The sequence below is a fragment of the Paraburkholderia sp. J8-2 genome, from assembly GCF_905220195.1.
GTDB lineage: Bacteria > Pseudomonadota > Gammaproteobacteria > Burkholderiales > Burkholderiaceae > Paraburkholderia.
The window spans coordinates 1-55,998 of the sequence record NZ_CAJMZA010000039.1 but is presented as its reverse complement, the minus strand read 5'-3'; the positions used below and the strand labels follow the sequence as shown (position 1 = coordinate 55,998).

At 61.1% G+C, this 55,998-nt stretch carries 55 protein-coding genes and 2 pseudogenes (1 of these 57 only partly in view); 31 read left to right on the top strand and 26 right to left on the bottom strand.

The genetic code is table 11. The features are described from left to right. Positions 1-333: the 5' portion of a hypothetical protein gene (locus tag U5A52_RS38690; RefSeq protein ID WP_321939426.1), read on the bottom strand. Its footprint begins 6 nt before the window's first position; only the first 333 of its 339 coding nucleotides appear in the window; it begins with the start codon at positions 331-333; its stop codon lies beyond the left edge, outside the window. 91 nt (positions 334-424) lie between these two features. Here U5A52_RS38690 and U5A52_RS38685 point away from each other — a divergent pair, with 91 nt between their 5' ends. Both U5A52_RS38685 and U5A52_RS38680 read left to right on the top strand, forming a co-directional pair. Beyond that, positions 425-904, top strand: a complete 480-nt coding sequence (locus tag U5A52_RS38685) for a hypothetical protein (RefSeq protein ID WP_321939425.1) — start codon at positions 425-427, stop codon at positions 902-904. A gap of 191 nt (positions 905-1,095) precedes the next feature. Next, entirely contained in the window at positions 1,096-1,920 is an 825-nt protein-coding gene (locus U5A52_RS38680) for a hypothetical protein (protein ID WP_321939424.1), read from the top strand. A gap of 214 nt (positions 1,921-2,134) precedes the next feature. On the opposite strand, the gene U5A52_RS38675 is transcribed toward U5A52_RS38680, so the two are convergent. Both U5A52_RS38675 and U5A52_RS38670 read right to left on the bottom strand, forming a co-directional pair. Beyond that, positions 2,135-2,842 carry a pirin family protein gene (locus tag U5A52_RS38675; protein WP_321939423.1) on the bottom strand — a complete coding sequence of 236 codons (708 nt, stop codon included), beginning with the start codon at positions 2,840-2,842 and terminating at the stop codon, positions 2,135-2,137. A 60-nt stretch (positions 2,843-2,902) separates the two neighbouring features. Then, on the bottom strand, positions 2,903-3,667 hold the full coding sequence (locus U5A52_RS38670) for an SDR family NAD(P)-dependent oxidoreductase (protein ID WP_321939422.1): 765 nt from the start codon (positions 3,665-3,667) through the stop codon (positions 2,903-2,905). Positions 3,668-3,817: 150 nt separating this feature from the next. On the opposite strand from U5A52_RS38670, the gene U5A52_RS38665 reads away from it, so the two are divergent. From U5A52_RS38665 to U5A52_RS38630, 8 genes are all read left to right on the top strand, one after another. Then, positions 3,818-4,738 (top strand): LysR family transcriptional regulator, encoded by a 921-nt coding sequence (locus tag U5A52_RS38665; RefSeq protein ID WP_321939421.1) that lies wholly within the window; start codon positions 3,818-3,820, stop codon positions 4,736-4,738. 144 nt (positions 4,739-4,882) lie between these two features. After that, on the top strand, positions 4,883-5,848 hold the full coding sequence (locus U5A52_RS38660; protein ID WP_321939420.1) for an alpha/beta hydrolase: 966 nt from the start codon (positions 4,883-4,885) through the stop codon (positions 5,846-5,848). Between the two features lie 35 nt (positions 5,849-5,883). Next, positions 5,884-6,288 (top strand): nuclear transport factor 2 family protein, encoded by a 405-nt coding sequence (locus tag U5A52_RS38655; RefSeq protein WP_321939419.1) that lies wholly within the window; start codon positions 5,884-5,886, stop codon positions 6,286-6,288. A gap of 571 nt (positions 6,289-6,859) precedes the next feature. Beyond that, entirely contained in the window at positions 6,860-7,537 is a 678-nt protein-coding gene (locus U5A52_RS38650; protein ID WP_321939417.1) for an MgtC/SapB family protein, read from the top strand. Positions 7,538-7,552: 15 nt separating this feature from the next. After that, positions 7,553-7,825 (top strand): hypothetical protein, encoded by a 273-nt coding sequence (locus U5A52_RS38645; protein WP_321939415.1) that lies wholly within the window; start codon positions 7,553-7,555, stop codon positions 7,823-7,825. Between the two features lie 344 nt (positions 7,826-8,169). Next, complete coding sequence (locus U5A52_RS38640; RefSeq protein ID WP_321939412.1) at positions 8,170-8,727, top strand: phasin family protein; 558 nt, start codon at positions 8,170-8,172, stop codon at positions 8,725-8,727. 99 nt (positions 8,728-8,826) lie between these two features. Beyond that, the gene (locus tag U5A52_RS38635) at positions 8,827-9,024 is read left to right on the top strand and encodes a hypothetical protein (RefSeq protein ID WP_321939411.1); all 198 of its coding nucleotides are present in this window, start codon (positions 8,827-8,829) and stop codon (positions 9,022-9,024) included. A gap of 271 nt (positions 9,025-9,295) precedes the next feature. Then, complete coding sequence (locus U5A52_RS38630; RefSeq protein ID WP_321939410.1) at positions 9,296-9,670, top strand: hypothetical protein; 375 nt, start codon at positions 9,296-9,298, stop codon at positions 9,668-9,670. Positions 9,671-10,341: 671 nt separating this feature from the next. Here the strand turns inward: U5A52_RS38630 and U5A52_RS38625 are convergent. Beyond that, a complete protein-coding gene (locus U5A52_RS38625; protein ID WP_321939407.1) occupies positions 10,342-10,827 on the bottom strand; it encodes a hypothetical protein in 486 nt (161 codons plus the stop codon). Positions 10,828-11,019: 192 nt separating this feature from the next. Here U5A52_RS38625 and U5A52_RS38620 point away from each other — a divergent pair, with 192 nt between their 5' ends. Next, positions 11,020-11,682: a response regulator gene (locus U5A52_RS38620; RefSeq protein ID WP_321939405.1), complete on the top strand. Its 663-nt coding sequence runs from the start codon at positions 11,020-11,022 to the stop codon at positions 11,680-11,682. Positions 11,683-11,898: 216 nt separating this feature from the next. Here U5A52_RS38620 and U5A52_RS38615 read toward each other — a convergent pair whose 3' ends face one another. Continuing rightward, on the bottom strand, positions 11,899-12,108 hold the full coding sequence (locus tag U5A52_RS38615) for a hypothetical protein (protein WP_321939403.1): 210 nt from the start codon (positions 12,106-12,108) through the stop codon (positions 11,899-11,901). Between the two features lie 281 nt (positions 12,109-12,389). On the opposite strand from U5A52_RS38615, the gene phoU reads away from it, so the two are divergent. The 4 genes from phoU (at position 12,390) to U5A52_RS38595 (ending at position 16,541) form a co-directional block, all read left to right on the top strand. Further along, positions 12,390-13,097 carry a phosphate signaling complex protein PhoU gene (phoU, locus tag U5A52_RS38610; RefSeq protein WP_321939401.1) on the top strand — a complete coding sequence of 236 codons (708 nt, stop codon included), beginning with the start codon at positions 12,390-12,392 and terminating at the stop codon, positions 13,095-13,097. Positions 13,098-13,387: 290 nt separating this feature from the next. Next, positions 13,388-15,478: a Na/Pi symporter gene (locus U5A52_RS38605; protein WP_321939399.1), complete on the top strand. Its 2,091-nt coding sequence runs from the start codon at positions 13,388-13,390 to the stop codon at positions 15,476-15,478. 175 nt (positions 15,479-15,653) lie between these two features. Then, entirely contained in the window at positions 15,654-15,887 is a 234-nt protein-coding gene (locus U5A52_RS38600; protein ID WP_321939397.1) for a hypothetical protein, read from the top strand. 261 nt (positions 15,888-16,148) lie between these two features. Further along, positions 16,149-16,541 carry an NUDIX hydrolase gene (locus U5A52_RS38595; protein WP_321916591.1) on the top strand — a complete coding sequence of 131 codons (393 nt, stop codon included), beginning with the start codon at positions 16,149-16,151 and terminating at the stop codon, positions 16,539-16,541. Positions 16,542-16,742: 201 nt separating this feature from the next. Here U5A52_RS38595 and U5A52_RS38590 read toward each other — a convergent pair whose 3' ends face one another. The 3 genes and pseudogenes from U5A52_RS38590 to U5A52_RS38580 form a co-directional block, all read right to left on the bottom strand. Next, positions 16,743-18,410, bottom strand: a complete 1,668-nt coding sequence (locus U5A52_RS38590; RefSeq protein WP_321939396.1) for a Na/Pi cotransporter family protein — start codon at positions 18,408-18,410, stop codon at positions 16,743-16,745. 127 nt (positions 18,411-18,537) lie between these two features. Continuing rightward, positions 18,538-19,547: pseudogene (locus U5A52_RS38585) on the bottom strand (inorganic phosphate transporter). Between the two features lie 12 nt (positions 19,548-19,559). After that, positions 19,560-20,186 carry a DUF47 domain-containing protein gene (locus U5A52_RS38580; protein WP_321916595.1) on the bottom strand — a complete coding sequence of 209 codons (627 nt, stop codon included), beginning with the start codon at positions 20,184-20,186 and terminating at the stop codon, positions 19,560-19,562. A gap of 785 nt (positions 20,187-20,971) precedes the next feature. Here U5A52_RS38580 and U5A52_RS38575 point away from each other — a divergent pair. Beyond that, positions 20,972-22,531: an amidohydrolase family protein gene (locus tag U5A52_RS38575; protein ID WP_321939395.1), complete on the top strand. Its 1,560-nt coding sequence runs from the start codon at positions 20,972-20,974 to the stop codon at positions 22,529-22,531. A 269-nt stretch (positions 22,532-22,800) separates the two neighbouring features. Here U5A52_RS38575 and U5A52_RS38570 read toward each other — a convergent pair whose 3' ends face one another. Continuing rightward, entirely contained in the window at positions 22,801-23,415 is a 615-nt protein-coding gene (locus U5A52_RS38570; protein ID WP_321916599.1) for an HAD family phosphatase, read from the bottom strand. Between the two features lie 176 nt (positions 23,416-23,591). Here U5A52_RS38570 and U5A52_RS38565 point away from each other — a divergent pair, with 176 nt between their 5' ends. From U5A52_RS38565 to U5A52_RS38545, 5 genes are all read left to right on the top strand, one after another. Next, on the top strand, positions 23,592-23,744 hold the full coding sequence (locus tag U5A52_RS38565; protein ID WP_321939393.1) for a hypothetical protein: 153 nt from the start codon (positions 23,592-23,594) through the stop codon (positions 23,742-23,744). A 677-nt stretch (positions 23,745-24,421) separates the two neighbouring features. Further along, positions 24,422-25,540 (top strand): ABC transporter substrate-binding protein, encoded by a 1,119-nt coding sequence (locus U5A52_RS38560; protein ID WP_321939391.1) that lies wholly within the window; start codon positions 24,422-24,424, stop codon positions 25,538-25,540. A gap of 18 nt (positions 25,541-25,558) precedes the next feature. Next, positions 25,559-26,494: an ABC transporter permease subunit gene (locus U5A52_RS38555; protein WP_321939390.1), complete on the top strand. Its 936-nt coding sequence runs from the start codon at positions 25,559-25,561 to the stop codon at positions 26,492-26,494. After that, positions 26,494-27,285 carry an ABC transporter permease gene (locus U5A52_RS38550; RefSeq protein WP_321939388.1) on the top strand — a complete coding sequence of 264 codons (792 nt, stop codon included), beginning with the start codon at positions 26,494-26,496 and terminating at the stop codon, positions 27,283-27,285. Before U5A52_RS38555 ends, U5A52_RS38550 begins: the two co-directional genes overlap by 1 nt. 19 nt (positions 27,286-27,304) lie before the next feature. Beyond that, positions 27,305-28,375 (top strand): ABC transporter ATP-binding protein, encoded by a 1,071-nt coding sequence (locus tag U5A52_RS38545; protein ID WP_321939386.1) that lies wholly within the window; start codon positions 27,305-27,307, stop codon positions 28,373-28,375. A gap of 32 nt (positions 28,376-28,407) precedes the next feature. On the opposite strand, the gene U5A52_RS38540 is transcribed toward U5A52_RS38545, so the two are convergent. Continuing rightward, the gene (locus U5A52_RS38540; protein ID WP_321939384.1) at positions 28,408-28,608 is read right to left on the bottom strand and encodes a hypothetical protein; all 201 of its coding nucleotides are present in this window, start codon (positions 28,606-28,608) and stop codon (positions 28,408-28,410) included. A 168-nt stretch (positions 28,609-28,776) separates the two neighbouring features. Here U5A52_RS38540 and U5A52_RS38535 point away from each other — a divergent pair, with 168 nt between their 5' ends. After that, the gene (locus tag U5A52_RS38535) at positions 28,777-29,094 is read left to right on the top strand and encodes a hypothetical protein (protein ID WP_321939383.1); all 318 of its coding nucleotides are present in this window, start codon (positions 28,777-28,779) and stop codon (positions 29,092-29,094) included. Positions 29,095-29,471: 377 nt separating this feature from the next. On the opposite strand, the gene U5A52_RS38530 is transcribed toward U5A52_RS38535, so the two are convergent. From U5A52_RS38530 to U5A52_RS38520, 3 genes are all read right to left on the bottom strand, one after another. Beyond that, positions 29,472-30,161 (bottom strand): potassium channel family protein, encoded by a 690-nt coding sequence (locus U5A52_RS38530; RefSeq protein ID WP_321939382.1) that lies wholly within the window; start codon positions 30,159-30,161, stop codon positions 29,472-29,474. 367 nt (positions 30,162-30,528) lie between these two features. Then, positions 30,529-30,969: a potassium channel family protein gene (locus U5A52_RS38525; protein WP_321939380.1), complete on the bottom strand. Its 441-nt coding sequence runs from the start codon at positions 30,967-30,969 to the stop codon at positions 30,529-30,531. Between the two features lie 524 nt (positions 30,970-31,493). After that, positions 31,494-33,419 (bottom strand): SMP-30/gluconolaconase/LRE-like region family protein, encoded by a 1,926-nt coding sequence (locus U5A52_RS38520; RefSeq protein ID WP_321939378.1) that lies wholly within the window; start codon positions 33,417-33,419, stop codon positions 31,494-31,496. 560 nt (positions 33,420-33,979) lie between these two features. Between U5A52_RS38520 and U5A52_RS38515 the strand changes: the two are divergent. Next, positions 33,980-34,142, top strand: a pseudogene (locus U5A52_RS38515) (FmdB family zinc ribbon protein). A 403-nt stretch (positions 34,143-34,545) separates the two neighbouring features. Here the strand turns inward: U5A52_RS38515 and U5A52_RS38510 are convergent. From U5A52_RS38510 to U5A52_RS38495, 4 genes are all read right to left on the bottom strand, one after another. Continuing rightward, entirely contained in the window at positions 34,546-35,481 is a 936-nt protein-coding gene (locus U5A52_RS38510; RefSeq protein WP_321939377.1) for a VOC family protein, read from the bottom strand. 16 nt (positions 35,482-35,497) lie between these two features. Continuing rightward, positions 35,498-37,291, bottom strand: coding sequence for an FAD-dependent monooxygenase (locus U5A52_RS38505; protein ID WP_321939376.1), 1,794 nt, complete (start codon positions 37,289-37,291; stop codon positions 35,498-35,500). 31 nt (positions 37,292-37,322) lie between these two features. Beyond that, positions 37,323-38,180 carry a fumarylacetoacetate hydrolase family protein gene (locus U5A52_RS38500; protein WP_321939375.1) on the bottom strand — a complete coding sequence of 286 codons (858 nt, stop codon included), beginning with the start codon at positions 38,178-38,180 and terminating at the stop codon, positions 37,323-37,325. A gap of 175 nt (positions 38,181-38,355) precedes the next feature. Beyond that, positions 38,356-39,252: a LysR substrate-binding domain-containing protein gene (locus U5A52_RS38495; RefSeq protein ID WP_321939374.1), complete on the bottom strand. Its 897-nt coding sequence runs from the start codon at positions 39,250-39,252 to the stop codon at positions 38,356-38,358. Positions 39,253-39,462: 210 nt separating this feature from the next. Between U5A52_RS38495 and U5A52_RS38490 the strand changes: the two genes are divergently transcribed. The 4 genes from U5A52_RS38490 (at position 39,463) to U5A52_RS38475 (ending at position 43,817) form a co-directional block, all read left to right on the top strand. After that, complete coding sequence (locus U5A52_RS38490) at positions 39,463-40,101, top strand: hydrolase (RefSeq protein WP_321939373.1); 639 nt, start codon at positions 39,463-39,465, stop codon at positions 40,099-40,101. Positions 40,102-40,197: 96 nt separating this feature from the next. Beyond that, positions 40,198-41,307: a porin gene (locus U5A52_RS38485; protein WP_321939372.1), complete on the top strand. Its 1,110-nt coding sequence runs from the start codon at positions 40,198-40,200 to the stop codon at positions 41,305-41,307. Between the two features lie 153 nt (positions 41,308-41,460). Further along, entirely contained in the window at positions 41,461-42,354 is an 894-nt protein-coding gene (locus U5A52_RS38480) for a pirin family protein (RefSeq protein WP_321939436.1), read from the top strand. Between the two features lie 1,001 nt (positions 42,355-43,355). Further along, on the top strand, positions 43,356-43,817 hold the full coding sequence (locus tag U5A52_RS38475) for a hypothetical protein (protein WP_321939371.1): 462 nt from the start codon (positions 43,356-43,358) through the stop codon (positions 43,815-43,817). Positions 43,818-44,052: 235 nt separating this feature from the next. Here U5A52_RS38475 and U5A52_RS38470 read toward each other — a convergent pair whose 3' ends face one another. From U5A52_RS38470 to hyfB, 7 genes are all read right to left on the bottom strand, one after another. Further along, positions 44,053-44,520: a hypothetical protein gene (locus U5A52_RS38470; protein WP_321939369.1), complete on the bottom strand. Its 468-nt coding sequence runs from the start codon at positions 44,518-44,520 to the stop codon at positions 44,053-44,055. A gap of 80 nt (positions 44,521-44,600) precedes the next feature. Further along, the gene (locus U5A52_RS38465) at positions 44,601-45,110 is read right to left on the bottom strand and encodes a formate hydrogenlyase (RefSeq protein WP_321939368.1); all 510 of its coding nucleotides are present in this window, start codon (positions 45,108-45,110) and stop codon (positions 44,601-44,603) included. Beyond that, positions 45,110-46,672: an NADH-quinone oxidoreductase subunit C gene (locus U5A52_RS38460; RefSeq protein ID WP_321939367.1), complete on the bottom strand. Its 1,563-nt coding sequence runs from the start codon at positions 46,670-46,672 to the stop codon at positions 45,110-45,112. The genes U5A52_RS38465 and U5A52_RS38460 overlap by 1 nt, the downstream gene beginning before the upstream one ends. Positions 46,673-46,675: 3 nt before the next feature. Next, positions 46,676-48,139: a hydrogenase 4 subunit F gene (locus tag U5A52_RS38455; RefSeq protein ID WP_321939365.1), complete on the bottom strand. Its 1,464-nt coding sequence runs from the start codon at positions 48,137-48,139 to the stop codon at positions 46,676-46,678. After that, positions 48,132-48,791 carry a formate hydrogenlyase gene (locus U5A52_RS38450; protein WP_321939363.1) on the bottom strand — a complete coding sequence of 220 codons (660 nt, stop codon included), beginning with the start codon at positions 48,789-48,791 and terminating at the stop codon, positions 48,132-48,134. The genes U5A52_RS38455 and U5A52_RS38450 overlap by 8 nt, the downstream gene beginning before the upstream one ends. Continuing rightward, a complete protein-coding gene (locus U5A52_RS38445; RefSeq protein WP_321939361.1) occupies positions 48,792-49,742 on the bottom strand; it encodes a respiratory chain complex I subunit 1 family protein in 951 nt (316 codons plus the stop codon). Further along, a complete protein-coding gene (gene hyfB, locus U5A52_RS38440) occupies positions 49,736-51,742 on the bottom strand; it encodes a hydrogenase 4 subunit B (RefSeq protein ID WP_321939359.1) in 2,007 nt (668 codons plus the stop codon). The genes U5A52_RS38445 and hyfB overlap by 7 nt, the downstream gene beginning before the upstream one ends. An 812-nt stretch (positions 51,743-52,554) precedes the next feature. Between hyfB and U5A52_RS38435 the strand changes: the two genes are divergently transcribed. After that, on the top strand, positions 52,555-52,752 hold the full coding sequence (locus U5A52_RS38435; protein WP_321931696.1) for a ribbon-helix-helix protein, CopG family: 198 nt from the start codon (positions 52,555-52,557) through the stop codon (positions 52,750-52,752). A gap of 24 nt (positions 52,753-52,776) precedes the next feature. Here the strand turns inward: U5A52_RS38435 and U5A52_RS38430 are convergent, their stop codons facing one another. Together U5A52_RS38430 and U5A52_RS38425 are read right to left on the bottom strand one after the other, a co-directional pair. Further along, positions 52,777-53,613 carry a spermidine synthase gene (locus U5A52_RS38430; RefSeq protein ID WP_321939357.1) on the bottom strand — a complete coding sequence of 279 codons (837 nt, stop codon included), beginning with the start codon at positions 53,611-53,613 and terminating at the stop codon, positions 52,777-52,779. A gap of 72 nt (positions 53,614-53,685) precedes the next feature. Then, positions 53,686-54,030 carry a zinc ribbon domain-containing protein YjdM gene (locus U5A52_RS38425; RefSeq protein WP_321939356.1) on the bottom strand — a complete coding sequence of 115 codons (345 nt, stop codon included), beginning with the start codon at positions 54,028-54,030 and terminating at the stop codon, positions 53,686-53,688. A 179-nt stretch (positions 54,031-54,209) separates the two neighbouring features. On the opposite strand from U5A52_RS38425, the gene U5A52_RS38420 reads away from it, so the two are divergent. From U5A52_RS38420 to U5A52_RS38410, 3 genes are read left to right on the top strand one after another with little or no spacing between them, the layout of a single operon-like run. After that, a complete protein-coding gene (locus U5A52_RS38420; protein WP_321939355.1) occupies positions 54,210-54,656 on the top strand; it encodes a hypothetical protein in 447 nt (148 codons plus the stop codon). A 35-nt stretch (positions 54,657-54,691) separates the two neighbouring features. Further along, complete coding sequence (locus U5A52_RS38415; RefSeq protein ID WP_321939352.1) at positions 54,692-54,955, top strand: HPr family phosphocarrier protein; 264 nt, start codon at positions 54,692-54,694, stop codon at positions 54,953-54,955. Between the two features lie 5 nt (positions 54,956-54,960). Further along, on the top strand, positions 54,961-55,773 hold the full coding sequence (locus tag U5A52_RS38410) for a fused MFS/spermidine synthase (protein WP_321939351.1): 813 nt from the start codon (positions 54,961-54,963) through the stop codon (positions 55,771-55,773). The last annotated feature ends 225 nt before the right edge of the window (positions 55,774-55,998 follow it).

Here is a 55,998-nt window from a genome sequence, read left to right as displayed (position 1 = left end):
CCAATGGGGGACATATTTCATATATTTGCGGCCTGCGAGTTCGTCATAGGGCCGGATGACGCCCTGTTCAACAGCTTCCTTGATGTATCGGGAGGCCGTTGCGCTGTTTTGCGGCTCAATGCCGAACCGTTCCCGCAGCGACGTGTTCGTCATGTAGTCCCTCGAAACATACCGAAGACATGCATGCAGGTAACAGGCGTGAATCCGGTCGGCTTTGTCCATCTGCGCGAGAGGTCGATGGGCGAACAGTGAGGCACGCGTGCTGTCGAGCGTAATGGCAAACTCAGGAGCGGGCAACTGATAGAACTCCGTCTCAAAGACAACCTTGTCCACACCACTTCCCCGCTGGTAAGACAATGGATGAGGACGACTTGGGCTGCTCGCATATTGCAGCCCGAGCGCAGTGCAATTGGCGGAGAGTCAGGTGCAAAATATTATTTTCTACGTCGCAAGGAAAGAGCATCAACCAGGCGATCTACTCGGCTGTGGACACTTTGGCGCGGGATATCGCACATACCCTTATGACGTTTCGGGACCACAGGGCGCACTCAACGGTTGGAAGATCGCAAAGGAAATGATCTTCGAGAGTATCCGCGAGCAGAACCACGGATCGCCGCCGAGCCGTCTGAAATGCTCCTATGCATATGTGAAAAAATCGGACGCCCTTACCAATTTCGTTCCGGGACAGGGGCTTTTCGCGCATGAGGTCGTCATCGTCGATGAACTCGCCCCGCGCCACGTGGGCGACTTCTCATTGCTCAGCAGCACCAACGCTGTGCCAACGAATAGCCCGTTCATCCCGTGGGCTGAAGCGACCGCCCACGCGTATTGGGGCGGTCAGAACCCAAAAATTCCGGAGCTGCTGACACTCTCTCCGATCAAGGTGCTGAAGCGGATTGCGTGAAAACGGCAGTCAGTGATCTGCGGTTAATTGGCATCAGGTGGTGGCGTTACCGCATCTGGGGGAGCGGTCGTTTCGATGTCGTAGCGTGAACGATAACGAACGCCGCTTGGCTAACGATTGCACGCCCGTTTTCGGGCGTTGCGAATCAAATAGCTGGTCGTTGGATAGTAAAAGCTCACCATACTCGTCGCATGACCAAGAAACTTCCACTTGCTGACTTCCGAGCGGTTCGCAGCGTGCTTGAGCCGCACGAGTTTGCTTCTGGCGGCCAAGCCGTACCTCCGTCCGACCTGATTGACCAGGAGGTTTGGAATGGCATCATGCACCTCCCAGAAGACGTCTCGATAACAACCTCCGATCACAATGGGATCAGGCTCCGTCTGATGTATAGCTTATGGGGCGACTGGATTGAGACGATCGGTAACCCACAAGATCCCGACGAGATCTTCGAAAATTTACTCAGCGCCGGCGAGTGCTTCCAATGCTCAACCTTTAATTTCTTGCATGGTTACTACCGAGCCGCGATCGCGGAACTACGCACGGCCCTTGAGCTCGTAATGATCGGAGCGTATGGGAGCCTCTATCCGAACGACAAAGATTACGTCGCCTGGAAGGCAGGAGGCGGCGATTTGTCGTTTGGACGATGTAGGAGTCGGTTGCTTGGCAATCTCCGAAAGGAACAAGGGAAATGGATGTTCGAAAACGAAGGTGTGCTGGCCGCGACGTATCAGCAGCTTTGCAACTATTCGCACTCGCGCCCGGACGCCAGCGACGGCGCGTTGTGGAAAAGTAATGGACCGATTTACGACGGTGAAGCGGCAAGGCTAACGCTTTTCACAACGCTATCCGTGTATGCAATCTGTTACCTCTTGATTCGGCTTGCGCGAAGTGATTTTGTCTTGCCCGAAGATAGCAATATCCTTTTTGAACTCGATTGGATGCCCAATTATCAGTTGCTGAAACGAGCCTACACAGATCTATATGGAGCACCTCCGGCGCCGCCGTTGACCGACTGACGTACGTGCCGAATTAGGCTTCAGCTAACGGATCATCTCCGTTTGGCACCCAGTGACGCGTGGGCGGACGTCTTCCCTGTGCAGCAACGGACTTGTGCGGGTGCGATGGCCGCTTCCTAGTTCGTTAAGGACATTCGAGTGTCCATTTCAATGTGATGACCACCGGCAGTAGTTGACCGACGACAGTCGCACACATCGAGAAGGCTCATTTGCCTTAGCCCCAAAGCTCAACGATCACAACATCCGTATCGCCACGTGCGATCAGATCCAGCTGCGCCTCGTCCCGGATGGCTACACCGTCTCGCGGTGCGAGCCGGATAGGCCCCGCGTCGAGCTTCCCGTGATCTGCGACCAGATAGGCCGAACCCGGCTTCGGTAACACGTGGCTTATTGTCGCGCCTTCGCGCAGGGTGGCGGCACGCACGCGTGCGTCGGCATTGATGGGCAGCGCGCCTTCGCGCACATCTTGGGGATCGCCGCTCGCCAGCGTCACGAAACGGCCTTCGCGACATTCGCGCGAACAGACACGCATTGACCAGCGCGGCGTACCGCCCGGCGTCCGCGGACGCAGCCAGATCTGAAACACGCGCGTGGCGACATCTTCCTCGTTACGCTCGGTGTGATGGATCGTTGCGCCCGCACTCATCACCTGCACGGAATCGGCGACGAGCCGGGCGCGATTGCCCGCATCGTCTTCGTGCGTGATCGCGCCCGAGCGCACCCACGTGACCATCTCGACGCTGCGATGGGCATGCATCCCGAAGCCCGAACGCGGCGCAAACTCATCGTCGTTCCACACGTAGAGCGGGCCGAGCGGCGTATGTCCCGCGCGTCCGGTCTCGCCCACGCGAAAATGCAGCCGCGCGTCGAGCCAGTCGCTTTTGATTGCGCCGAGAGTAAGAAAAGGGCAATGTTCGATCATGGTGAAACTCCGTTCGGGTGCACGGATGTGAAAGTCCCCATCCGTGCACCCATGCTACGTTCAGACTTGCTGCTGGCCGCCATCGACGAACAGTTCGATGCCGTTCACGAAGCTCGCATCGTCCGAAGCGAGAAACAGCGCGGCGCTGGCGATTTCGCCGGGCTCGCCCAGACGCCCCATCGGGATCTGCGCGGCCAGGTAGTCGGCAAGACCCTGGCGCTGGGCTGCATCGTCACCGGCAAGGTCGAGCAGGCCGGGCGTGCGGGTCGCGCCCGGGCTGATCGTGTTCACGCGGATCTGGCGGTCCTTGAGGTCGAGAATCCAGTTGCGTGCGAACGAGCGCACCGCAGCCTTCGACGCCGAATACACGCTGAACGCCGCCGTGCCCGCGCTGCCCGCCGTCGAACCCGTGAGAATCACCGATGCACCCCTGGCCAGCAGTGGCAGTGCTTTTTGCACCGTGAACAGCACGCCCTTTACATTGCGGTTGAAGGTGTCGTCGAAGTGCTCTTCGGTGATGTTGCCGAACGGCAGCATCGATCCGCCGCCTGCGTTGGCGAACAGCACATCCAGACGGCCCTGTTCTTCCTTGATCTGCGCATACAGCGCGTCGAGTTCTTTCAGCTTCGTGGAATCGACGCGCACGCCGGTCGCCTGGCCGCCCGCTTCGCGGATGCTTTGCACGGCGGCATCGAGTTCGGCCTGACGGCGACCCGTGAGGTAGACGTGCGCGCCTTCGGCAGCGAAGCGCTGCGCGGTGGCAAGGCCAATGCCGCTGGTTGCGCCGGTAACGAGTGCGATCTTGTTGTCGAGTTTGCGTGCCATGGTCGTGCTCCTTTCGTTTCGTTCGGTAGAAGTGGGTGTTGGCTGGTTCGGTGTGGCGTGCTGCGATGTGAGGAGAATATCGACGGCCCGGTCTTTTCGAAATAGAATTGATTGCAATTCAACGTTGCATAAATGAAAAGATGAGGGGAAATGGCGAAGCTGCCTGATTTCGAAGGACTCGCGATGTTCGCGAAGGTCGCCGAGGAGGGATCGTTCGCGGCGGCGGCGCGCGCGATGGGCGTGTCGGTGGCGACGGTCTCGCGCGGCGTGGCCCGTCTGGAGGACCGGCTGGGCGCGCGGCTTTTCAACCGCACGTCGCGCCAGCTCTCGCTGACCGAGTTCGGTCGCACGATCTGCGAGAAGGCCGGCGAGATCTACCGGCAGGCGGAAGAGGCGGAAAGCGCGGCGCGCGAAATGTCGATGCAGCCGCGCGGGCTGGTGCGCCTGGCCGTGCCGATGTCGTTCGGGCTGCGCTGGGTCGCGCCGCTGCTGCCGGGGTTCTTCCGCGCGTATCCGGAAGTGTCGATCGACCTGCATCTGTCGGATGCGTCGGTCGATCTGGTCGCCGATGGCTTCGACGCCGCGCTGCGTATTGCCGCGTTGCCCGATTCGTCGCTGGTGGCGCGGCGGCTATGTGCGGTGACGCAATACGTGGTGGCGTCGCCGGAATATCTGGCGCGCGAAGGGCGGCCGGCCCATCCGCGCGAACTGGCGGATCGGCCGTGTCTCTCGTACGCGTATCGCGCGCGTAGCGATGTCTGGCGTTTCACCAACGACGCGGGCGAGGAGGAGCCGGTGATGCCGACCGGCCCGCTGCGCGTGACGAATTCCGATGCGCTGTTGCCCACTTTGCTGGACGGTCTGGCGATTGCCGAACTGCCCGAATTCATCGCCGGCGAATATCTGGCCGATGGCCGGCTCGAAGCGATCCTCACCGACTGGTCGCTGACGAAGGGCGGCCTTTACTTCGTCACGCCGTCGGCGCGCGCGCGGCCAGCAAAGGTGGCGGCGCTGTCCGATTACTTCGCCGGGCATCTTTCCGATCCCGCGTGGCGATGGCCCAAGCCCTGAAGCGGCGACCCATCATTGCATTTATGCAATGATGGGTTTTAAACAATTCTATTTCGCAAATATCTCCCGATCCGTATTCTCCTTTCCATCGGCTGCACGACATCACGTCGCAAGCCACTCAACCACCCGGAAAGGAGAATCACGATGAACACGCAAGTCCACCCGAACACGCCCGATACCGCAACCGTCGCCTTCCTCGACGCGCTCAACAGCGGCACGGGTCCTGCCATCGAAACGCTCACGCCCACCGAAGCGCGTGAAGTCCTCGCAGGCGCACAACGCAGCGTCGAGGTCGACGTCTCGGGCATCGACGTCACGCGCCGCACGATCGAGCAGGATGGTCTGAGCGTGCCGCTCGTCGTCGTCAAGCCGCGGGATGCGCGTGGCGTGTTGCCCGTGTTCATGTTCTTCCACGGCGGCGGCTGGATTCTCGGCGACTACCCGACGCATGAACGCCTCGTGCGTGACCTCGTGGTGCAGTCGGGCGCGGCGGCCGTGTTCGTCGAATACACGCCTTCGCCCGAAGCGCGCTATCCGGTTGCGATCAACCAGGCCTACGCCGCAACGAAGTGGGTCGCCGCGCATGGCGAGGAGATCGGCGTCGATGGCGCGCGGCTCGCGGTGGTGGGCAACAGCGTGGGCGGCAACATGGCCGCGGTCGTCAGCCAGATGGCGAAGGACCGTAATGGCCCCGCGATCCGCTTCCAGGGCCTCATGTGGCCGGTGACGGACCACGCATTCGACAACGCCTCCTACGACGCTTTCGAAAACGGTTACTTCCTGAGCCGCGACATGATGAAGTGGTTCTGGAACGCGTACACGACCGACGCAGGCGAGCGCAACCAGCGCTACGCATCGCCGCTGCGTGCCACGCTCGACGAGTTGAAGGGCTTGCCGCCCGCGCTGATCCAGACGGCGCAGTTCGACGTGTTGCGCGACGAAGGCGAAGCCTACGGACATCGGCTCGACCAGGCGGGCAACGACGTGACGACGACCCAGTACAAAGGCACGATTCACGACTTCGGTCTGCTCAACGTGCTCGCCGCCGACGCACCGACGCGCGCCGCCATGCAGCAGATGGCGACGGCATTGAAGACGCGTCTGCAATAACGCGCACCCATCAACACTGATATCGAGAGTCGATCATGAACAACGCCAGACTACTGCTTGCCGCTTACCTCGAATCGATTCGTGACCCGCGCGCGGCTGCCGCATTATTCGCCGACGATGGCGTGCTGGAACTGCCGTATCTGAAGTCGCTCGGCATCGACGGCCGTGCGCAGGGCTCCGAAGCGATTGAAGGTTTTATCGCTTCACTGCTCGCGAAAGTGCCGGATTTCGAATTTAAAAACGTGCGCTTTCTGATCGAAACGCCGGAGCAGGTCTTCGCCGAATATGAAGTTGAAGCGCTTGTGCCGTCGACGGGAAAAATCTATCGGCAGATGTACGCGGGGCGGCTCGTGGCGCGCGAGGGCAAGATCGCGCTGTTGCGGGAGGCACTGGATACGGTGGCCGCGGCAGAGGCGTTCGCGATGACGGGCGCGGTTTGATGATTTGCGTGACGGCGTGACGGCGTGACGGCGTGACGGCGTGACGGTCGTTGGGTCGAAAAGCTTCATGTAGACACAATTAATGTCGAAACGTTGACGCATTCAATACGCTTTACGCGAGACGGCCGGGCCGTTGCCGTGTGCTGGGTGTTCCAGGAGTGGGGCTGCCAGCCCGGCGCGATTGCGCGCCCGCGCGTGGTCGCCCAGTCGCCGGCGGATCCAGCAGCGTGCTGCGCGCGGAGGCGTCCGTGACGCGTAGGGGATCGAGATATCGGCAGACCGCCGCGCGCGCGCCGACGCGCTCATACCAGCTGCGCAACGCAGCGAGTTCGGTGTCGCTGGGGAAGCGGGAGGAGGGGGGGCAGGCGGGTGCGGTTGCATGGCAGCGACTCCGAGAGCCAGGGTAGTGCTTCCCAGCACTCGCCGGTCGACCGCGCCCCGGGTGCGACCGGGACACCGCGAGGCGTGCTCGGACATTGGACTGGTATCAACATTGATGTCACGAAAATGTCACAATCCAGCCCTCAACCTGCGGAACCGTTGTCTCGCAGACGTCTACCGGACCTGAAAAATGATCGGGAACTTCGAACTTCTGTCGCGCCTGCTCATGGCAGCTCTCCTCGGCAGCGTGATCGGTTTTGAGCGTGAGCGCCTGAACTGGGCGGCTGGCCTGCGCACCCACATGCTGGTCTGCGTCGGGGCCGCGCTCATGATGCTGGTTTCGGCGTTCGGATTTGCCGACGTGCTGGGCGAGAAGAACGTCGTGCTTGATCCGTCGCGGGTCGCCGCCCAGGTGGTTTCCGGTATTGGCTTTCTTGGCGCAGGGTCGATACTGCTTCGTGGCGAAGTGGTGCGCGGGCTGACGACGGCGGCGAGCCTCTGGTCGGTCGCGGGTATCGGGCTGGCAGTCGGCGGCGGCATGTACACGGCTGCGATTGGCGCGACGGCCATCATCATGGTCATCCTGGTCGGTGTGAAGCCCCTGGAGCGGCGCTTTATTGCTGTGCGTCAGCAGCGCAATATCCAGTTGCTGGCCGAGCGCGGTAGCGTCTCGCTGGATAGCGTGCATCAGGCCCTTGGCACGGGAAGCGTGCGCGTCAGGCAGTTCATCGTCCAGCAGTCGGAGGATGACGCCGATCTCGACGACGTGCAGATTGCACTGTCGCGGGTCACGGCAAACGAGTTTTCGACGATCTGCGCGCGGCTCGAAGCCATGTCGGGCGTCCGGGAATGCCGGCGTGAGAAGTAAGGCGGGGAGACAGCCATGACGCGAAGCTACGATTACGAGGGCTTTACGCTCGAGATCGCCGTTGAGTCCGATATCCGCATTGGGCCGGCAAGGGCCGAACCAATCCGGCCGGCGTACGTCGCTGTTGTCAGGATATTTCAGGCAGCCAGTACCGTCGCGGTGTTTTCCCCCCTGCGCTTCGGTGAAGCGGGTGGCCGTCCCTTCGCAACGGAGGCCGACGCACTCATGGGCGGATACAGTGCGGCGCGCAAGATCATCGACGACCTGTTCTGCCAGGACCGGCATTGAGCGTGGCTCGGCAGGCGGGAGACGTCCGGTTGGCGCCGGACCTTACCCGGTCCGGGACACGGCGTAACCACAACTCGCGCAAGACCAGACTTCACCCGTTCAATGGCGAATCGACGAACGCGCGTCGCCCCGGCGTTGCGGGCCGCCACCATCGTTCCCGGATCCCACATATTGGGGAAACTCCTGGATCGTCTGTATTAATGGCGTCGATTTAACAAAGTTAGAATAAAGACTCTAGATCGGCGAGACGCCGCCCGAAGGGGCGCTGTCCCGGGCGTGCATGCCGGTCACCAGCCGTAGTGGCAGCGGCCAGGCCTCGTCCGCAAGAACCTGAGAGACATTCCTTGAGCACTCCTGAGCAGATGCTGTTTGCCACGACACACGAATCCAGCGCGGTGAACCTGGCCATCCTGAACGGCCAGCTGTTTGCCAGCCTCCATGCGCTGGCGCGACTGAACATCGAGACATGCAGGCTGGTGTTGTCTGGCGCCGGCCTGCATTGGGAAAACGTGTTGCGGGCACAGACGCCTGAGCAGATCGCCAGCCGTCAGGCCGCCACATGGCCCTGGCTTGCCATGCAGTTCGCCGGGTACACCCGTGGCTGGATGGACATCGCGTCGGAAGCGACAGCGAACTTCAGCCGAAGTGCCAGCGACAGTCATGACGGACACGTGCGCCACCTGAACACCACGCTCGACGGTATGACGAGGTGCGCACGCGGAGTCGATGCGATGTTGCGAGCGCTGAATCCGGTCCCCGTCGCAAAGGATAGTGCCCCGGCGAGCCAGCCGCTTCCGGATTCACGGGACATCGCACACGCCGATCCCGGCGGTGCTTCAAAGACATCACCCACGGCGCCACAACGAAGTCGATCCCCCGGTCGACGACAGAAGTCCAGATAGCCGACGCTCCTTAATGTCTGCCCCGGTCCGGTCGCACGCCACACGGTGATCACCAGACCGGATTACCGTTCATCAAGTCCTCTTCGGGAGGGAAACGCCGTGTTGAGCCCCCACGAGCTGGCCACGTTGCTGCTGGTCAAGGATGCACCTGAGCGGATCGAGGTGGACCGCGCCGAACTGTGTGCGCTTCGCGCGCTCCAGTTCATCGAGAACGATCCACCAGAACCGGGCTTTCCGGTGCCTCGCGTCACACCGCATGGCGACGCATTTCTGCGCGCAATCGCGCGGGTGCGCTGACCGACACTCAAGGACACATAGCCCATTATCCAGACGGTCTATCTGCCAATATTCGTTAAGCGTGCCGCTCACGCGATCGGGTAGCGACCCTGACGAACCTGAGGAGGCTGACGTGGATCCATCCTGGCTGGCAATGCTTGTCGGCGTAATCGTTCTGGTGATCGCATCATGCGGCGTCGTCGCTCACTATCGCCGTGAACGGCGTCGTGCTGACCTTCTGCGCAATCTGGATCACCATGAGTGGTGTCGCTGGACCCGGTCACGACACTGAATGCCTTTGCGATGCATTTTCATTCAAGAAGTAACGCTGCAGGCCGGTGATTTCACGCCAGATGCGGGAGGGGCGGGCAACGCGGCGGCGCACAAACACACAAAGAACGGGGAATCCATCGTGAGCTACGATTTCGTAGAAAAGGATCTGGCGCACATCCGCAATGTGCTCAATTATCTCGAGCACTCAGCCGGCTACCTGCACGCGTGTGAAACCGGGGCAGCGATTGACTTACGTTGGTGGCGGGCCAGGATACAGGCCGTTCTGGCCATGCCACTGCTACCCATTCACATCGAGAGACAGGCGAGGGACCTGCTCTCCCGCCTGGACCATCTGCCAGATCAGTCTGGACTGCGAACCGGTAACGTCCGGTGAGGGTCATTGACGCCTCGTTTGCGCGATATTTTCACTGTGTGGCAGGCGCGCGATGGCGTGGTGCGTTGTGGCCTCGCTACGCACCAGACAGGAGGCGTCTGCTCGTGTGTGGGGCATCCTCACAAGGGACAGCCCTGTGGATGACGCCGAGGCGCCGGAATTCATCTCGCCCGGCGCAATGGCGTATTTTTTGCCTCTAGACTGGCTGGTCGACGATGGCCACAGATGTAGTCCCTGCCTTGTGTAGGGGAAAGATCGCAGACGGGACAACGGCGTCTCGAAACGCAGACGTATGGAGCGATTCCGTACGCGCGCTTCGAGGCGCTTTTTTTTCATCCATGGATGACGCAACGACGCGGGCACGACGGATGGAGCATGTGGGAGACAGATGCGTACGAGATGGATGCAGTTCCTCGCAGCCGTAGTGGGTGGCGGTGAGGCGCCACCGCGCAATACGGTCGCGGACGTTCAAGACCGCAAGCTCGAACCAGAAGAGGACAGGTCGCGCGAGTCAGCTGACTGGCGGCCAGCGGCACTCCGGACACGGGGCGCTCGCAGACGCGCCGCTTTTCGCAACGGGACGCGGCCGGCGCGCCAACCGGTCTGCAGGACGTGCGGAATAGCGCGTTGCTCCTGAAACTTGTGGCTGAGGGATGATCAGCGCAAGGGTGTCACGCGTGCGCACGGTCGCGGACGTCATCCGCGGCGGCAGGGCGCTGGCTTGCAGCGAGCAGCAAGCGCCTTTCGAGGTGTTCGCTGGCGCGGGCGACGATCTCGACGCGGGTCGTGGCGAGCTGGCGATCGTACTCGTTCACCACGGTCGTGAGTTCACTGATCAACGAATCAGGGAGGTTCCATTCTCCCGTCCTGTCTGCCTCGAAGAGTACCTCGCCGAGATTGTGCTCGACGCGGTCAATGTCGTGGAGATCGAGCCTGCCGAATCCGGCACGGGTGATGTAGCTGGTGATGAGGACGATCTGGCACATGTGATTGACCAGCGACCGGCTGGCCTCGCCGTTACGCAATCGCTCGAGCGCAATCCGCGTGCGCAGCGCCAGATTGGCCGCTTCACTTCGGGACATGGGAAGGAGCAGTGCTTTCGAAAGCGCCCTGGAAGACGGCTGGCGAAGGGATCGGGGCTTGCTGCTGCTGGGCATCTCCAGGTCTCCGGCGCGAGAGGTTTGAGCTCGCCACGTTCCCGATGTTCTTCCCGAGGGGGGAAGGCCGCTCGAATAAACGGGTGGCCTCAGTATTCGGGCGGATTGTCGGGAGCAGGAGCTTAAGGGACGCTTAAGTGTGCGTTCAGCGATGCGGGTCGAGAATGGCGACATTTCTGGAGAGGTCACGCCATGCGCCTGTTGCTGCTAGAAGACGACGGTGTGCTCGCCGGGTCCGTGGTGGAGGCGATGCGGTGCGCGGGCTACGCGATTGACTGGGTGCGTGACCGATGCGAGGCTGAGTTGTCGCTTTGCGACGAAACGTACGATCTGCTTGTGCTGGACCTGGGGCTCCCCGGAGACGCAGGGCTCGACCTGCTGAACCAGTACCGGACGCGCGGTGGCCGCGTCCCCGTGATCATCCTGACGGCGCGGGATGCGGTGCAAAGCCGTATTCGCGCGCTCGACGTCGGTGTGGACGATTACCTGATCAAGCCGTTCGACCTTGAGGAACTTGCGGCGCGTGTACGTGTTCTGATGCGTCATCGAACCAGTCTTGCAGCGCAAGTTTGTGCACACGATGGACTTCTGCTGAACCTGGTTTCCCATGAGGCGAGCCTCCATGGCGTGGCGCTCGACCTGGTACCGCGCGAGTTCAGTCTGCTCAGGGCGCTCATCGAAGAACCGCACCGGGTCTTCACCCATCGTGAACTTTTAGGGAAGATGTACGGCCCGGACGACGCAATCGACAGCAATGCGCTCGAGGTGCATGTGCATCGCCTTCGGCAGAAGATCGGCGCAGAGCGGATCGTGACAGTGCGGGGTATTGGGTACCGCCTGCGGAAGCTCACATGACGCAACTGTAGCCGGTGCTGGCGCAGGCGAAGGCGTCGCAACATCGACCGCCCGCACCTGCACGATCCGTGTCGCGTTTTGCCGGCGCTTTCACACCGGAGCGCGGCCCCGCTATCGTTCCTGCCCCCGCAGCCCGGACAGCACAGCTGCGGCGTCGCCTCGCCGGTTCCGGACGGTGAGCCTGGTGCGGTACAGCCGCCGGGTCCTCGGCGCGGCTTACTTCGATTTCGGTGGCCTGCCGGTCTTGACCGGCTCGACCGCCTTGACGGCCGCAAGCAGGCGCTTCGTCGGCCCGGATGCCAGCAGAAGCAGCCCTGCGCGGACGAGTTCGCTCTTTTTCACGGCGACACCCGCGTCGAGGCATCGCTGTTTGAGCACCGAGAGCTGTTCGTAGTCCGCCCTGGGCATCGTGAAGATGTCGCGCACAACCTTTTCCCGTTTGATGTGCTCCCTGCGGTGCCCGGCAACGCGTCCGGGAGACGCTTCCGCGGACGCTGCCTTCTGGCCCTGTGGCTTTGATCCCGCACGCCGGGCCTTTGCTGGCTGCCCGGCCTCCCCGGTTGCCGTTGCCTCAGCGGACCCTTCGCCCGGGGGCGTACCCTGCCGCTTGCCGCTTCTGTTCCTGGTTGCCTGTTGTTTCATGGTTTTTTCAGGTTTGACAAACCGTATAAACAGTTTATCGTCTTTCTGGTAAGGGGAGTTTTTCAATGCCAGACAAGCACATTTCCAGCCAGTTCGATGCTGAACTTGAACACCTGTCGTCGAGATTCTTCGAGATGGGGGGACTGGTTGAGTCACAGCTGAACGATGCGATGGAGGCGCTCAGACGCTTCGACATGAATCTGGTCGAGAAGGTGATTGATGAGGAGCATCGGCTCAATGCGATGGAAGTCGAGATCGACGCCGAGTGCAGCAACGTCATCGCGCGGCGCCAGCCCATCGCATCCGACCTGCGGCGACTGATGGCCTTCTCCAAGGGCATCAGCAATCTCGAGCGCGCAGGCGATGAAGCACGCAAGATCGCAAAACGGACAAGGAAAATCGCGAATGACGCGACGGGCCGGAATCTGAATATCGCGGAAATCCGGTCATCCGGTCAGAAGGCGGCAATCATCTTCCACGACGCCCTCGCGGCATTCGCCCGTCTCGATACGGTTGAGGCAGCCAGGATCATGCGCGAGGATGAGGCGATCGATGAGCAGTACCGTGCATTTGTGCGCAGGCTGCCGACGTACATGGCGGAGAATCCCCGCGTCATCTCTTCCGCGCTCGACTATGTATCCATTGCGTCGGCCATCGAGCGGATCGGCGACCATGCAAAGAACCTGGCGGAGCTCGTCATTTATGTGGTCAAGGGCAAGGATGTCCGTCACGTTTCGCGCGCCCAGCTTGAGCGGGAAGCCCTGGCGCGTTGAGGCCATCCCAGGCGCGCCATTGTGGCGGAGCGCTTCTGCACGTCACGCATGCGACAGTCGAGACCTGGTGCCGCGGCTGAGCCGTGGCGCCCTGCAGATCTCTGGACCAGAACGCTTCCAGCGCGTTGACACGCTGGCTGTGCGCTGGCGCACCAATGCCACCAGAAATTTTCTGAACAATGGTGTGTGCACATCCGTGCCGTCTGCGGCGCTGATGTACACGGAGGGGTCGCGACACGCCGGAGCGTGCAGGAAAGCCGGCAATATGACGGTACAAGTGGAGCACGGGCATGCCGACGACATTCACGCTGATCGATCTTGCGGGTTCCATCGCACTGCTTGTGCTCGGCACGCAGATGGTCCAGACGGGCATGCAGCGGGCGTTCGGTGTGGCGCTTCAGTCGCTTCTCGCGCGATCGCTGCACGACCGGGGGTACGCCTTCATTGCCGGTATGGGGTCCGCCGCGGTACTGCAAAACGGTGGGGTAGCCGGCTCGATGACAGCTGGTCTTGCTGCGCAGGGGCGCGTCGACCTTGTTCCAGCGCTGGCCGTCATGCTGGGGGCGAACGTCGGTGCGACGCTGATTGTCCAGGTGCTGTCCTTCGATGTGGCGGCGGTCTCGCCAGCACTCGTACTGGTCGGTGTGCTGATGTTTCGCAAGGCGTCGAACACGCGGGCACACGATCTGGGTCGCGCGTTCATCGGACTGGGCCTGATGCTGATTGCGTTGCACGAACTGCTCGATCTCATGACTGAGTACGAAGACGCGCCCAGCCTGCGTGTGCTGCTGGGCGCCGCGTCGACTGTCCCGCTGGTGGATGTGCTGCTCGCCGCGAGCCTGAGCTGGGCTGCGGATTCGACCGTTGCTGCGGTCTTGCTGGTCGCGTCCCTGTGCGCCAAAAACGTTGTGCCGCCGGATACCGCTTTCGCACTGGTGGTGGGTGCGAACCTGGGCGCCGCAATCAAGCCCGTGCTCGAATCGGCTGTTCCTGACGATCCTGCATCAAGGCGGCTTCCGGTGGGCAACCTGCTGATCCTGCTGATCGGGGCCGCTCTCGTGCTTGCTGCGCTCGTGCCGGTCGGACTGTTCATGGTCTCCTTGCAGCCCGACAATGGACGTGTGGTCGCGGACTTCCACACGCTGTTCAATGCCGTTCTGGCCGCGCTGTTCCTGCCGTTGCTCTCACCGTACGGCAACCTCCTCGGCCAGCTGATGCCGGCATTCATCAAGGTCACTGACCCGGCAGGATCGGCTCATCGCGATCAGGCGGGTATGCCGGTTACGACGGAGGCACATGACCGTCCGATGCGCCCGGCACGGCGCATCGGTACCGATCCCGGCGAACTGCTGGTTGGGGGCCGTCAGCCTTTGCGGGAGCGCGATCACGTTCCCGGCAGAGACGCGTGTCGCACGGACGTGCTGGATCGAGGCGACTCCGGCGGAGGGGACCGGCTGGCGTCAAGCGACACGATCCTGGATGCAGAGGACGAACGGCGGGACAATGCCCGAGCAGGACCTCAAATGCGCGACACGTCCACACTGCGCGTCAGGGGCGACCTTGCTGAAAACGGGCGCCGTACGGTGGACGGTACAACGGACCGCAGTGTGCGTATGCGTTACGAGCCCGCCCGATCGGTCTGGCTGACACTGCAGGACCTCCGGATCGTGCGACAGGCGGAACCGACAGGAGACGAGGGGCAGTCGGTCCTGGCGACATACATACAGGGAACTGCGCATCTGGACGACGCAGATCTGTGTGTGGTCGGCGAACCGCAGACCAGGCAACACGCCGTCGGCGTCACGTTCGCAGTCCGTGAGCTCAACGAAGGGGATCATCGGGGCCTTCGCGAATGGCAGGATGAGCTGGGCATCGCGTTTTCGGATGTCCCGCTCGGCACGGCCAGACTTGGCTACAACGCAGCGGATCCTGAGATACAGGAGCCCGCCCAGTGGTGGGCATCGTTCCACGTGCCGGCAAGCAGCATGCAGGGCCTTATCGAGGGTATCGACGCCGCGCGACTTACGGACGTCAAACTCGCGCTGTCCATGAGGCATCTTTATTCGAGCACACCGGAAGCCGCAGTTACGCAGGGTGACCCCTGCGTGTTTCTCAGGCCAGACAGCGTCAACGCAACCGGTTTGCCCGAAGTTGCGACAGGATACGTCACCCATATGGCATTCGAGCAGGCCAGGCTCAGGCTTTGCGAGCCGGATGAAATATGTCCACGTGATGATGCGCTACCCGGCGGCGGTGGCATTCAGGAATCCGAAGCAGTTCGCCTGCTTGGCGAGAAAGTGGGAAGTCTGGTTGTTCTGGTGAAATGGCTTGCCGCACTCATTGCGGTGCTGCTTGCTGTTTTTGCATTCGCTAGGCATTGACCGCGGGTGCCTGCCGCAGCAGTTTGCCGGTCATGCTGCGGTGTCGAATCAGTCTTATGACCGGGAGTTCATTGCGGCCTGAAGCCGGAACGGGAGCCACCCATCCTGAAAGCGGGGCACCCGTTGTGAGTTTCACGGACTGCTCGCAGTGAACAGCGACGTTGGGGGGACGTAAATGAAAATGTCTCACAGATTGCGGTCTGATCCGGCCGGGCCAGTTTGGGGGCTGACTATGGGGATGCTCCTGATGGCGATCGGGATTGGCATCTGGGTCTTTGTGAAGGCATCGCAACCCGGCGATTTCTTCGATGAATCGCTTGCGATGGCAGCAATGGTTGTCGGCGCCTTTCTGGCTGTTTATGCCGGAAGGGAGATCAGACACGGACATCGATGGTTCCACAAGTGGTAGCCGCGGCAGCACCCGTGGAGGCTTATCCGGACCAAAGCCGGAAGAAGCCCTGTCGAAGGATGGCGGGCAGCGCGCGGATCTCGCGGGCCGAGCGGATTTCCTCTTTTCCCAGCCAGACTACGCCTGAAGCGCTGGTACATTGTCGTGGTGTGGCAGGAGCACCCGTTGCCGGTATGCCCCAGCCTGTGGCTGGGGCCCGACTCCCTGAGCGACGTTTCGATTTGTCAGAAAAATATAGCACGTGCACTGAAACCTGAAAGCATGAAAGAGCGAGCAACTGTTGTGTGCTGGCAGCGCGAGAGAATTCTCCTCGTGGAGCGCGGGCGAACCAGGTGGTCGCTACCTGGCGGTACGATCCGGCGCGACGAGTCGCCGGTCGATGCTGCCCGACGCGAGCTCAGCGAAGAAACCGCGCTTGGAGGGCACGAGCTGGGGTACCTGTTCCAGTTCGGCGGCCTGAACAAACGCCATCACGTGTTCTTCTGCGTTCTGCCCGATGATGCAAGACCGCGTCCGTGCAATGAAATCGTGCGCTGTCGCTGGTTCAGTCCTCGCAAGGTAGGGACACTCGTGGCCAGTGTGCCAACGCGGGCAATCGTCGCGTTGCTTTTCGGTTCAGAAGTGGCTGCCTCGGGTTTCGTCTCCCCGACATGATGCTCGCGGGAGCATGTCGCTGGCATGGCAAGCGCGCTGCCAGGCGACTCCAGCTTGCCTGGAGTTCGGGGGCTCGCTGCCCGGATGCATGCGGCGCGAACACCCCAAACTGCTGGTAAATTCCATGCGGCGCCCGGCATGGACAGGTGTGACCGAACGGATGACGTCACGCCGGCTAATCTGCCGCTTTTGTGCCCATCGTCATTCCTTCGTGTGCAGACTGTCCAGCGAACGTTTGCGCAGCCGGGTTTCGTGAAGCGCTCCCGCAGCGTCGAGTACGGGATAGGCTGTCGAACAGAAGAGCGAATTCAGCCTCTTCATGTTGCTGATCAGATCCAGGTGCAGGGCGCTGGTTTCCACACTGCGAAGCGCCTGTCCCGCAAGCCGGTCCAGATGCTTGTGAGAATACACTCGCTCCAGATCGCGAAAACGCTCCTTTTCGGCCAGAAGCTGCTCCGCACAACGCAGGTCGTTGTTGAGGAAAACAGACAGGCCGAGCCGCAGATTGCTCACAAGTCGCGCGTGCAGATCATCGAGTTCCCCCAACCCTTCCTCAGAAAAGGCGAGTCGCTGGGATATCTTCTTCTCTTCGATGTCGCCCACGATGCGCTCGATGATGTCGCCGGCGTGTTCGAGATTGATTGTGAGGGAAATGATGTCGGTCCAGCGACGGCTCTCGGCCTCGTCCAGCTGTTCACGCGAGATCAGCGTCAGGTAATTTTTCACTTCGGCGTACAGGTGGTCAACGTCATCGTCCATTCGCATGGTTTCGCGAGCGAGGGCGAGATCATTGCGCCTGAGCAGTTCAGAAACGTTCTCCAGCATCACACTGACGATGTCGCCAATCCGGAGTGCCTCACGCGAGGCGTTCGCCAGGGCAAGGCCGGGCGTGACAAGCCCAGCGGGATCGAGATGCAGTGGGCGCAGTTCAGCTGTCGTCGATGGACGGTCAGGCAACAGTCTCCGGCTGATGGCGGCAACCCTGTCGACCATGGTGAGGCAGGCGCAGCATCGCACGGTGTTGTAGATGAGGTGGAAGCCGACTACCGCTTCACGTGGATTCGCGATGATTACCGGCAACGCGCGTGCAAGTAGCGATGCGAACGGCAGGATAATCAGCGCACCGAGCAGTTTGAATGCGAAGCTTCCCGCGGAGAGGCGACGAGCCGCTGCGTTTTGAGGCCATGCACTGATCAGCGCGAGCAGTCCGCTGCCAAGATTTGCGCCGACAACAAGACACAATGCGACCTTCAGCGAAATGACGCCGGAAGAGGCGAGCGTCGCGGTCAACAGAACAGCGGCGAGGCTCGAATACGAGAGCATTGCAAAGGCCGCGCCGACTAGCGCATCGAGCACGGTGTCGCCGGTCAGGGCACTGAACATCACCCTGACTCCTGCACCCTGCATCATGGGTTGCGCGGCTTCCACAATCAGATGAAGGGCCAGCAGGATCAAGCCGAGTCCGATAAGCGCTCGGCCCGTCTGACCTGCGCGCGTTTGCTTGCGGGTGAGAAAAAGGGGCACCCCAACGAGAATCAGCAGCGGCGAGAGCCAGGACAGATCGAGTGTCAGCACCCGCGCCATGAGTGCGGTGCCAACATCCGCGCCCAGCATGATGGTCAGTCCGCTCGCCAGCGATACCATGCCTTGTGCGGCAAACGACGTGATGATAACGGCGGTGGCATTACTGCTCTGTACGAGACTGGTGACGCCCAGTCCGGCGAGGAAGGCCTTCAGCCGGCTACCCGTGCTACGACCCAGTATCGCGCGAAGGTCCGCGCCGAACACGCGCAGGATGCCGGTACGGACGATGTGTGTACCCCATACGAGGAGTGACACACCGGAGAGCAGATTCAGAAGGATCAACACGATAGTCGACGGCTACAGCATGGTTAGTGCGCCCTGTTGTGGGGGCAACCCCATAACAGCGCTTGATGCGGCAATAGTGCCACATGGTTTGACGATATTCGACTGGACCGGAAACCAGGCTCGCGCGTTAAAGCAGCCGGGTTGCGATCCACCATCCCGTTGCGGCCAGCACGGCTGAAGCGGGGATCGTGAGAACCCAGGCCCAGACGATATTGCCCGCAACACCCCAACGCACGGCGGACAGCTTGCGCGTTGCACCGACTCCTACAATCGCCCCCGTGATGGTGTGCGTGGTCGATACAGGAATGCCGAACCCCGAGGCGAGAAATAGCGTGAGTGCCCCTCCCAGCTCTGCACAAAAACCACCGACCGGCTTGAGCTTCGTGATCTTTTGACCCATCGTCCGTACGATGCGCCAACCGCCGAAAAGGGTCCCAAGGCCCATCGACGCGTAACATGCCGCGGCCACCCACAGTGGCGGCGCATCGGCGCTCTGCGAGGCATATCCCGTTGCAATCAATAGCATCCAGATAATGCCAATGGTCTTCTGCGAATCGTTACCGCCGTGTCCGAGGCTGTAAAGACCCGCCGAGAGCAGTTGCAGTTTCCGGAACCGGCGATCCACCTTGCCTTGTGGCACACGGAAATAGATCCAGGCGATGCACAGCATGAAACACGAGCCGAGCACGAAGCCCAGCACCGCGAAATGACGATGAAGGCCACGGTCTTCATGATGCCGTTGACGTTCAGCGCGCTCCAGCCGGATTTGGCGAGTGCCGCGCCGACCAGTCCACCGATCAGCGCATGAGATGAGCTGGAGGGAATGCCGTAGTACCAGGTAATGAAGTTCCAGCCAATCGCGCCGACAAGTGCACCGAACACCACGTAGTGGTCGACTATTGCCGGGTCGATCGTGCCCTTACCGATCGTGGCGGCGACTCCAAGGTGGAAGACAAAATACGCAATGACATTGAACAACGCTGCGAATGCAACCGCCTGATGAGGCTTTAGAACACCGGTGGACACCACGGTCGCGATGGAGTTCGCTGCATCGTGGAACCCGTTCATGAAATCGAAGACGAGGGCTATCGCGACGAGCAGGATCACCGTCCAGATGACGAGTTGAATCGTGTGCATGTTCGGACCTGCTCAGGCGTTTTCGAGCACGATGCCCTGGATTATCTTGGCCGCGGCCTCGCACTTGTCGGTGATCGTCTCGAGCAATTCATAGACGCTTTTCAGCTTGATCAGTGTCTTGACATCCTCCTCCTCCCGGAAGAGCCGCGAGATCGCGATGCGCAGCAACCTGTCAACGTCTGATTCAAGCTCGTCGATCTCCTTGCAGCATCGCAGGATCTGTTGCGCCTGCTTCATGTCAGAAAGCATGCTGACCGCCTGCTGAACCTGAATTGCCGTTCGTGTGCTCAGGCGCGCAAACTCGATCGCGTCATCGGGCAGCGCCTGCACGTCGTAGAGCGTGATGGTGTTCGCGACGTCCTCAATGACGTCGATGATGTCGTCCAGCGTGTTGATAAGCTGCTGGATTTCATCGCGATCAAGTGGCGTGATGAATGTCTTGTGCAACAGGTCGTTGCACTCACTCGTGAGCTTGTCGGCGGACTTTTCGATGATTTTTATGTTGCGCCGGTGACGCTCCGCGTCCTCAAGATTCTCGATCAGCTTTTCGAGAGCCTGGCTGCCATCCACGATATAACGGGCGTGAGCATTGAAGAGCTCAAAGAAATTACCGTCTCTGGGCATGAACCGGCCGAACATAGGGTGTCCCCTCGGGTTTGACGGTGCGCCGCTCGCTCCGTCACACAAATGACACATATTACCGTTGTTCGAGCTGTGCCTGGCTGAGCCAAAATTCGGTGACTTTCGCTCCACGAGGCAGGGGGGCGGCAAGTATCTGATCAGCATGAACGGCCCGGACTGCGTTACGCCTGCTCAATGGGAGGCGGGTGGGCCGAAGCGATGGCATGAAGGATCGCTTCACGCGATGACATCGGACGGTCAAAGTACAATTGGCGAACGGCAGAAACAGGATGAGCCCTGCCCGACGCAATTCCGCTGCGCAACAGCTTTCTCCGGGCCGGCCAATCAACGATGGCGTTCCTTGTTCTACGTTGTGCGCCCGGCATCGCGGATCGTGAGGCCGAAAGTTGTGTCGAGCGATTGAGGCTCACGCGCTTTCGTCGTACCCGCTTGACCGAGAATTCGATGCCGGACTGAAAATGCCCGTTAGCGATATAGCTGCGCTTCGCGGGCACGTCGAGAATGACCGCTCACTAGCGAGGTGGCAGGCGCTAGTCGACCCCTTGGCCGCCACCCGGTCCATAAGGTTGGCGAGGACCGTTCTCACTACTTCATCGGCCACTCACCCAAGGGAGCGTGTGCTACTTGCTGGCGAAATCCGTCATTGCACGCAGGACCGCCATTGTGGGACTCGTTTCGCTTCCCAGATGCGTCTCCGCCCGACAGGCCACTACCTCTTACGCAAGCGATGGTTCGTCGCTTTGAACGCACGAGCGTTAGTTGTTTGCCATACTTCCGTGAGAATGTCGTTACTGTCCGCTGGTTGTTCCCGTTACCTGTTCAAAGGCCGCAAGCAGCAGTTCCGTGCATGGTGTTCAACTCAAATGGGGGCGGATATGGCTTCCGGAAGAAACAGCGGCGTCAACCGAACAAGCCCAACGTATTCCTGCTTCTGTAACAAGGCGCTTGCCCAGTATGCGAATCGCCGCATCGGCGCCGACCTCGCGCGACGCGGATTCCTGATCGGCATGGGGGCGACCATGCTAAGTGCCGTGCTCCCGGAACTCGTTCGGGCGCAGGGTGCGAGTCCCGCCGCCGCTGCGCCGCAGCCCGTCACGTTTACAAATTTCCGACTGTTCGACGGCAAGTCCGCCGGTCTGCGCGATGGGATGTATCTCGTCGTCGAAGGAAGTCGCATCTCACAGCTTGGGCAAGGCCAGCCACCCGCTGCCGGCACGAACCGCACAATCGATTGCGGCGGCAAGGTGATGATGCCGGGGATGATCGAGATGCACTGGCACGCCATGCTCGCCTCGCTCCTGATCCAGACGATCTTGCAGGCCGACCTGGGCCTGGTGTATCTGGCTGCGAGTGCGGAAGCCCAGCGTACGTTGCTGCGTGGTTTCACGACGATACGCGATGTGGGCGGCCCGGCATTCGCGCTGAAACAGGCTATCGACGCAGGGATGATTCCTGGCCCGCGTATTTATCCGTCCGGTGCGATGATCACGACGACAGGTGGTCATGGCGATTTTCGCCCGCTCACGGACATCCCGCGTACGACGGGCGAAGTCAGTGCGCAGGAAAGGACCGGCGCGAATGCGATCGCCGATTCGGCGGACGAGGTGCGGTTACGCGTGCGCGAGCAGTTCCTGCAGGGCGCAACGCAGATCAAGATCGTGGGAGCCGGCGGCGTATCCACGCCGCGCAGCCCACTCGACATGCTGACCTTCACCGAGCAGCAACTGCGAGCAGCCGTCGAAACCGCGGGCGATTGGGGGACCTATGTGGCCGTTCATGCGTACACGTCAGAAGCCGTGAAGCGAGCGGTGGCAGCAGGCGCGCAATGTATCGAACATGGTCATCTGATGGACGATCATGCAGCCGAGATCATGGCGAAGAACGGGACATGGTTAAGTACCCAGCCATTCGTGAACGAAGACGACGTCGGGCCGCTAGCGGGACCGATCCTCGACAAGTTCCGGGAAGTCATCGTGGGGACCAACAACATGTACAAACTCGCACGCAAGCACGGACTCAAGGTGGCGTTCGGGACCGACTTGATCTTCTCGCCGGCGGTGGCGGCACGCCAGGGTTTGATGATTGGCAATATGACGCGCTGGTACAACGGCTCCGAAATTTTGCGGATGGTGACAGGGGGCAACGGGGAGTTGCTAGAGCTCTCAGGAAAGCGTAACCCCTATCCCGCCAGGCTGGGTGTGCTGGAGCAGGGTGCATGGGCCGATTTGCTGGTCGTCGGTGGCAACCCGCTCGACAATGTGGGACTGCTCGCCGATCCCGACAAGAACCTGAAGCTGATCATGAAGGATGGGCGCATCTATAAAGATGCCATGCAGACCTAGACCTGCCTCTATAGGTTGTTGAAGAGGTGACGGCGAATCATGTCGGCGGCTGGCCGGAGCGGCGCGGCGTGAAGTCCGATACACGCCGAGATTAAACAGGCGCTACTGGCAGCGGACGAACTGCAAAAAGTCCGCTGTCTGACTTGAGCTGACGTTTGAATGTCAATCAAAGCCTCCTGGTGAGCGGCCGCAGTTGGCCGAAATGGCAAGTTTGGAGCCCGTTCAGACGTGTCAACCTCCTGCGCGGCCCCGATTTTTGAATCCAGTGGTCAGCGATTCAACAGCCCGCATTGGCGGAGTTCTTCGGCAAGCACCTTGTGCCCGGTAAAGACATGTCCGGTCAGGCCTGCCTTACGGGCGCCCGCCACATTCGCTTCAAGATCGTCAATAAATAGCGATTCCGAAGGAGCCGCACCCAGCGAGTCGATGCACTTCAGGAAGGTTTGGGTCGATGGCTTCGCGGCACTGAAGGATGCCGACGCGAACACGTTGCTGCCAAAGAGTTCCGCGATAGGTAGGCACAGGTAGGCGATGTTGTCTGTCACGAGTCGTGGGTTATTGGTCAGAACGGCGATCCTGCACGTCCTGGATACCGTCTCAGCCAGCGCGAGTACCTCGAAGTTCGGTGACATCGACTCGCGACGGGCCAGCAGCCAGTCGTCACGCGACACCCTGCACCCGAGCAGCTTGCCGGTTTCGCGCAGATATGAATCATCATCAATCAATCCAGCGTCGGCTTTCGCTTCCAGTCCGGAACCCCATATCGTTTGCGTGACTTCATCGAATGGGCGACCCGACAGCGACGCGAGGCATCTGACACGGGCGGATCGGTCATAGTGTGCGAGGACATCGTCCATGTCGAACAGGACAAGCGAGATTGGCATTCTGAAATCGGGACGGTTTGGGGGGGCGGTATATCGTTGCGGGCCACCAGCGACTAAAACCTGGAGCCGTGGACGATTGTCGACGATCCAACCATTATTGTCGAATGCCGCTTGTGGGCAACTTTCACGCCGTGGTTTTAAGCTCCAGTGTCGCGAGACGCAAGAGTCGATTTCGCATGCTTAAGGCTACCCTGAGCGGAGCATCCACCTACCGTCTGATGCCGCTCGAAGCGCGGCTCGTTCAATTGCAGCCGTATCAAAGCACCGGCGAAATGTGGGCCGTTGATCCGTTCCGGCTGGCATCGGAAGTTGACCACACACCTGCGTAGTCCCTTCATAACCGCACGCAGCGTTCAAGGGCTGAATGTCCAGCACAGTTGTCGCACCGGTGGCCGCGCGATCATTGAGCGTGCCGCCAGTCAAGATGACTTGATTCGCGGCCCGTGCGCGCTCGGGCGTTTGTGATGTGCTGCACAATCGGAGCGCGACGCCGACCGGGTACGTGACGATCGTGAGATTGGTGAGCTTCGCAAATTAACGAGAATGGCGATTGCGGTACCGGCATCGGCGAATACTGTCTGACCGTCGTGAATGCTGCCGACCGCGGGCCTGGCAACCACCGTCTTCACCCGGACGCGCATGCAGGTGTGTGCGTAGGTACCCGCGCCTCATTATCGGCGGGCATGGCGCCGCCATGTATGCGCCGCCCTTTTCCAGGTCGAGGACGTGGCGGCGCAGCGTTTTGCGCGACACGCCGGGATCCACCATGATCCTCTCGTTCGAGACACGGCCGAGCATCGACAAGCGGCGCATATCTGCGCGTACGAACAGCTCAATCGTGGGATCTGGCAATCGGGGTTCCGTCGGCGCGACGGTATGCAGCCCGCATCCGCCAAAACGCGAAGTTACACGTTTTCGACAGCTTGCAAAATTCTGGATTTAAATCTAGCCTGCACCAGCAATCGGCGGATCTCTTCAACGCACTACCTTCCATCCGGGAACAGCGATGACGATGAAGCGTATCTGGGCGTGCCGTGTCCTTTCGATCTCTGCAACGGCTGGACTGGCTGCGGGCGGCAGTGACCCTGCATCGGCTGCGCCACCGGACGCGCTTGTGGCAGCCGCCAGGCAGGAAGGGCAGTTGACCACGATCGCCCTGCCGCATGACTGGTGCGGGTACGGCGCGCTGATCGCCGCATTCCAGAAGAAGTATGGTATCCATGTCAACGAACTCAACCCTGACGCAGGCTCGGGGGACGAGATCGAAGCGATCAAGGCGAACAAAGGCAACAAGGGACCACAAGCGCCCGACGTGATCGATGTCGGCCTGTCGTTCGGACCATCCGCGAAAAAAGAAGGCCTGTTGCAGCCTTACAAGGTATCGACGTGGGACTCGATCCCGGCAGCTTCCAAGGACGCGGAAGGCTACTGGTACGGCGACTACTATGGCGTGCTTGCGTTCGAAGTCAACGCGGACATGATCGACAAGGCGCCGGCCGATTGGGGCGATCTGCTCAAATCGGACTACCGCAATGCGGTCTCGCTCGCCGGTGACCCGCGCTCGGCGAATCAGGCCATTCAGGCCGTCTATGCCGCCGGCCTTTCGCAAAGCAAAGGCGATGCAACGAAGGCGGACCGGACGGGCCTCAAGTTCTTCGCCGATCTGAACAAGAGCGGCAACTTCGTGCCGGTAATCGGCAAGGCCGCATCACTGGCACAGGGCACGACGCCGATAATCGTGCGTTGGGACTACAACGCGCTTGCCGATCGGGACACGCTCAAAGGCAACCCGAAGGTACAAGTCATTGTGCCGAAGACAGGCGTGGTGGCGGGCGTCTATGTGCAGGCGATCAGTGCCTATGCGCCTCATCCGAATGCCGCAAAACTGTGGATGGAATTCCTCTACTCTGACGAAGGGCAGCTCGGTTGGCTTGCCGGTTATTGTCATCCGATGCGCTACAACGAACTCGTCGCGCAGAAGAAGGTGCCGGCAGCGCTGCTCGCGAAGCTGCCACCTGCATCGGCCTACGGCAACGCGGTCTTTCCGACGCTCGATCAGCAGAACGCCACGAAGGACGTCGTGACCAAAGGCTGGGATCAGGTCGTTGGCGCGAACGTGAAGTAGGCACGCGAGACCGCCGGGATGAGCGCATCTCCGCAGCCAGACGCCTCGGGCCCGGACTTGCTGACGCCTGCCGGGCCCGCGCCGAAATCCGGTCCCGTGCGCGACAGCGGCGGGGCAAGCTGGCTGACTTATGCGGGCGTCGTGCCGTTTTTCGCATTCGCGCTGCTATTTCTTTTATTGCCCACCGCGCTTCTGATGATCGGCGCGTTTCAGGATGCGCAGGGGCACTTCACGCTGGAGAATCTTCGCGAGCTGTTTGAGCCGGCCGTACTCGATGCCTACTGGATCAGCGTGAAGGTGAGCGTCGCCTCCGCGACCGGCGGGGCGATCTTCGGCGTGCTGCTCGCGTGGGCCGCGGTGCATGGTCGGTTACCCGCGTGGATCCGCCCAACGCTCATGACCTTTTCTGGCGTCGCGTCCAACTTCGCGGGAGTGCCGCTCGCCTTCGCGTTCATCAGTACATTGGGGCGCGTGGGTCTCGTGACGGTGCTCGCACGGAAATATCTGGGCTTCAATCTCTATTCCACCGGGTTCAGCATTCTGAGCTTCCTCGGGCTGACCATTACGTACCTTTACTTCCAGATTCCGTTGATGGTGCTCATCATCACGCCGGCGCTCGATGGCCTGAAGCGCGAGTGGCGCGAAGCGTGCGACTGCCTCGGCGGCACGGCGGCGCAATACTGGCGCTACGTCGGTCTGCCGGTCCTCTGGCCGAGCTTTCTGGGTGCGGCCCTGGTGCTGTTTGCCAACGCGTTCGGCGCGGTCGCCACGGCTTACGCGTTGACTGGCAGTTCCCTCAACATCGTTCCTATCCTGCTGTTTGCGCAGATTCGCGGCGACGTGCTGCATAACCAGAATCTCGGTTACGCCCTCGCGCTCGGCATGATCGTAGTCACGGGCCTGTCCAACGGTGGCTACATCTGGTTGCGTGCGCGAGCCGAAAGGGGGCGCTGATGAAATCGCAATCGCGCGCGGGCGCGTGGGTCACCGTGATCATCGGCACACTGTATTTCTTGATTCCGCTCGCCGCGACCTTCGAGTTCAGTCTGCGGATGCGTCGCGACACGTACAGCTTCGATGCGTACCGCGTTGTCCTGGGAGATCCCCATTTTCAGGCTTCGTTCGGCTATTCGGTGTTGATGGGGTTGCTCACCATCGTGATCGGAGTGCTGCTCGTCGTGCCGACGGCGTATTGGGTGCAACTGCGCTTGCCGAAGCTTCGGCCGGTCGTGGAGTTCATCACCTTGCTGCCGCTCGTGATACCGGCCATCGTGATCGTCTTTGGCTACCTGCGCATCTACAGCAGCAGTTCGATTTTGCCGTTCACCAGTAACGAACGCGCAACCGATCTGCTACTCGTATTCGGTTACGTCACGCTGTCGCTGCCTTTTATGTACCGCGCCGTCGATGCGGGTATGCGCGCCGTTGATGTACGCTCGCTGACCGAGGCCGCCGAATGTCTCGGCGCGGGCTGGGCGACGATCCTTTTCCGCGTGATTTTCCCTAACGTGCGCTCGGGAATTCTGTCTGGCGCGTTCCTGACGTTCGCCGTGGTGATCGGCGAATTCACGATCGCGAGCCTGCTCGATCGCCCGGCGTTCGGACCGTATTTGCAGCTGATCGGCGCGAACCGCGCTTACGAGCCCTCGGCGCTGGCGATCATCGCCTTCATTGTCACGTGGGCATCGATGGGTTTGATCCAGGTGTTCGGCTCGGCGCGCGCGCTGGCCAGCCATAAAACTTGAGCCGGTGAGGCCGCGACCCATGGCATTTCTCGAGATCGACAATCTCCACAAGGCGTTTGGGGCGAATGTTGCGGTGCATCAGTTCGACATGAACATCGCACAAGGCGAATTCATCACCTTTCTCGGCCCGTCGGGCTGCGGTAAGACGACCGTACTGCGTATGATCGCTGGATTCGAAACGCCCACGCGCGGCGCGATCCGCCTGAATGGTCGTGACGTCACGCGTGTGCGCACGCGCGATCGCGCCGTCGGCATGGTGTTCCAGTCCTATGCGTTGTTTCCGAACATGACGGTGGCTCAGAACATCGGCTTCGCGTTGAAGGTCGCAAAGCGTTCAGAGAAGGAGACGAGCGGGCGTGTTGCAGAGATGCTGGAACTCATCAAATTGCCGCATCTCGCCGGGCGCTATCCGTGGCAGTTGTCCGGTGGGCAGCAACAGCGTGTGGCCCTGGCCCGTGCGCTCGCAAGCAAGCCACAAGTGCTGCTGCTCGATGAACCGCTTTCCGCGCTCGACGCAAAAATTCGCGTCTCGCTGCGCGAAGATATACGGGCACTGCAGCGTGAGCTCGGCATCACCTCGATCTTCGTCACGCACGATCAGGAAGAAGCGTTGTCGATGTCGGACCGCATCGTCGTAGTGAACGACGGGCGTGTCGAGCAGGTGGGGGCGCCGCTCGATATATACAATTTTCCGCGCACACGCTTTGTCGCGACGTTCGTGGGAACGCTCAATATCCTGGCCGGGCGTGTGATCGATCCTGCAACGGGGCGCATTGCCGTTGACGGTCAGGAACTCGTGACATCGCGGCCGCTCCCATCGGACGATGCCGGCAAGGAGCGTGTGCTGGCGTTGCGTCCCGAGGCAATTCTGCTGGAGCCGCCATCGAGCGACCGCAACTCGCTGGCGGCGACGGTTGAAGAGATCAGCTTCCTCGGTTCCGTGGTGCGTATTCGCGCGCGGGTCAGCAGCGCAATCGTCACCCTCGATGTCTTCAATGATCCGAACCGGATCCTGCCCGAACGCGGGCAGCCAGTTGCGCTTGGCTTTTCGCACGACAATCTGCTTGTGCTGGATGAGAACGTGCACTAGCAGGGATCGCTGATCGATAGTCAGCAGTACGCTCACATCCACAACCAGAACGCGTAGAAGGCCGGGAAGAAGGCCGACAAGCCCCCGCGTGAAGCGATGGATCCGTTGCCAAAGACTTTCATCACGCCGTTCAATCGCAGAGCGCGTGCAGTTGGCACCGAGCCTTGAAACAAACGCCCCACATCCTGAAGGCGTACGAAGATAGCTGCAACGAGGCTGATGTAGAGCTGCAATCGATCCTGTTCGTCGAAACCTCGAAGACCTGGCGCAAAGGGCGTTCAAGGAGACAGATTTAATGTGCTCTACGGGTGTTGATGTGCTGGACAACTTCCGCTACGCATCATGACTGCCGAGCTAGCGAGGGGATACACTATAACTTGCGATGGATACCGGAGGCGGAGATGATTAATTCTGACCCCCAAAGCACTTTCCGAGGACTACCGCTTACACCAGAGCAGGACGCGGAAGTGCGGCACTATATCAAGGTCCGAACGCAGCACGGGTTGCCCTGGGATACGGCGGAACTGCGCGCGATGCTCAGAGATATGCTGCAGCCCCCAGTTGACGACAACGGTGATGTTGATCCGGCTGAGGCTGAAATAAAGGGAGCCGCCGAACGTGCGACGGGATTGGTCGATGAGGAGATAGACCCTATCGAGGCGAATGAGGAGCAAAACGCGGCGATGGAGACGGAGTGGATGAAAGGACCCAGACGTTAGGACTCCGAGTACTCATGGTTGTCGATCGGGTCTCGTACAACGGCTCCATGTGCGCTGCGCTGCATATCTAAAGGATCCCTGATTATATTGCTGGAATGACGCGGATAACGATGGATGCCGTGTACGCGCTACTTGGCTCACGTTAGTGACAAGCAGACAGGCGAGGCAGTTGGACAGGGTTCTTGTTCCGCCAGGAAAATATCACTTGAAACCGTAGTTTGGTTGTCCTTCTCAGTTCGACCCTCAACGGTCGGTCGTCATCAAGCGCTTGCGATGGCCGCTGGCGAAGTACAACTGCCCTTCAATCAGTCTAGTTGGCCGTCGAGTCAACGCATATCGCCAGCGGTCACACCGACACGACAAAGCTTCCTGACTTCCTAGGATTTGTCGTCGGTATAGCTCTCTCGCGGAGGGTAAACGCCGGCGAGGCGGGCGATCAGGATCGCCACGAACAAGCTGCCGGCGATCTGTTCCATCATGCACATGCCGCGTGCCGGGCGCGTGAGTGGCGTGATGTCGCCGAAGCCTGTGCTCGTGAGGACGGTTATGCTGAAGTAAAGCGCGTCGGCATAAACGAGTCGACCCGGCTGCCCGACGATCATGTACGACTGCGGATAGAAGAATCCGATGATCGCGTAGATGTACGCCCAGAGGTCACCGATCAACAGATACGCCGCCGCGGCGCCAAACAGCTTATCCGCCGTCATGATCCTCGGCTGGAAAACGTAGCGGAGAAGATACGCTACTGTGATGAAGTAGAGTGAGGCGCTGAACATCCAGGATATAGCAAGGCTCGTCTCGTCGTCGTGCCACAGGCCGAGGTACTGGAACCACATGGCCGGAATGGCGAGTAACAGCACGATCACGAACGGCAGGGTCGTACGGCCGACTGCTGCCACGGTCGCTATTACGAGGAACATATTTACGACGTTCAGGATAAGGCGGCCGCTGTCGCTCGGGGGGACAAACGATACCGCGCCGATGAGCGTGACCAGCACGACAAACAGCCAGAAGCAGCGCTGGTAGAAAATGCGAGACAGCGCTTCGCGCGTGGTACGGATCGCCATGGTGATCTCTCCCCTGGTTCGCATATGTCGCAGCCAGGCAGGCCGGGCCGCGTGTGACGGGAGTATAAAGCGGTAGCGCACCCTGCCGCTGCCGCCTACGTCTCGCGGACGTCGACCCACTTCGTCCCTTCGCGGATTTTTTCGAACGACACGTTGGATCTCTATAACGGCCGTCCCCTCTTGCACGACCCATCCGTCGTTCGCTCGGCTCAAGGTTTTCACGGCTCCCTACGAAACCGTTGCGAAACGAAAGGCACGACCGTTTCGGCGTTGGCCAACGTTTAGGCCACTGCGCCACCTGAGCCGCGAAGTGTCGGGTGCGGCCCGACTTGGCGTCCGGACGCCCGGTGTGTACTTGCTTTCGCGGCTACTCCTTCTGCAGCCGGGCATGATGGTACTTAATCACGTCCATGACCGCAGCCGTCATCACCGAGGTAGAGACTCCGAACATAAGGATGCCGTTGGCAGCTTCGATTGGGCCAAGCATGCGCCATTGCTTGGACATGACAATGTCGCCGTAGCCCAGCGTGATGAAGTTGACCGCCGAATGGTACAGAGCAGTGGCGAAATCGGAAAACTCTCCCAAGAACATGAACAGCGCAGCCCAGATTGCCATTTGGGCGAAATTGCATAGCAAGGTCAGCAGCATCACAGTTACCAATAGCAGGACGTCCACCCATAGCAAGTCCTGACTCTTAACGTTACCTCGGAAGCGCGCGTACCGGCGCAAGCAGACGGCTACCACTACGCCTTGCAGCAGCAGACACAGGACCATAGCCGGAGCGGCGGCCAGTATATTGTGTAGCATGATTGACTCCGTCTTCAGGGGGAGCGCTCTGGTACATAGGCGCCGCATCCGGGACGCGGAGATCGCAAGTTCAAAACTTGCTACCCCGACCAATAATAGAACAAGAACACATTGCGTCAGCCGCATCAAGCCGTGTCCCGCTCCAAATATTGGGCCTGCCGATCGGTCGTTTACCTGAGCGAAGCAGTCGCCTGAATGTCTGAGTGCGGGTGCAGACGAACGACGGCTCATGGCCGACTGTGCGCGTTCGCACGCTTCACCGTAAGCCGCCCGTGGAAACACGTCGTCCTGTAACAGCGGCAGCTTTGTAGCGTCATGGCTCAGCGCGTGCAACCGGCCAGTTTCTGCCTCTCGAACAAATGACGCGACGGTCTGCTTGCAACCTGCAATGTGATGGACGCGCTTGAAAAGCGAGTCTCACCGTCTATCGCTCAACGATCCATTGACAGCGCCGTTGTCTGCGCGCTTCGGTTTGCCAGATTGCCAGTCTGAGGCCGGGGAGTTGCCATAAGGGGCACGTGTGATCATGGAGTCCAACGATAAACAACGATGCTGGAGCCGTTGTAGTCGTCCTTGGTGACCACGTACTCCCCGGTCGATCGAAGGTGCGATCCAAGACCGTACATCGAATCCACGTCATTGCCGACGTACACGTTGCTGGGGTTGCTGTTGGTGAACGTGTTGTCCAGGCTACCCGTCGTCAGATTGAAGGCGTCGATGTTCGGCACGGTGTGGACGTAGCCAACAAAGAGGTAGTTGCCGGCAGCCGTGAGGGACTTCGGATTGGCGCTGGTGAGCGTGATAACTGGGTTCGGGTTGGTCGTGTTGCCAGCAAGCCATCCGTGGTAGACCTCTACGCGAGTTCCGATGCCGGTCCAGTCCGTGCTGCCCGTGATGCGCTGCCCGAGGATCATCGTGTCGCTTTCGGGAAGGTAGATGATGCGGCTCAGATTACCGATCGATGCAGGAACCGGCACAGTCACGGGCGCTCCCCACGACGGTCTGCCATTCGCATCGAACCCGGTCAGCGGCCAATGCCAGATCTGGTTCGTCTTGTCCAGGCCCGCCCACACGTCGCCCCTGCTGTCGAGGCAGAAGCCGTTGCGAACCCGTGCAGTGGCATTGAACAGCGTGCCCGGCAACGCCCCATCCGGGACGGCCGTGTAGCCCTGGGCTGGGTCGAAGTGGAAGAAGTAGAAGCCGTCTGGGTTCTGGTCAGTGGCGACCAGCACCCTGTTTGTTCCCGCGCCCGCAATCATGCCGAAGTGCAGGCCGCGACCCGGATAAGTCACATCGAGGCGGGGGTCGGACGGATACGTGAACGGGTCAATGGTACTGGCGACAAACTTCCAGTCCGCACTACCTGTGCCTGAATAGATGTTCTCGCCGGAATAGAACACGGTTGCGTCAGTCGCCGGATCGGGGGCGGCTATCGCCTCGAAATTCAGTGCGCGCAGGTTGTAGAGGAGCTTGCCTGTCGGGCTGTATGCGTAAAGGTCTGTGCCGCCCGTGCGGCCGAGGTCCCACGAACCTCCCCAAGGTTGGCAAAGTATGTAGAGATTTCCCGCAGCATCTTTACCAATTCCATCAATTCGGGTGAAGCGTAGACTTCCCACCTGTCCTTTCGTACCAGTAGAACTGTCCAGGTATCCTCCCCTCACGCCAAACGTGGAGACCAAAGTGAATGTACGCGTGTCGTAGGTCTTCGCGTTCTGGTCCGGGCCTGCGTCGCCGATCCAGAGGTATTGGGTAGTCGGATCGAAGTAGAGGGCGTGCGGCGCTTCACCAACCGGCAGGGAGAGCGTGTGAAGGATGGTGCCGGTCTGGCTGATCTGGAGAACCGTTCCTTCGGCTTCCTGTGCGACGAGAATATTGCCGTTGCGGTCGAATGCGAGCGCGCCTGGGTCGGTTACAGCAATGTCGCGGAGCCACGTACCATTGACCTGGTAGAGGCGTAGGCGGTTGCCCGGATGATCGCTCGCTACCCAAAAGTTGCCCCAGGTAGCGATGCCGGTGATGACGTCTGCGTGGCGCTCCGTGGTGTCCGAGCTAACCTGGATTTGCTGATCGTTGGCTCCAGTCGCGCGGACGTAGCGGAATACCATGCCGCTGGAGTAAGCGCCATTGACCCGCCCCCACTGGCGCGGAGCCCATAGATAGGTGGTGTTGCCAGTAATCGCGCTGCCCTGTGGTTCACCGTGCGCGCCGATGGATCCGGCATTCAGGCCGTTGTTGTAGATCGCGATGCCACCCTCGTTCTCATCCCATAACGAGGCGGTGTAAATGGTGCCTTCTGGTGCGACCCACATAGACCGGGCAGCATTACCTACGTGAGTGGCGTTAGTCCCAAACGTATTCGCTATCCAGTCGGTCGTGTACTGCCCCTGACACTCTGGCGTAATCGAACTGCTCAGCACAACCGCAAGGAATGCGGCATAGATTCGGTTCATGAGTTACCCCCAAGATCTACAGCACGTGCAGCGGCTGCCATCAGGAGACCGGATGGCCTTTCACTAAGGCGGCTGGCAAGTGAAGCGTGCGGTCCGGCGCGATGAAATCGGCGGTCCTACAGGCCGGCGCGTTACGCGCTTTTTTAGTCGATCGACGTGCTTCTGAAAAATAGTGTTGTGGGCGCGAAACCCGAAGACGAAGCTGAGCCCGAGTGTGCGATAGCGCACCTTTACATTTTTGTGGCGCTTCTATTACATCAGCGGGCTCTGCCGCATCTGGTCATATGGATCAAGGATCGACCGCTCCACTTTTGGAAGCAGCCGTTAAGCTCGGCTGAGCTGGAGGTACGAAATGGGTCTGGTGTGTCCCGTCCGACGAGCAGTCACGACTAACGCGAGGCGGCTGGTACGTACAATCAATTGGTATTGCCTGTGCCGCATACGTGGAGCGCAGAACGAGACGCGTACGTGGACTTTTCCTGCACTAGAATGGGTTATTGCGAGCGTCGTAGACAGTATCTGGCCAGCATGACCTGCAGGATTGTCGTTGGAGGAATGCCATGCCGACTTACCAGTACAGGTGCGAGAAGTGCGGAGATGTTTGAACATGCCGAGCATGTTGCTGAACATGCAACCGCTCATCCGGTTTGTCCGAAGTGCGGGAGCGAAAAGGCTCAGCACATACCCACGCCATTTGTGGCGAAAACATTCAGAAAGAGCTGAAATCTGTCTGACCGAGCGAGGGCATAGTCCTGGCCATGAGCCGTCATCCGCTCACACGGTTGCTCAGACATTGATCCGTCGGCTCCGCTCAATAACCGGCCATTTGGTTCGCAATGTCGAAGTGTTGCGCTTCGGCCTTTTCGGACATTGGGGCGGGCCGGGTTTTGCGTCAGCAATGCAGCGGCGGATTGCTGACGGTGGCAGCATTGAACTGCCGAACGTCAGCTTCCTCCAATGACGAACTCACACTCTCGACCCACACCAGACAATTTGACTCCCGTGAAGTGACGGCCGCTTTGCGGATCAGATCCGACATTCGACCGCGATATAACGCGGCAGCGCATCGTTACGTGGGCGCCCCCCAAAAACGCAAGGCCGCCATCGGCCCTTGGTTCCATGCGTTTCAAGCTTCCGTGTTCTCAAAGAAATACGCGGGCACGTCCGGGCCCCACAGATACAAGGAGTCTTCGGGCGGATGGTTGCCGCCGGGCCACTCGGTGCCTGCGCCGACGTAGTCGATGTTGGCCGAGTATTCCCAGAACGAGCCCCACGGGTCACGCACATACTGAAAGTAGTTCGATCCGAGCACGTGGCGTCCCACGCCCCATCCTTCGAGATAGCCCGCCCGCTGCATCTGCATCTTGCCGAGGCCGACCGCGTCGATATTCGGGACATCCCATGCGCTGTGGTGCCACCCCTTCGCCGCACCGTGCGCGAACGCAACCAGGTGATGATCGCTGCCGTAGCGCGCATGCAGGAACGCCACGATGCCTTCGGACCCGTCCGATAGCGTGAGGCCCAGTGCGCGTTCGTAGAACGCGGCCGCGCCGCGCACGTCTGGCGTGAACATCAGGACATGAGAAAGCCGCGTGGGGCGTGTAACTGGCGCGTCGGCGCGAGCGCGCGCACCGCGCGAATGCGAGGATGCCGATTCCCGGCCCAAAGGCAGCTTGCAGCCGGGCGACGTCTTCACGCCCGCCTTGAGTTGCAACAGATTGCCATCCGGATCGTGGAACCAGAAGCCGTCGTCGGAAGCGAGCCGGGCGGGTGCGGCGGCCTTCGCGCCGGCTGCCAGGATCTGCTCGCACAGCGGCGAGAAGTCGTCGGCAAAACAGTTCAGCGCGAGATACGCGAGTTGCTTGCGCGCTCCCTCGCGGACCTTTGCCCACACGTGATCGCTTTGCGGCGTGCGCAGCAGCAGCTCATCAGGCCGCGCTTCCAGTTCGAGGCCGAACGCGTCGAGGAAGCGCATGGCCTCCCCGAGATCCGGCACATCGAGCGCGAAATGGTCGATCGAATGAATGCCGAAACGCGCGCGATTGATCGTCGTCGATGTCATGAACCCAACTCCAGTGTCACGCGGCCACGCCGCTTGCATGCACCTGCGCGCCGCTCATTGCTCGTGGCGCAGTGCCGAGCATCTGTGTCAGCACGCGCCGCAGTTCCGTCGCGGGGTCCGCCGCGCGCGTGTTGCAGCGCCAGGCGACGAAACGGTCCGGCCGCACCAGCACGCAGCCATCGTCCTCGATCTCGCGTTGTGCTGCCCACTGGCCGTATGGGTCGAACGTAGGGGTTGCGTGTGCGATCTGCACCGCGTCGATCCTGATGCCGAACTCGTCGCCGACCTGCCGTGCCGCGTCGAGCCATGCCTCGCCGCCTCTCCCGGTAAGTACCGTGAAGACGCCATTGCCGACCAGATCCAGCGTCGACACCTTCTCGCCCGCGCGCTCGATCCACGCATGTGGGAGAGAGGCGCCGGGCGTCGTGGTGGGGTGGTAATACAGTTCGGGGTCGCGCAGCGCGGCGGGAAAAGTTGCGCCGTCGCGCACTATCGCGGCCGATTCGTAGCGCTGCCCCAGTTCGACACCATGACAGTTGAACTGATAGTTTTGCTGCTCGACGGCCTGTGCAAGTGCCGTGCGGCGCGCCTTGCCGGTATCGCTGTCCGAGAACAGTTCGTCGAGCGAGGCCCAGCCTTCTGCGGCGCTTTGCCCCTGCGAGAAGCCGAGGGCATTGGCAATCGGCAACATCTCTCCGACCGATTTGATTGCCCGGTTCACGACGCCCTGGGCGACCGGCTGACGCTCGTCCGAGTATGTTCGCAGGAGCGCGGGCGATGCCTCGCCCTTGACGATCATCGCGAGCTTCCAGGCCAGATTGAACGCGTCCTGCACGGAGGTATTCGAGCCGAGCCCGTTGGCCGGCGGATGTCGATGTGCGGCGTCGCCGGCGATCGCCACGCGGCCCTTGACCATGGTGCGCGCGACCATCCGGTTGATGGTCCACTTCGAAACCGCCTTCACTCGAACGGGGATGTCCGCCTCGCCGATGGTGGCGCGGGCGCGCGCGATCACGGCTTCCTCGCTGAGATCGGGCTCGCCCTCTCTCGGGTCGTACATGAAGAGCAGGACCCATTCGTTCCACGGGCGCACGCAGATCCAGGTGCCGCTGCCGACCCAGTAGTCGCTGCCCGGCTGGGTTATCCAGTACAGCACGCCAGGGCGGTGCGCCGTGTACTTCGCCAGATCGACCTCCAGCCAGCAGTTGACCGCGCAGCCAAGTCCCATCTCGCCATCCATCTCGAAGCCGAGATCCCGCGCGACGACGCTCTGCGCGCCGTCCGCGCCCACTGCATAGTCGGAGATCACTTCGATTTCCTCTCCGGTCACGCGATCGACGAGCCGCGAATAAACGGCTTCTTCAGTTTGCCGGATGGATACCAACTCCGTATTGAAGAGCATTTGTGCGCCATATTCGCGCGCCGCCGCGAGGATGACCGGTTCAAGCAGGTGCTGCGGCGCATTGCACATTTGCGAGGGGCTCGCCGCCTCATAGTCGGACTTGCGCCCAACGCCAGTGCCCCATGTCTGCAGCCGCGCGAGTTCCGTGCCGGCAAAGCTGGTCGCCCACACGTTGTTCGACATCAGTTCATGGGGCGTGGCGAGGGCTCGCACGCGATCCTCGATGCCCAGATCGCGCAACACCTCCATTGTGCGCTGATTCGTAATGTGCGCGCGAGGCGAATGGGCCGTGCCAGGGTAGCGCGTGATCGCCAGCACGTCGACGCCATATTTCGCCAGCAATGCGGCGGTCGTGAGTCCGGCGGGGCCTGCACCCACGACGAAAACCGGGACGCGAATCTTTCTCATGTCTCCTCCTTCAGGGGAATCTAACGATCGATCAACGCTGGATCGCCGCGTCTTCATCGACGACAATGTTGCGCAATACGCCAAGTCCTTCGATCTCGACTTCGCATACGTCGCCGGCGCGCATGATGAGCTTCGGCTCGCGCGCCCAGCCAATACCGGCGGGCGTGCCGCTCACGATGACATCGCCGGCTTCCAGCGTGATCGCTTCACTGATCACCGCGATGAGCGAAGCGACGTCGTGCAGCATGTCGTTCGTATTCGCCGATTGCACGACCCGGCCGTTCAGGCGTGTTTCGAGCTTGAGGCCCGCACCGCCTGGGGGCAGTTCGTCTGCCGTGACGAACATCGGGCCGAACGCGCCGGTGCCGTCGAAGTTCTTGCCGACCGTCCATTGCGGCGACTTGAACTGGTACTCGCGCACGGAGCCGTCATTGAAGATCGAGTAGCCCGCTACGCACGAGAGCGCATGCTGTTTCGAAATATGGCGGCCGCCGCTGCCGAGGATGACCGCGAGTTCGCCTTCGAAATCGAGCGAATCGGAGATGCGCGGGCGGATCATGGGCGCGTCGTGTCCGATCAGGCTCGAGTTCAGGCGCGGGAAGATCGTTGGATAGTCGGGCTGGTCATACGGACTTTCCTTCGTGTGATCCGCGTAGTTGAGTCCGATGCATAGCAGCTTGCCGGGGCGTGCGAGCGGCGGCAGATACGTCACGGCAGCGGTCGAGAATTCCTCGGCGCCCGCGTTGAGCGACGTACCACAGGATGCGAGGTCGACGCCACGCGCGAGAAGGTCGTCAAGGGTCGTTTCGCCGAGCGAGCGGATGGTATTGCCCTGCACGATGCCGAGCAGCCGGCGGCGATTGTCGGGGGAAAAGTGGATGTACCGCATGGCGTCTCCATGTGTTGTCAGTGTGGTGGCATATCGAAGCTCGATGAGGGAAGAATAGAAATGGGCTGGCGGCCGCGGTAGATCGCGCGGCCGTACAGAGTGTCCTGTCAAAGGAACAATCGAAAAGGGAGCAACCAACGCACGCGACCGAAACCGGATACCTCGCGCGCGGCGCTCACTCGTCTTTCTGAATGTGCGTGGCGAGATAGTCGATCAGCAGGCGGACGGCCGGCAGCAGGCCCCGGCGAGACGGAAAGACGGCATGGACCAAGCCGCCCTTGGGCTTCCAGCCTGGCACCACGTCAACCAGAGCGCCTTTCTCAAGCTCGTTCTCGACGACCATGTAGGGCAATTGCACGACGCCCACGCCTTTCAGGGCAGCCTGCCGAAGCACCGTCATGTCGTCGGTGATGTAGCGCGGCGCGTGAGGCACGCGCGCCTCGGCGGCGTCCGGGGCGACCAGCGTCCAGGCGTGATCGCGCGGCGGTCCCCAGTCGAGGCTGGGCATGCCGGCGAGATCCGCCGGATGCGTCGCCTTTGGGTGCTGCTTCAGGAGCGCCGGAGTTGCAACGAGCCGTTGCGGACTTCCAGAGAGCACACGCATGACGAGCCCGCTGTCTTCGAGCGGTGGGAAACGCACGCGCAGCGCGAGATCGAGTCCTTCGCCCAGGACGTCGACCCGGCGATTGGTCGCGTCAAGAAGAATTCGCACTTTCGGGTATTGCATCATGAAGTCAGCCACGAGGGCCCCGATGCGATATTCGCCCAGCGTAGTGGGGCAACTCATGCGCACGACGCCCTGGGGTTCAGAAACCCTGCGCTCCATCACCTCTCGGGCGGCATCGGCTTCCACGAGCACCGCGAGGCAGCGCTCGTAGAACTCCTGTCCGGTTTCCGTCACCGAGAAATGCCGTGTGGAGCGGTTGAGCAGGCGAACGCCGTATCTGGCTTCGAGGTCGGCGACGCGCCGGCTCAGCTTGGACTTGGGCATGTTGAGCGCCCGGCCTGCCTGCGTGAAACCATGGTTTTCGACCACTTTCACGAAGTAATAGATGTCGTTCAGGTCGTCCATGACTGTTCCTTTGGCAGAACAATCGAGACATCTTAAAGCATTAAGGGTCCAGACCGTCGTTGTTCCTCGCATGGAACACAGTCGGCATCTTTCGGGACTTCAAGGCGGTGAGTCGTCCGCATAGCATTGGCCGTGCATGCAGATCCGATGTTTCTCGCATCGGTCCTCGGGATCCCACTTTCACTTCCTGCACTGCTTCTGGAGACAACCATGGCAAGCGAACCCATTCGCGACCCCGCGAACGACCCTCTGCTCACCCCGCAGAATGCGGCATTCATCGTCATCGACTACCAGCCGGTCCAGGTGAATTCCATCGCGTCGATGGATCGACAACTGCTGGTCAACAACATTGTGGGCGCCGCCAAGGCCGCGGTCACCTACAAGCTGCCGATCGTCCATTCGACGGTCAACGTGAAGACGGGTCTGAACAAGCCGCCCATCCCACAACTGCGCGCTGCGCTTGGCGACTATCCGACGTACGACCGCACGAGCATCAACTCGTGGGAAGACGTCGAATTCCGCAAGGCCGTCGAAGCAACCGGCCGCAAGAAGCTGATCATGACGGCGCTCTGGACGGAAGCCTGCCTGACGTTTCCCGCGCTCGATGCGCTGAAGGCCGGCTACGAGGTCTATGTGGTCGTCGATGCAGTCGGCGGCACGTCCGTCGCTGCGCACGAAGCCGCGTTGCGCCGTATCGAACAGGCAGGCGGCAAGATGATCAGCGTCGCTCAACTGTTCTGCGAGTTGCAGCGCGACTGGGCGCGCAGCGAAACCGTCCCCGCGTTCATTGACCTGTTCGTTGAAACCGGGGGCACTGCCGGCATCCAGTTCTCGTACGACAAGAACTGACGTAACAGGCGCGCGGCCGGATGCGGTAGCCGTCCGCGCGCCTGTGCGATGTCTGACGAATCGCGAGCAATCGTTGACGGCAGGAAATCGATCAACATGAAGAGACAGACCGCTCTGGCAGTCTGCCTGAGCGCAGCCTGCTTCCACGCCAACCTCTACGCCCAGAGCAGTGTTACGTTGCAGGGCATGGTCGACGGCGGTGTGACCTGGGTCAACAACGAACATGGCGGCTCGGTAACGCAGTTCGACAGCGGGATCTTCGCGCCGAACGTTTTGACGTTCAGCGGAAGCGAGGATCTGGGTGGCGGAACGAAGGCCGTGTTCAATCTGACTTCACAGTTCGATCTCGGCAGCGGCGCGACCATCCCGGGCGCGGGCCAGATCTTTAATCGTACGGCCTACGTGGGGCTGTCCGATGAGCGCCTTGGCGCCATTACGTTTGGTAACCAGTACGATTTCATGTTCGAGACGTTGACGCTCGGTCTTTTTGACGGCGCGTTCCTGTTTGGCGGGCTTTATGATTTTCGCCAGGGACCATTCAGCGCGCTGGGCATACCGAAAAATCCGACCGGCTCGTTCGATTTTGACCGTCTGGCCGGTGCAACGCGCGTGGCGAACGCGGTCAAATATCGTAGTCCATCTTTCTCCGGATTCAGTTTCGGCGCGCTGTATGGATTTGGCGGCATTGCGGGTTCGTTTTCCACCAATTCGACGATCAGCGCAGGGATGAACTACGAGAACGGGCCGTTTGCGGTCGGGATCGCCTATATCGAAGCCAAATATCCTGAACTGGGTAACGGGCATGAAGGAATCCGAAATTTTGGGGCCGGCGCGCATTACAGGTTCGGCAGCGTGCTCGCCATGCTTCTGTACACAAATACAAGGAATGCGGCGAGCGGGGCAAAGATTGACGTCTACAAGGCGGGCGCGTACTGGACGATTTCAGGTCCCTGGTCGGCAGGACTCGACTACCAGTACATGAAGGGAAACCAGGTGCTCGAGAACAACAAGGCTCACCAGATCACCACAGCGGTGCAATACCACTTCTCGAAGCGGACGATGGTGTACGTCGAGGCCGTCTATCAGCTTGCCAGCGGCGACTCCGAAACGACGCAAGCCTGGATCAACGGATTGCTTGAACCCGACGCGGCTGCGAGCAACCGTTCACAGACACTGGCGCGCATCGGGTTGCAGACGAGATTCTGATCGGCTCGCCCGGAAAGATGGGATTGACCATGTCCATTGTTCCATCAGTGAGACACAGAGGGAAACTTCCACCCTCTACCGCCGTCATCGTCGCGCGACTACCCTGTGTTCATACAAGCACGGCCGCGGGCCGTTAAACAGGAATATTCGATGATGAAAAAGATTCTCGGCGCTTACAGCAACCCCAACGCGCATTGGGTCGGCGACGGTTTTCCCGTGCGTACACTGTTCTCGCATCACACCATGGGCCGCCACGTGAGCCCCTTCCTGATGCTCGACTATGCGGGACCGAAAAGCTTTGCGCCGACGGACCGCCGCCTGGGTGTTGGGCAGCATCCGCACCGTGGCTTCGAAACCGTGACCATCGTGTACGAGGGCGAACTGGAGCACCTCGACTCAACGGGTAGCGGTGGCCAGATCGGTCCCGGCGATGTGCAGTGGATGACGGCGGGCGCAGGCATTCTGCATGAGGAGTTCCACTCGCGCGCGTTCGCAAAAACAGGCGGGACGCTCGAGATGGTGCAGCTCTGGGTCAATCTGCCAGCGAAGCACAAGATGACGGCCCCCGGCTATCAGAGCATCGTGGCCAGCCAGATTCCGTCGGTCGACCTGCCGGCAGGCGCAGGACAGGTGCGGGTGATCGCCGGCAACTTCGCGGGCAACGCGGGGCCAGCGCACACCTTCACACCGATGGATGTCTGGGATGTGCGGCTCAACGCAGGGCATGGCGCAGCGTTGACGCTACCGGCGGGCCGGACGCTCGCGCTAGTCGTGCTGCGAGGTCAGGTTCGCGTCAACGGCGACGAACGAGTCATCAGCGACGCGCAACTGGTTCTCCTTGCACGGGAAGGCACCGACGTTCAGCTTGACGCCATGAGCGACGCCATCGTTCTGGTGTTGAGCGGCGAACCCATCGACGAACCCGTAGCTGCGCATGGACCGTTTGTCATGAACACGACCGAAGAGATTCGGGAAGCGGTAGAGGACTTCAACAGTGGGCGGTTTGGACAGATGGCCGCAAAGGATCTACGCACCATGTCACAGTAAGCGCCGCCATAGCATCCGAAGCGCTCCCTGTCCTGACGTCGGACGTGGCGTCTGGCCAGGAGCGCTCGGTTTGGGCAGTCTCGATGACGCGGAGCGGCTTAGAACCGTTCTCGCCTAGGCACGCATGGGCTATCGCGAAAGTTCATACTGTGGCGTGCTGTCGGCTCGAACGAGGATCGCAGAAGCCGAGTGAGCGACAGGGAGGGCGGAGGCGCACGGTCACAGCGCCTTCGGCGGTACAGGATCGGTTACCATCGTGTGAGTTCACTACCAGTACGAGGTTTCGATGTTCGAAGGGCCCCTTCAACATGTCGAGGGCGATGTGTTCTTTGACTACCAGATTGGTGGGCGAGCGCACCGGATACAGGTCATGAGGGACTGCCTCGTCAATGTCTTTCAGTCAGATGGTACGAGGGAGGGTAATGAGGTTGTACTACGCCAGAACTTTGAGCAAATCCTGCGGGTTGCCGCGGACAAGTTGGGCCGCGGCGTATTTTCACCGATCCAGATTCGGTCTGCAGATTTTTGAACACTGGTCGATTCTTTCGTCGGCGTTGATCTCTGACCACCGCCAGAACTTCTCAGCGGTTGCGATTCGCGCCCATGAGCGGCATCGGTCGATCCAACGCGTCTACAAAATGCCTGTGGCGTCGTATCCAATGACCGAACTACTGAATCGGTTTTTTGCTTGATGAGCTTCGATGGCTGCGATCTTTTTGCGGTGGTGTTTGTACAGATGTCCATCTGCTTTGTTTCGATATAAAAAAGGTCCGTTCCCGTCGATTGACGCCGGGCTTGTCGTCCCCATTTACGCCACTTCTCGTAGCACATCACTGCATCCCGAAAGCCCCGAAAACGGCGCTGCTCCTGACGGCAACTATCCGTTATCGTATGAAAGATCGTGCTGCAAACGTGGGTAACAGCTGCGTTTTTTGTGATTCCCATAAGCGGTAGCGTACATAGTTTCCCGACCTTTTCTTATAGGCTGTGAACTCGAACGCATGCTCGATGAAGCCGGTACTTCCGGCACAAAATCCCTTGCGACAACCGAGCGTGCCTTCCGACGGGATTGCAGCGAGCCGAAGGCGATTTGTTCGCTGTACAACCAACGCCAGGTAGCCAACAAAGACGGGAGTGCGGGAATGGAAAGCTTACCTTGTGCAATCCGGTATCAGGTTTTTGGCATCTCCCGACCATCGGAGTCGAGCCTGTTTATCGATTATGTCGCCGGGAGCATAGAGCAACGTCGCGCGACCATTTTAAGCCTCATAGCGCATGGAACAGACGCAGCGTTGAAAGGATGGTGCATGTTTGGACACCTTTCAGATTCTGACGTCTTTGAGATCGAGTCTGTTCCAGATCAGGTGTCTGCGGAAGATGCCGTGCAATTCTGGCGAGCATACTTCGGATCTCTGGGCGAAGAAATCGTTTCCGCAAAGCACATATGTGACGATGCCCGCTGACCGGTGTGCTAAATGGTCGAGCGTTGGATCAGACTGTGTGGCTGAGATTTCCGGAAGTGCTGCGTCCTTGCTACGACGAATGGTGATATGGGTGCCGCCGCACGGCGGCACAGCACGTCGATAGTCCGTAGATCACCGGGCCGCACTTGAGCTGGGCCCGAGTGTTTCTTCGCAGGGACTATCCCTGCCACCATTTGTCACACGCTCTAGACGACCCTGTCCGGGTGATGACGGATCAGCCTTGCTGCCCATTTCCGAGGTATCGTCCGCTAAAGCCCCAGGCAAGCATCACAACCAGCGCACTGAAGCTGCATGTCCATTGCGTCACAACGGAACCCATCCCCAGATCGGGACTGGAAATCAGCATACTCTGGATCGCCTGTCCAAGAAGCGTGCCTGGCTCCAGATGGCGCGTCCGCTCGATTCGCAGCCAGTTCATCGAGAGCAGAATGGCCGACCAGCCGGAAATGACCAGGAGCCAGTCGAGCACTTTGAAATCGAACGGCCTGGCCGGATTCCTTGCGACATTCATGGCGATGTGCGAGATTGAGACCGTCACAACAAGAACGGACAGGGCGACAAACCACGTCGGGTAGCGAAGCAGAACGGCATACAGGAAGCTGAACATCGTGACGAGCTGGGGCCATGCCAGGCGCAGGAGCGCGAAAGTCGCGCGCAGCTCGTCATAGTCGTCATCGTGCATTGACCGCGTCCCGGTGGGTAGTGGCATGGCGCGCAGCGTGCATACCTGGACGCCGCCGCTTCATTGAAATCCATTCCAAGCTAACGCGCCCGGCAGGCCGCCAGGATACCTCGCAGCAGATCGATGGGCGGCGGCGGACATCCGGGAATCGCCACATCGACCGGCAGGACCGACGAAACGGGCCCACACACGGCATAGCCACCGGCAAAAATACCACCCGTGCAGGCGCATTCACCCGCAGCAACAACGAGCTTCGGGGCTGGCGTCGCCTCATATGCGGCGAGCACGGCCGCCTTCATGTTCAGCGTCACAGGCCCGGTCACGAGCAGCAGGTCAGCATGCCGCGGGCTCGCGACGAACCTGATACCCAGACCTTCGATGTTGTAGTAAGGATTGTTCAGCGCGTGGATCTCCAGTTCGCAGCCGTTGCACGAGCCCGCATCAATCTGCCGGATGCACAGCGCGCGCCCGAGGAGATCGAGTATTTCGCGACGAATCTGTCTCTCCTCGTGTCGCCATGCATCTTCTGCTGTCGGCGCGGGCTCGTCTGGAAAACCGGAGCGCGCGAATTGCCGGATAAGCTGCCACATCAGAGATCGTGCCCCGCGTAGTTCAGGTTGAACGACTTGTTGATCAGCGGGAAATCAGCAACGATGTTGCCGATGATCGCGTGCTCGAGTGCTGGCCAGGTCTGCCACGACGGATCGTGGCAGTGGCAGCGCGAAACGACATCGCCCGCGTCCACCTCGAGCGCGACGAACACGTCACCGCGCCATCCTTCCACCCAGCCTGTCCCGCGGGAAGGCACGGTTGACGGTTTCACGTCGATGGCAGTCGGTCCGGCCGGAAAGCTGGCGAGCAGCGCACGGATCAGACGCAGGGACTCGCCGATTTCGGTGAAACGCATAGCAACGCGTGCGGCGACGTCACCCCTGGGGTCGCTTGCCGCCTTGACTGCCACATTGTCATACGGAGCGGGTTGCAAGGCCGCGCGCACATCAAATGTGTGGCCGCTGGCGCGAGCCGCCATGCCGCGCACGCCGAAATGCCCGGCAACATCGGCAGTCAAGCGGCCCGCGCCGGCAAACCGGTCCTGCACTCCCGACTGGTCCTCGTAGATCTTGCGCATGACGTCGACTTCACGCTCGATGGCGTCGCACTGCCTGACCAACGCCGTTGCAGTCTCGGGGCGAATGTCAACTGCCGTGCCCCCCGGCACGATGCGGTCCATCAGATAGCGATGTCCGAAGGCGTGAGCGTTCATCCGTATCCAGTCCTCCCTGAGTCGTGACAACTGGGCGAGCCCGAAGGCAAACCCGGCGTCGTTGCCGAGCGCGCCGAGGTCGCCCAGATGATTGGCAACACGTTCCCTTTCCAGCAGGAGGGCGCGCAGGTACAGCGCCCGGTTCGACACTGCGACACCGCATGCCTGCTCAAACGCCATGCAGTACGCCCACGAAAACGCAACAGTCGAGTCGCCCGCAATCCTTGCCGCGACCCGGTGGCAACCTGAGGCCGGGGTTCGTTCGAACAGCCGCTCGACACCCCGATGCGCGTAGCCGAGGCGCTCTTCAAGGCGCAGCACCTTTTCCCCAACGACCGAGAACCGGAAATGCCCCGGCTCGATGATGCCAGCGTGGATCGGTCCGACCGCGATTTCGTGAACGCCGTCGCCCGCAACCTGCACGAACGGGTAGTCAGCCTCGCTCGACTCGAATCTTTCGACGCCCGATGCCTGTCTTTGCAACGGGAAATAGTCACTGGGCCAGTTCCCATGATTGAGCCACGGGCGGGTGTCCTGCGCACCGCGAGCCTGCAAGCCGGTGAGATCGAAAATCGCCCGCTGCATGCGTGTCGCGTACGGGAAAATGGCGGCAAGATCGGGGAAGTCGCCTCCGGGATGTGGACCACGCTCGACCGCCAGACGCACCCACAGTATCCCGTCCTCGCATTCGTACGCGGCGTTCGCCGAGAAAATCCCGTCGGGTGCTTCGCTGCCCCACATGGCAATGAGCCGGCTTCGCTGCGAGCGCGCCAGATGTGCGATTTCGAGCCACCGCGCTTCGTTGACGTCGATGATGACCGCTGGAATCTGTCCTGCAGCGTGCGACAGCCGGATAGCGCCTTCGATCTGTGCCATGTCAAGTCGCATGCTTCAGCCCCCCAGCATCGTTGCGGCCTGGCGATACCACGTTGCCAGGTACGGTGGCACATAGAGACCGAGCATCAGGCCGATGCCCAGATGCACGAATACCGGCAGCAGCGCGGGGCGATGCTCGAGCGGCTTTGCTGTCGTCGCTCCACCGAACACCATCCGCTGCACGCGCGCGAAGATTGCCGCAAATGCGACGGCAAGGCCGAGCAGCAGCAAGGGCGCCGTCCACGGTATCGTATTCATCGCGGTCGTCAGGATCAGGAACTCGCTCGCAAACACGCCGAACGGAGGCAGGCCGAGAATCGCGAGTGCGCCGAGCATCATTCCCCAGCCGACTATCGGGCTGACCTGCAGCAGCCCGCGAATACCCTCGATCGCCTGCGTGCCCGCCTTCTGTGCCGCATGGCCAACCGTGAAGAAGATCGCCGACTTGACCAGGGAATGGACTGTCATATGGAGCAGCCCGGCGAACGTCGCGATCGGGCCGCCCAGTCCGAACGCGAAGGTCATCAGTCCCATGTGCTCGATCGAGGACCAGGAGAACAGCCGCTTGACGTCTTTCTGGCGGAACAGCGAGAACGAGGCAACCAGCACCGACACGAGCCCGAATCCGACCAGCAACTGCCCCGGCAGGCCATTGCCCAGTGCGCCATCGGCAAGTACCTTGCAACGGAGCACCGCGTACAGCGCGACGTTCAGCAGCAGCCCTGAAAGCACTGCCGAAATCGGCGTCGGGCCTTCGGCATGGGCATCCGGCAACCAGCTATGCATCGGCACAAGTCCGACCTTGGTGCCGTAGCCGACGAGCAGGAACACGAAGGCGATCGATACGATGTTCGGCTCAAGGTGTGTCTTCGCGGCGGCCAGGCTCGTCCAGAGCAGCGCATCATCGCCGGTCAACTGCCGGCTCGCAGCGAGGTAAAGCAGGATCGTGCCGAACAATGCCTGCGCGATGCCGACGCCGCACAGGATGAAGTACTTCCATGCGGCCTCGAGGCTCGCGGCTGTCCGGTAAACGCTGACGAGCAGCACGGTTGCGAGCGTGGCGGCTTCCATCGCGACCCACAGCACGCCGAGATTGTTGGTCAGCAGCGCAAGCAGCATCGCGAACATGAAGATCTGGTACATGCTGTGATAGAGCCGCATGCGCTTTGGCGTCATCCGGCCGCGCGCCTCTTCGACCTGCATGTACGGCCGCGAAAACAGTGACGTCGTCCAGCCGACGAACGCGGTCAGCGCGACGAGGTACACGTTGAGCGGATCGACAAAAAATACCCGTCCGAACGCAAACGACGGCCCCTGTTCGACGGTGCGCGTGGCGAGCACGAGCGTCGCCGTGAACGTCGCGAAGCTGAATGCAACGTTCAGGTTGCGCGCGACATGGCTGGGCCGGGTGAGCGCCAGAGATGCGGCGGCCACGAGCGGAAGCCCGAGCACGGCGAGTACGACGTGGGCGTCACTCATCCTTGAGTTTCTCGATGTGGTGGATGTCCAGGCTGTCGAACTGCTCCCGGATCTGGAACATGAATACGCCCAGAATCAGGAGACCAACCAGCACGTCCAGCCCGATGCCGAGCTCCACGATCATCGGCATACCATTGGTCGCGGCTGTTGCCGCGAAGAACAGCCCGTTCTCCATCGACAGGAAGCCGATCACCTGGGGAATCGCCTTCGCGCGCGTGATCATCATCATGAACGACAGCAGGACGCACGCGAGCGCGATCCCGAGTGTGCCGTGCGCAACCGAGGTCGCGAGCTGGCTGATTGGCGAGGCGACGTTAAACGCAACGATCACCAGCACGATGCCAATCAGCATCGTCGTCGGAATATTGATGAGCGGTTCGACGTCGGCCTGGACGTCGAGCCTGCGCACAAGCCGGTACAGGATCCACGGAATCACGCCGACCTTCAGCACGAGCGTCAGGCCGGCGGACACGTACAGGTGTGCGTCTCCCGTCACAGATCCGAGGATCAGGTTTGCGAGGACGAGCGCGACACCCTGCAGCGCATAGAGGTGGATCAGTGAGAGGATGCGGCGCTGGCTCAGCATTGCGAACGACAACGCAAGCAGGACAGCCGCGAGGAAGTTGATGAGTTGCGTCGCATAGCCGTGCATTCATGCCCCCAACAAAATGTGCACGAGCATGCCGATTACCGCGAGCAGGAAAGCGGTGGCGAGAAACTCTGGAATCCTGAAGATCCGCATTTTCGCGTTGGCAGTTTCGACCACGGCGAGCGCCGCACCGCCCACCATCAGCTTGACGAAGAGCGCGGGCAGCGCGAGCAGCAGGGCAGACGGGTTGCCTGCCCCGGCGATGCCCCACGGTACGAACAGGGCCAGCCCAATGCATGAGTACGCGAACAGCTTGAGGCTCGCTGCCCATTCCATCAGTGCGAGATGTCGCCCTGAATATTCGAGGATCAGCGCCTCGTGGATCATCGTCAGCTCGAGGTGGGTGGCCGGATTGTCGACGGGCAGCCGCGCGTTCTCGGCCAGTGACACCAGCGTGAACGAAATGCCCGCGAAGGCCAGGCTCGGATAGATCGTGAGCTCACCCCGACCGAGTGTCGCGACGATGCTCGTGAGCAGTGTCGACTGGGTGATCAGCGAGGCCGAGAACAGCACCATCAGCAGCGCGGGTTCCGCGAGGAAGCCGATCAGCATCTCGCGCCGGGCGCCGAGCGTGCCGAACGCAGTGCCGATGTCCATCGCGGCGAGCGACAGCGCGACCCGCGCGAGCGCAAACAGGCCGACGAGCGCGATCGCATCTGCGGCGGGCGACAGCGGCAGCTCAGTCGAGAGCGTGGGCACGATTGCACACGCAAGTGTCATCGCTGCCCAGATTACATAAGGCGCACCACGGAACACCGGACTTGCGGTGTGCGCGACGACCGATTCCTTGTTGAACAGCTTGTGGAGCATCCGGTACGGCTGCCAGATGGATGGCGCACGCCGGTTCTGCAGCCATGCGCGGCACTGGTTGATCCAGCCCGTGAGCAATGGTGCCCCGGCAAGCGCCACAATAATCTCGAGGGCCTGCGAGATCACGCCGGACAGGCTCACCATCGTCTCACCAGCATCAGGAGCAGGATCAGCACGGCGAAGCTGTAGGTCAGATACACGGCAATCTTGCCCGTCTGCAGCCGGCCGGCCCATTGCGCCGCGCGTTGCGTGAGTGCTGCGATACGGTCGTAGAAAACGGACCACGTGCGGTCGGTGACCGACACGCTGTAGAGCGGTTGCGCGTCGAACGGCGACGGCAAGTGCCGCTCGACGCGCAGCAGCGGCGCGAAGATCTCCCGGATCGGTTGCCCGAACCCTTCGGCCGTGTCCTGCATTCGTGCTGTCGTGAACGGAAAGCCGCAGCTCCAGGGCGCGGCGCGACGCAGCCTGCCGTGGTAGAAGCGCCGCACCATGACCCAGGCGAGGGCGCAGCAGGCAAGGAAGAAAAGCATGAACACGGCGGGCATGTAACTCGCCCTGGCAGCCGACACCGGCGCGAACAGCAGCCAGCCGTGATTGTTCGCGGCGATGCCGCTCCCGACAAGCGCATGCGTGACCGCGTCCAGTAGCTTGACGAACTGCACGGGCATCAGCCCGAGCAGCACACCGGCCATTGCGAACCAGCAGAACGCGAGTCGCTCCCATGCATTCGCATCGCGTGCGCGGGCCAGTTTCACTTCCCTCGGCTGCCCGAGGAACACGATGCCAAAGAACTTGACCATCGTGTAGCCGGCCAGAGCCGCCGACATCGCAACCAGCGCGGCCACGATCGGTACCGTCATGGCCAGCACGGAATTGGGCAAGCCTGGCGCGAACAGGAAACTTTGCAGCAGGAGCCACTCCGCGACGAAACCGCTCAGTGGCGGCAAGCCTGCACTGGCCGCGACGCCTACAAGCACGGCCCACGCGGTCCATGGCATGAAACGGATCAGGCCGCCCAGCCTGCCAAGATTGCGTTCCCCGGTGGCATGCAGCACAGCGCCCGTACCAAGGAACAGCAGACTCTTGAACGACGCGTGTGCTGCAATCTGGTAGAGCATCGCAGTCAGCGCCAGGGCCGACAGGCGCGGCATGCCGCATGCACGAAACAGCACCGCGAGTCCGAGCGCGGCGATCATCAGGCCAACGTTGTCGATCGACGAATACGCGAGCAGGCGCTTCATGTCGACCTGGATCGTGCTGAACACCACGCCGAGCAGCGTGGTGCCGACGCCGAGCACAAGCAGCAGCGCACCCCACCAGGCGATCTGCACGTGCAACAGGTCGAACACGGTGCGCAGCAAGCCGTACAGGCCGACTTTCAGCACGAATCCGCTCAGGAGGGCTGACACGGGCGAGGGCGCCGCTGGATGGGCATCGGGCAGCCAGACATGCAGCGGGAACACGCCCGCCTTGGCGCCGAATCCGGTCAGCGCAAACAGGAACGCGAGCGAAGCCCAGAATGCGTCGGGCGACTGCGCGCGCATGTTGGCGAATGTGTAGTCACCAGTGCGAGCCTGCAGAATCCCGAAGCATAGGAGCAGCGCGAGCGCACCGACGTGCGAAATCAGGAAATACAGATAGGCGGCGCGACGGATCTCGCCGATCCGGTGGTTGGTCATCACGAGAAACGTGGCGGACAGCGTCAGCGTTTCCCAGGCAACCATGAAGGCGTAGGCGTCATCCGCAACGAGCACAAGCGCGATACTCGCAAGGCACACGTGGTATTCAAAACAGATGAGCCCAGGCGCGGTTCCTTCGCCCTTGCGGAAATAGCCGGCGGAAAAGGCGCCGATCCCCGCGCTGACGACGCCGAGCACGAACAGGAAATAGCCGGAGAGGCGGTCAAGGCGCAGATGGAATGGAAGACCAGGCAGACCGACCGGCAGCACCAGGGTGGACGGTTCGGCGAAGACGCCGGCAAGACCTGCCGCCCCCAGCATCAACCCGGCCAGTGCGCCAAGCGGAAACAGACCGTGTGCGACAAGTCGCGTGCGATGCAGAACCCCAAGGCCCAGCGCGCCGACCGCGAGCCAGATAGCCACGACCAGCAGGACGAATTGCACGCCAGGCACAGCTGCCATCCGGAATGTCTCCCGTGTGCTCGGATTGGACGAGGGGCATGGACTGTGCCGGGCGTACCGGATCAGTCCTGTGCATGATATTACATCGAAAGGTTAATGTGGCTAGCAGGATATGATAATGCCGTTATCATATGAGACGCATGAATCCAGGAAATCGGGCATTCCTGATGAAGCGCAGCGGGATAACGGTCACAGGCGCGACGAACGCCTTCCGGAGCGCGGGGCGGCAATCGGGCAGGCCGAACAGGAGGAGCCGCGCGACCTCTGCAAGTGACGGCAAGACGTACCGGCTTTGCAGGCTGCGCGTTGTCCCCGGTTGACGGGCACTGCCGAACACCGCCGCTCCGACAGGAAACGATGCAGGTGAGCCCATACCGGCAAGCAGAAGACGGGTGTGCCCGCTTCGTTGGCGGTCTGGCAGGCGCCGTCGGGTTCGGGAACGCGGGTTACGTGTCGATGATCCTGCCTGGTGCGGCGCTCGTCGCACAGGAGGTTGTACGTGTCGCCGGTGATGTGCTCACGGACTGCTGCAGGCAGGGAGCGCAGGCGGTAACCGGGAATGCGCTGGGGCGCACCCTCGCCACCTTGAGCAAGACAGGCAAGCGATTCTTCACGCAATGCCCTGTACACCTCGGAGGACACATTCGCTGCGGGTGTTGCCGGATCGTGCGGTGCCCAATGAAAATTAGGCAATCTGGATTGGAGTCTGTTTGCTCCCGGTCACCGTTGCTGCGTAAGTCGCTGGCGCGGCCATTGGATTTGAGGGCGAGTGTATTATAATCTGATTATCATACTTGCCTTTCCTGTTCCCGATGGAAACCAAAACTGCGCGCCTGACTATCCTGATTGATCCCGCCAAGAAGGAGGCATTGGAGAAGCTCTGTGCCGCGCAGGATCTGACGCCATCGCAGGTTGTCCGGCAATTGATCCGTGAATATCTCGATCGTCATGGTGTGACCTACAAGACGAAGAGCGCGCTCGGAAAGCGGGTCGGGCGCAATGCTGACTGAAGCTGACTGAACCTGCGGGCAAGATCAGGTGCCATGCTCCCAGTGCGCGTGGCCGTTTTCGCGCCAGATCAGGCGCTTCGGGTCGAGGCTCATACCGCCCTTCAGGCGCCTGGCAGTGGAGGGCAGCCGCAGGTCGTCCGCCCACGCATGCGAGAAGGCGCGATCCAGCAGGACGCGCGAAGACGGCAGGCGGCCTTTGCCTTTCCAGGCGAAAGCGACGAAATTGCTGTCGTCCGCGCATCGGACTACCGTGTACGAGGAACCGAACACGGCGCTCAGCCGTTCGACGTACAGGTCCAGTGCCGGCTCGTCGTCGGTGAAATTGATCGCGAGAACGCCCGTCTTCGTCAACCGATCGCGGCACGCAGAAAAAAATGCAATATCCGTGCACTGGCTTGCGATCCCGTCCGACGCGTAGGCGTCAACCAGCATGACATCTGCGACAACGCTCTCGTTGCGGATGTAGTCCGCGCCATCGGCGCACAGCACCCTGAAGCGTGCGTCGTCTGCTGGAATCCTGAACACGTCACGCAGCGCAATGACTTCAGGGTCGATCTCGACCGCGGTGATCTCCACTTCAGGCAGATGCCGGTAGCAGTACTTTGCCAGTGAGCCACCGCCTAGCCCGATCATGCAGATGTGCCGGGGAGCCGGCTGCAGCAGCAGGAATCCCATCATCGTGCGCGTATAGCCGAGCGCGAGCCTGTCCGGCGCACGAAGCGACATGCAGCTCTGGGTGGCAAAGTGATCGAAGTGCAGGGACACTGCGTGCTGCGTTTCCAGTACGAATGGTCGTCTGTCATTCATCGGCGTAGCGGGTAACTCGACGAATGCTTCGCAGGATGTCTCGTCGCAGTCCATTCTCGATATATGCAGGTAGTCAAACGAGTGCGTGAAACGCTGTGGCGTTTCGCGCGGGTGCAGTGCCAGGTATCACGCCTTCTTCAGAAAGCAGGCTTTGAGCATGAAGCTGCCGGCATCGGTCCTGCAGTCGATCTCGTGATCGCCACCTACGATCCGGATATTTTTCACCCTGGTGCCCATCTTCAGCGTGATCGAAGAGCCCTTCACACGCAGATCCCGGGCGAGCACGACCGAATCGCCGTCTGAGAGCACGTTTCCGTTTGCATCCCGAACAACGCTCGCTTCCGGTTCGCCGTCGGTATCGCTACGCACGGTCGCCGACCATTCGTGGCCACAGTCCGCGCACACATACAGTGCTCCGTCCGGGTACGTGTTCTCCATAGCGCATTGCGGGCATGCAGGGGCGGTGTTCATTGCGGCTTCCATTGAAACAGTTTCGGGGCAATCAGAAAGAATGGGGCGTACCTCGCCGGGGCGATCATCCGATTACGCACACGGCATTATAATGTAAGGCACATGAAATTGTTGTCGTATTATAATGCCTTTCGCCGCCCTTCAGCGAACTTGCGGGCGGATTCGCTGAGGATGCCGTCATGTTCGATCTGGATGGAGCACTGCTGTTGCCTGACCGGCGCCTTGTGCGCCTGCGGGAAATGGCTGGAAGCCGGGGGCTGGTTGCGGTGGGCGTCGGGCGCGGCGGCGAACGCGGCTTCCAGATGGTCCACCGGTTCCATGACGTCGGTGAGCGGCTCGCGGCGGCCGGTATTCACCTGGCCTTCATTTATCCGCGGGAATCGGCCCGGCACGTGCTGGATGCGATTTCGGTGGCCAGTGCGCGTTTCCGGTGTCATCCGCGCCTGCTCCTCGACATGGACGGCCGGTGTTTTGCGCAGGGCGTGTGGCCCCGATCGCTTGAAGCGGTGCACCTGAACCCTGAAATGAAGCGGCTCGCGGGCATCCGCATCGACCTGCAGGACACCACGTGGGAAGGCGAACTGAGGGCATTTCTCACGGACTGCCAGATTGATACCTCGTGCTGAATCCAGGGACCGGTCCAGAGGGTTGGGGATAATACATGGCAATGGTTGTCGATTTTCAAGCCGGTTCCGGGTGGAACCGCAATGGAGCGTCCGCTTTCCGGGATGTGCTCGTCAGCGTGGCGTGCCGATTCGAAAGCGATATCCTGGTGGTCGCGAATGGGCGCCGTGGCAACGCGAAGGATGGCATGGCAATCGACGCGTTGCGGGTGCGCGGCGGGACCGCCGCGCAGGTGCTGGTTGCGGGCCCTGATGAAGAAGCCGCACTTCACGCGCTCTTGCCGCTGCTACAGAAGGGATGAGCCGAATGCCTCGCTTCAGGTGGCCCCTCCCGCGATTTCGTGCCTTTCGCTCACGCGCTGCCGTGGATAGACCGGTCGTTGTGGAATCTGGGCAGTTCGTCTCGCTGTACTTTGACGGCCGCGAAATGCAAAGCAGCATGCTGCGTGCGGCGCCATATGCGCTCGTGCTCGGCTATACGCGCACGATGATGGGATTTCTGCTACTGCAGCCGGCTCCCCGGCACATCTGCATCATCGGGCTAGGCGGTGGCTCACTGGCAAAGTACTGCTACCGTCATCTGCCCGATGCAAACATCACGGTAATCGAGATCAATCCGAATGTGATTGCGCTACGTGACCGTTTTTGCATCCCACCCGACGACGAACGGCTCTCGGTCGTTTGCGCGGACGCTGCGCAGTACCTGTCGGCAACTGCGCAAACCTTCGACGTGGTGCTGCTCGACGGTTTCAAGGAGGGCGGTGTGCCTGCGGAACTCTCCGACGCGGCCTTCTACGAAGCCTGCCATTCACGGTTGAACGGCGATGGCGTGATGGCTGCCAATCTGCCAGGGGAGGATCCGCGGCATAGGGAAAATCTCGCCAGAATTCGCGAGACGTTCGGGTCATCGGTCGCGCTCGCCCCTGCGGAAGACGGCGCCGGAAATGGCATTGTTTTCGCCTGGAAGAATGCTGCTCCGCTACCGCCGCTCGAGGCGCTGATGAAGCGGGCGGACCAGTATGCCGGGCAACACAGTGTTGATCTCGTGGAAGCAGCCGTACGCATCGTGATCGGTGCGAGGTACGACTGGACACGACAGGGTCCGTTGAACTCCGCCTGATTGTGCCGCGTCGTGCAATCCACAACGAGTACGAGTCAAATCTTTGGAGGTGCGATGATCGACAACGATACGCCAAATGAGCAAACCATTTCCAGGTCTGCAATCTGGGCGCTGGAACGGCTCGCAGAAGTTCGTTACGGGAGAGATGCGCCAGCGCTCGGCTGGTCGGTCACCCGGGAACTGATCAGTGCTGGCTACGTCGGCTACCTATCCGGTGCGCGCACC

Excerpts from the sequence above, each read along its gene's own strand:
- U5A52_RS38680 (WP_321939424.1), top strand. The coding sequence starts at position 1,096 with ATGACCAAGAAACTTCCACTTGCTGACTTCCGAGCGGTTCGCAGCGTG.
- U5A52_RS38675 (WP_321939423.1), bottom strand. The coding sequence starts at position 2,842 with ATGATCGAACATTGCCCTTTTCTTACTCTCGGCGCAATCAAAAGCGAC.
- U5A52_RS38670 (WP_321939422.1), bottom strand. The coding sequence starts at position 3,667 with ATGGCACGCAAACTCGACAACAAGATCGCACTCGTTACCGGCGCAACC.
- U5A52_RS38665 (WP_321939421.1), top strand. The coding sequence starts at position 3,818 with ATGGCGAAGCTGCCTGATTTCGAAGGACTCGCGATGTTCGCGAAGGTC.
- U5A52_RS38660 (WP_321939420.1), top strand. The coding sequence starts at position 4,883 with ATGAACACGCAAGTCCACCCGAACACGCCCGATACCGCAACCGTCGCC.
- U5A52_RS38655 (WP_321939419.1), top strand. The coding sequence starts at position 5,884 with ATGAACAACGCCAGACTACTGCTTGCCGCTTACCTCGAATCGATTCGT.
- U5A52_RS38650 (WP_321939417.1), top strand. The coding sequence starts at position 6,860 with ATGATCGGGAACTTCGAACTTCTGTCGCGCCTGCTCATGGCAGCTCTC.
- U5A52_RS38645 (WP_321939415.1), top strand. The coding sequence starts at position 7,553 with ATGACGCGAAGCTACGATTACGAGGGCTTTACGCTCGAGATCGCCGTT.
- U5A52_RS38630 (WP_321939410.1), top strand. The coding sequence starts at position 9,296 with ATGCCTTTGCGATGCATTTTCATTCAAGAAGTAACGCTGCAGGCCGGT.
- U5A52_RS38625 (WP_321939407.1), bottom strand. The coding sequence starts at position 10,827 with ATGCCCAGCAGCAGCAAGCCCCGATCCCTTCGCCAGCCGTCTTCCAGG.
- U5A52_RS38620 (WP_321939405.1), top strand. The coding sequence starts at position 11,020 with ATGCGCCTGTTGCTGCTAGAAGACGACGGTGTGCTCGCCGGGTCCGTG.
- phoU (WP_321939401.1), top strand. The coding sequence starts at position 12,390 with ATGCCAGACAAGCACATTTCCAGCCAGTTCGATGCTGAACTTGAACAC.
- U5A52_RS38605 (WP_321939399.1), top strand. The coding sequence starts at position 13,388 with ATGCCGACGACATTCACGCTGATCGATCTTGCGGGTTCCATCGCACTG.
- U5A52_RS38600 (WP_321939397.1), top strand. The coding sequence starts at position 15,654 with ATGAAAATGTCTCACAGATTGCGGTCTGATCCGGCCGGGCCAGTTTGG.
- U5A52_RS38595 (WP_321916591.1), top strand. The coding sequence starts at position 16,149 with ATGAAAGAGCGAGCAACTGTTGTGTGCTGGCAGCGCGAGAGAATTCTC.
- U5A52_RS38580 (WP_321916595.1), bottom strand. The coding sequence starts at position 20,186 with ATGTTCGGCCGGTTCATGCCCAGAGACGGTAATTTCTTTGAGCTCTTC.
- U5A52_RS38575 (WP_321939395.1), top strand. The coding sequence starts at position 20,972 with ATGTCGTTACTGTCCGCTGGTTGTTCCCGTTACCTGTTCAAAGGCCGC.
- U5A52_RS38570 (WP_321916599.1), bottom strand. The coding sequence starts at position 23,415 with ATGCCAATCTCGCTTGTCCTGTTCGACATGGACGATGTCCTCGCACAC.
- U5A52_RS38565 (WP_321939393.1), top strand. The coding sequence starts at position 23,592 with ATGCTTAAGGCTACCCTGAGCGGAGCATCCACCTACCGTCTGATGCCG.
- U5A52_RS38560 (WP_321939391.1), top strand. The coding sequence starts at position 24,422 with ATGACGATGAAGCGTATCTGGGCGTGCCGTGTCCTTTCGATCTCTGCA.
- U5A52_RS38555 (WP_321939390.1), top strand. The coding sequence starts at position 25,559 with ATGAGCGCATCTCCGCAGCCAGACGCCTCGGGCCCGGACTTGCTGACG.
- U5A52_RS38550 (WP_321939388.1), top strand. The coding sequence starts at position 26,494 with ATGAAATCGCAATCGCGCGCGGGCGCGTGGGTCACCGTGATCATCGGC.
- U5A52_RS38545 (WP_321939386.1), top strand. The coding sequence starts at position 27,305 with ATGGCATTTCTCGAGATCGACAATCTCCACAAGGCGTTTGGGGCGAAT.
- U5A52_RS38535 (WP_321939383.1), top strand. The coding sequence starts at position 28,777 with ATGATTAATTCTGACCCCCAAAGCACTTTCCGAGGACTACCGCTTACA.
- U5A52_RS38530 (WP_321939382.1), bottom strand. The coding sequence starts at position 30,161 with ATGGCGATCCGTACCACGCGCGAAGCGCTGTCTCGCATTTTCTACCAG.
- U5A52_RS38525 (WP_321939380.1), bottom strand. The coding sequence starts at position 30,969 with ATGCTACACAATATACTGGCCGCCGCTCCGGCTATGGTCCTGTGTCTG.
- U5A52_RS38520 (WP_321939378.1), bottom strand. The coding sequence starts at position 33,419 with ATGAACCGAATCTATGCCGCATTCCTTGCGGTTGTGCTGAGCAGTTCG.
- U5A52_RS38510 (WP_321939377.1), bottom strand. The coding sequence starts at position 35,481 with ATGACATCGACGACGATCAATCGCGCGCGTTTCGGCATTCATTCGATC.
- U5A52_RS38505 (WP_321939376.1), bottom strand. The coding sequence starts at position 37,291 with ATGAGAAAGATTCGCGTCCCGGTTTTCGTCGTGGGTGCAGGCCCCGCC.
- U5A52_RS38500 (WP_321939375.1), bottom strand. The coding sequence starts at position 38,180 with ATGCGGTACATCCACTTTTCCCCCGACAATCGCCGCCGGCTGCTCGGC.
- U5A52_RS38495 (WP_321939374.1), bottom strand. The coding sequence starts at position 39,252 with ATGGACGACCTGAACGACATCTATTACTTCGTGAAAGTGGTCGAAAAC.
- U5A52_RS38490 (WP_321939373.1), top strand. The coding sequence starts at position 39,463 with ATGGCAAGCGAACCCATTCGCGACCCCGCGAACGACCCTCTGCTCACC.
- U5A52_RS38485 (WP_321939372.1), top strand. The coding sequence starts at position 40,198 with ATGAAGAGACAGACCGCTCTGGCAGTCTGCCTGAGCGCAGCCTGCTTC.
- U5A52_RS38480 (WP_321939436.1), top strand. The coding sequence starts at position 41,461 with ATGAAAAAGATTCTCGGCGCTTACAGCAACCCCAACGCGCATTGGGTC.
- U5A52_RS38475 (WP_321939371.1), top strand. The coding sequence starts at position 43,356 with ATGCTCGATGAAGCCGGTACTTCCGGCACAAAATCCCTTGCGACAACC.
- U5A52_RS38470 (WP_321939369.1), bottom strand. The coding sequence starts at position 44,520 with ATGCACGATGACGACTATGACGAGCTGCGCGCGACTTTCGCGCTCCTG.
- U5A52_RS38465 (WP_321939368.1), bottom strand. The coding sequence starts at position 45,110 with ATGTGGCAGCTTATCCGGCAATTCGCGCGCTCCGGTTTTCCAGACGAG.
- U5A52_RS38460 (WP_321939367.1), bottom strand. The coding sequence starts at position 46,672 with ATGCGACTTGACATGGCACAGATCGAAGGCGCTATCCGGCTGTCGCAC.
- U5A52_RS38455 (WP_321939365.1), bottom strand. The coding sequence starts at position 48,139 with ATGAGTGACGCCCACGTCGTACTCGCCGTGCTCGGGCTTCCGCTCGTG.
- U5A52_RS38450 (WP_321939363.1), bottom strand. The coding sequence starts at position 48,791 with ATGCACGGCTATGCGACGCAACTCATCAACTTCCTCGCGGCTGTCCTG.
- U5A52_RS38445 (WP_321939361.1), bottom strand. The coding sequence starts at position 49,742 with ATGGTGAGCCTGTCCGGCGTGATCTCGCAGGCCCTCGAGATTATTGTG.
- hyfB (WP_321939359.1), bottom strand. The coding sequence starts at position 51,742 with ATGGCAGCTGTGCCTGGCGTGCAATTCGTCCTGCTGGTCGTGGCTATC.
- U5A52_RS38435 (WP_321931696.1), top strand. The coding sequence starts at position 52,555 with ATGGAAACCAAAACTGCGCGCCTGACTATCCTGATTGATCCCGCCAAG.
- U5A52_RS38430 (WP_321939357.1), bottom strand. The coding sequence starts at position 53,613 with ATGGACTGCGACGAGACATCCTGCGAAGCATTCGTCGAGTTACCCGCT.
- U5A52_RS38425 (WP_321939356.1), bottom strand. The coding sequence starts at position 54,030 with ATGAACACCGCCCCTGCATGCCCGCAATGCGCTATGGAGAACACGTAC.
- U5A52_RS38420 (WP_321939355.1), top strand. The coding sequence starts at position 54,210 with ATGTTCGATCTGGATGGAGCACTGCTGTTGCCTGACCGGCGCCTTGTG.
- U5A52_RS38415 (WP_321939352.1), top strand. The coding sequence starts at position 54,692 with ATGGCAATGGTTGTCGATTTTCAAGCCGGTTCCGGGTGGAACCGCAAT.
- U5A52_RS38410 (WP_321939351.1), top strand. The coding sequence starts at position 54,961 with ATGCCTCGCTTCAGGTGGCCCCTCCCGCGATTTCGTGCCTTTCGCTCA.